The 45,831-nt window shown below is 50.6% G+C and carries 47 protein-coding genes and 5 pseudogenes (1 of these 52 cut by a window edge); 34 read left to right on the top strand and 18 right to left on the bottom strand.

Features of this window, described 5'->3' with window-relative positions; genetic code table 11:
* Positions 1 to 209, bottom strand: a pseudogene (locus tag BUA56_RS23315) (IS1182 family transposase); the annotation flags it as partial.
* 379 nt (positions 210 to 588) lie between these two features.
* Here BUA56_RS23315 and BUA56_RS09995 point away from each other — a divergent pair.
* The 30 genes and pseudogenes from BUA56_RS09995 to BUA56_RS09835 all read left to right on the top strand — a co-directional run.
* Positions 589 to 792, top strand: a complete 204-nt coding sequence (locus tag BUA56_RS09995) for a helix-turn-helix domain-containing protein (RefSeq protein ID WP_003510933.1) — start codon at positions 589 to 591, stop codon at positions 790 to 792.
* Positions 793 to 1,052: 260 nt separating this feature from the next.
* A complete protein-coding gene (locus BUA56_RS09990) occupies positions 1,053 to 1,946 on the top strand; it encodes a DUF6017 domain-containing protein (RefSeq protein WP_003510931.1) in 894 nt (297 codons plus the stop codon).
* Positions 1,947 to 1,951: 5 nt separating this feature from the next.
* Positions 1,952 to 2,434 (top strand): PcfB family protein, encoded by a 483-nt coding sequence (locus BUA56_RS09985; RefSeq protein WP_003510930.1) that lies wholly within the window; start codon positions 1,952 to 1,954, stop codon positions 2,432 to 2,434.
* Positions 2,431 to 2,730: pseudogene (locus BUA56_RS09980) on the top strand (recombinase); the annotation flags it as partial. The gene BUA56_RS09985 and the pseudogene BUA56_RS09980, both read left to right, overlap by 4 nt.
* A gap of 49 nt (positions 2,731 to 2,779) precedes the next feature.
* Entirely contained in the window at positions 2,780 to 4,627 is a 1,848-nt protein-coding gene (locus BUA56_RS09975; protein WP_207732025.1) for a recombinase family protein, read from the top strand.
* Between the two features lie 79 nt (positions 4,628 to 4,706).
* The gene (locus BUA56_RS09970; protein WP_071143486.1) at positions 4,707 to 4,901 is read left to right on the top strand and encodes a transposon-encoded TnpW family protein; all 195 of its coding nucleotides are present in this window, start codon (positions 4,707 to 4,709) and stop codon (positions 4,899 to 4,901) included.
* Positions 4,902 to 5,055: 154 nt separating this feature from the next.
* The gene (locus tag BUA56_RS09965) at positions 5,056 to 5,358 is read left to right on the top strand and encodes a hypothetical protein (protein WP_071143485.1); all 303 of its coding nucleotides are present in this window, start codon (positions 5,056 to 5,058) and stop codon (positions 5,356 to 5,358) included.
* 70 nt (positions 5,359 to 5,428) lie between these two features.
* Positions 5,429 to 6,040, top strand: coding sequence for a recombinase family protein (locus BUA56_RS09960; RefSeq protein WP_071143484.1), 612 nt, complete (start codon positions 5,429 to 5,431; stop codon positions 6,038 to 6,040).
* A 271-nt stretch (positions 6,041 to 6,311) separates the two neighbouring features.
* Positions 6,312 to 6,596: a topoisomerase C-terminal repeat-containing protein gene (locus tag BUA56_RS09955; RefSeq protein WP_002326770.1), complete on the top strand. Its 285-nt coding sequence runs from the start codon at positions 6,312 to 6,314 to the stop codon at positions 6,594 to 6,596.
* A 133-nt stretch (positions 6,597 to 6,729) separates the two neighbouring features.
* Positions 6,730 to 6,969 (top strand): peptide-binding protein, encoded by a 240-nt coding sequence (locus BUA56_RS09950; RefSeq protein WP_000635249.1) that lies wholly within the window; start codon positions 6,730 to 6,732, stop codon positions 6,967 to 6,969.
* A 48-nt stretch (positions 6,970 to 7,017) separates the two neighbouring features.
* Positions 7,018 to 7,101, top strand: coding sequence for a 23S rRNA methyltransferase attenuation leader peptide (locus BUA56_RS09945; RefSeq protein ID WP_001814874.1), 84 nt, complete (start codon positions 7,018 to 7,020; stop codon positions 7,099 to 7,101).
* 124 nt (positions 7,102 to 7,225) lie between these two features.
* Complete coding sequence (erm(B), locus tag BUA56_RS09940) at positions 7,226 to 7,963, top strand: 23S rRNA (adenine(2058)-N(6))-methyltransferase Erm(B) (RefSeq protein WP_001038795.1); 738 nt, start codon at positions 7,226 to 7,228, stop codon at positions 7,961 to 7,963.
* A 60-nt stretch (positions 7,964 to 8,023) separates the two neighbouring features.
* Positions 8,024 to 8,929, top strand: a complete 906-nt coding sequence (locus tag BUA56_RS24125; protein ID WP_178801768.1) for a hypothetical protein — start codon at positions 8,024 to 8,026, stop codon at positions 8,927 to 8,929.
* An 18-nt stretch (positions 8,930 to 8,947) separates the two neighbouring features.
* The gene (locus tag BUA56_RS09930) at positions 8,948 to 9,322 is read left to right on the top strand and encodes a hypothetical protein (RefSeq protein ID WP_072851246.1); all 375 of its coding nucleotides are present in this window, start codon (positions 8,948 to 8,950) and stop codon (positions 9,320 to 9,322) included.
* A 102-nt stretch (positions 9,323 to 9,424) separates the two neighbouring features.
* Entirely contained in the window at positions 9,425 to 9,760 is a 336-nt protein-coding gene (locus BUA56_RS09925; RefSeq protein WP_071143482.1) for a DUF3847 domain-containing protein, read from the top strand.
* Positions 9,761 to 9,920: 160 nt separating this feature from the next.
* Complete coding sequence (mobQ, locus tag BUA56_RS09920; RefSeq protein ID WP_242700206.1) at positions 9,921 to 11,489, top strand: MobQ family relaxase; 1,569 nt, start codon at positions 9,921 to 9,923, stop codon at positions 11,487 to 11,489.
* A complete protein-coding gene (locus tag BUA56_RS09915) occupies positions 11,486 to 13,369 on the top strand; it encodes an AAA family ATPase (RefSeq protein ID WP_071143481.1) in 1,884 nt (627 codons plus the stop codon). The genes mobQ and BUA56_RS09915 overlap by 4 nt, the downstream gene beginning before the upstream one ends.
* Positions 13,370 to 13,506: 137 nt before the next feature.
* Positions 13,507 to 14,991 (top strand): annotated as a pseudogene (locus BUA56_RS09910) (VirD4-like conjugal transfer protein, CD1115 family); the annotation flags it as partial.
* 32 nt (positions 14,992 to 15,023) lie between these two features.
* Positions 15,024 to 15,152 (top strand): annotated as a pseudogene (locus tag BUA56_RS09905) (Maff2 family mobile element protein); the annotation flags it as partial.
* Between the two features lie 652 nt (positions 15,153 to 15,804).
* Positions 15,805 to 17,724: a tetracycline resistance ribosomal protection protein Tet(W) gene (tet(W), locus tag BUA56_RS09895; protein ID WP_002586627.1), complete on the top strand. Its 1,920-nt coding sequence runs from the start codon at positions 15,805 to 15,807 to the stop codon at positions 17,722 to 17,724.
* A 50-nt stretch (positions 17,725 to 17,774) separates the two neighbouring features.
* Entirely contained in the window at positions 17,775 to 18,542 is a 768-nt protein-coding gene (locus BUA56_RS09890) for a class I SAM-dependent methyltransferase (protein ID WP_002586626.1), read from the top strand.
* Between the two features lie 171 nt (positions 18,543 to 18,713).
* A complete protein-coding gene (locus BUA56_RS09880) occupies positions 18,714 to 19,136 on the top strand; it encodes a sigma-70 RNA polymerase sigma factor region 4 domain-containing protein (protein ID WP_002586616.1) in 423 nt (140 codons plus the stop codon).
* Positions 19,129 to 19,341: a helix-turn-helix domain-containing protein gene (locus BUA56_RS09875; protein WP_002586615.1), complete on the top strand. Its 213-nt coding sequence runs from the start codon at positions 19,129 to 19,131 to the stop codon at positions 19,339 to 19,341. The genes BUA56_RS09880 and BUA56_RS09875 overlap by 8 nt, the downstream gene beginning before the upstream one ends.
* 522 nt (positions 19,342 to 19,863) lie before the next feature.
* Positions 19,864 to 20,262, top strand: a complete 399-nt coding sequence (locus tag BUA56_RS09865; protein ID WP_072851241.1) for a plasmid mobilization protein — start codon at positions 19,864 to 19,866, stop codon at positions 20,260 to 20,262.
* On the top strand, positions 20,234 to 21,859 hold the full coding sequence (locus tag BUA56_RS09860) for a relaxase/mobilization nuclease domain-containing protein (protein WP_072851239.1): 1,626 nt from the start codon (positions 20,234 to 20,236) through the stop codon (positions 21,857 to 21,859). Before BUA56_RS09865 ends, BUA56_RS09860 begins: the two co-directional genes overlap by 29 nt.
* A complete protein-coding gene (locus BUA56_RS09855) occupies positions 21,849 to 22,235 on the top strand; it encodes a cysteine-rich VLP domain-containing protein (protein WP_072851237.1) in 387 nt (128 codons plus the stop codon). Before BUA56_RS09860 ends, BUA56_RS09855 begins: the two co-directional genes overlap by 11 nt.
* A gap of 112 nt (positions 22,236 to 22,347) precedes the next feature.
* Complete coding sequence (locus BUA56_RS09850) at positions 22,348 to 23,106, top strand: phage replisome organizer N-terminal domain-containing protein (RefSeq protein WP_072851235.1); 759 nt, start codon at positions 22,348 to 22,350, stop codon at positions 23,104 to 23,106.
* Positions 23,103 to 23,945 carry an ATP-binding protein gene (locus BUA56_RS09845; RefSeq protein WP_072851233.1) on the top strand — a complete coding sequence of 281 codons (843 nt, stop codon included), beginning with the start codon at positions 23,103 to 23,105 and terminating at the stop codon, positions 23,943 to 23,945. Before BUA56_RS09850 ends, BUA56_RS09845 begins: the two co-directional genes overlap by 4 nt.
* Before the next feature lie 14 nt (positions 23,946 to 23,959).
* Complete coding sequence (locus BUA56_RS09840) at positions 23,960 to 24,148, top strand: transposon-encoded TnpW family protein (RefSeq protein ID WP_072851231.1); 189 nt, start codon at positions 23,960 to 23,962, stop codon at positions 24,146 to 24,148.
* 111 nt (positions 24,149 to 24,259) lie between these two features.
* Positions 24,260 to 24,445: pseudogene (locus BUA56_RS09835) on the top strand (recombinase family protein); the annotation flags it as partial.
* A 63-nt stretch (positions 24,446 to 24,508) separates the two neighbouring features.
* On the opposite strand, the gene BUA56_RS09830 reads toward BUA56_RS09835, so the two are convergent.
* From BUA56_RS09830 to BUA56_RS09795, 6 genes are all read right to left on the bottom strand, one after another.
* A complete protein-coding gene (locus BUA56_RS09830; protein ID WP_019727566.1) occupies positions 24,509 to 26,185 on the bottom strand; it encodes a recombinase family protein in 1,677 nt (558 codons plus the stop codon).
* A 100-nt stretch (positions 26,186 to 26,285) separates the two neighbouring features.
* The gene (locus BUA56_RS09825) at positions 26,286 to 26,513 is read right to left on the bottom strand and encodes a transposon-encoded TnpW family protein (RefSeq protein WP_004607973.1); all 228 of its coding nucleotides are present in this window, start codon (positions 26,511 to 26,513) and stop codon (positions 26,286 to 26,288) included.
* 417 nt (positions 26,514 to 26,930) lie between these two features.
* Entirely contained in the window at positions 26,931 to 27,191 is a 261-nt protein-coding gene (locus BUA56_RS09810) for a helix-turn-helix domain-containing protein (RefSeq protein ID WP_019727567.1), read from the bottom strand.
* Positions 27,172 to 27,612, bottom strand: coding sequence for an RNA polymerase sigma factor (locus tag BUA56_RS09805; protein ID WP_008978027.1), 441 nt, complete (start codon positions 27,610 to 27,612; stop codon positions 27,172 to 27,174). Before BUA56_RS09805 ends, BUA56_RS09810 begins: the two co-directional genes overlap by 20 nt.
* Positions 27,613 to 28,147: 535 nt before the next feature.
* Positions 28,148 to 29,137: a 23S rRNA (adenine(2503)-C(2))-methyltransferase RlmN gene (rlmN, locus tag BUA56_RS09800; protein ID WP_008978028.1), complete on the bottom strand. Its 990-nt coding sequence runs from the start codon at positions 29,135 to 29,137 to the stop codon at positions 28,148 to 28,150.
* A 22-nt stretch (positions 29,138 to 29,159) separates the two neighbouring features.
* Entirely contained in the window at positions 29,160 to 29,339 is a 180-nt protein-coding gene (locus tag BUA56_RS09795; protein WP_002588768.1) for a cysteine-rich KTR domain-containing protein, read from the bottom strand.
* Between the two features lie 382 nt (positions 29,340 to 29,721).
* Between BUA56_RS09795 and BUA56_RS09790 the strand changes: the two genes are divergently transcribed.
* From BUA56_RS09790 to BUA56_RS09775, 4 genes are all read left to right on the top strand, one after another.
* Complete coding sequence (locus BUA56_RS09790) at positions 29,722 to 30,075, top strand: helix-turn-helix transcriptional regulator (protein ID WP_008978029.1); 354 nt, start codon at positions 29,722 to 29,724, stop codon at positions 30,073 to 30,075.
* 267 nt (positions 30,076 to 30,342) lie between these two features.
* Positions 30,343 to 30,672, top strand: a complete 330-nt coding sequence (locus BUA56_RS09785) for a plasmid mobilization protein (RefSeq protein ID WP_008978030.1) — start codon at positions 30,343 to 30,345, stop codon at positions 30,670 to 30,672.
* Complete coding sequence (locus BUA56_RS09780; protein WP_008978031.1) at positions 30,633 to 31,979, top strand: relaxase/mobilization nuclease domain-containing protein; 1,347 nt, start codon at positions 30,633 to 30,635, stop codon at positions 31,977 to 31,979. The genes BUA56_RS09785 and BUA56_RS09780 overlap by 40 nt, the downstream gene beginning before the upstream one ends.
* 65 nt (positions 31,980 to 32,044) lie before the next feature.
* Positions 32,045 to 32,296: a helix-turn-helix domain-containing protein gene (locus tag BUA56_RS09775; protein WP_002585088.1), complete on the top strand. Its 252-nt coding sequence runs from the start codon at positions 32,045 to 32,047 to the stop codon at positions 32,294 to 32,296.
* Between the two features lie 177 nt (positions 32,297 to 32,473).
* Here BUA56_RS09775 and BUA56_RS09770 read toward each other — a convergent pair whose 3' ends face one another.
* The 11 genes from BUA56_RS09770 to BUA56_RS09720 form a co-directional block, all read right to left on the bottom strand.
* Entirely contained in the window at positions 32,474 to 32,839 is a 366-nt protein-coding gene (locus BUA56_RS09770; protein ID WP_067539660.1) for a cysteine-rich VLP domain-containing protein, read from the bottom strand.
* Positions 32,836 to 33,042: a transposon-transfer assisting family protein gene (locus tag BUA56_RS09765; RefSeq protein WP_002569181.1), complete on the bottom strand. Its 207-nt coding sequence runs from the start codon at positions 33,040 to 33,042 to the stop codon at positions 32,836 to 32,838. The genes BUA56_RS09770 and BUA56_RS09765 overlap by 4 nt, the downstream gene beginning before the upstream one ends.
* 2 nt (positions 33,043 to 33,044) lie before the next feature.
* The gene (locus tag BUA56_RS09760; RefSeq protein ID WP_008978032.1) at positions 33,045 to 33,998 is read right to left on the bottom strand and encodes a hypothetical protein; all 954 of its coding nucleotides are present in this window, start codon (positions 33,996 to 33,998) and stop codon (positions 33,045 to 33,047) included.
* Positions 33,999 to 34,001: 3 nt separating this feature from the next.
* Positions 34,002 to 37,370 (bottom strand): antirestriction protein ArdA, encoded by a 3,369-nt coding sequence (locus BUA56_RS09755; RefSeq protein WP_008978033.1) that lies wholly within the window; start codon positions 37,368 to 37,370, stop codon positions 34,002 to 34,004.
* A gap of 240 nt (positions 37,371 to 37,610) precedes the next feature.
* Positions 37,611 to 39,701, bottom strand: coding sequence for a DNA topoisomerase 3 (locus BUA56_RS09750; RefSeq protein ID WP_008978034.1), 2,091 nt, complete (start codon positions 39,699 to 39,701; stop codon positions 37,611 to 37,613).
* Between the two features lie 15 nt (positions 39,702 to 39,716).
* Positions 39,717 to 39,905: a hypothetical protein gene (locus tag BUA56_RS09745; protein WP_002569177.1), complete on the bottom strand. Its 189-nt coding sequence runs from the start codon at positions 39,903 to 39,905 to the stop codon at positions 39,717 to 39,719.
* A complete protein-coding gene (locus tag BUA56_RS09740; RefSeq protein WP_479724297.1) occupies positions 39,902 to 40,633 on the bottom strand; it encodes a DUF4366 domain-containing protein in 732 nt (243 codons plus the stop codon). Before BUA56_RS09740 ends, BUA56_RS09745 begins: the two co-directional genes overlap by 4 nt.
* Positions 40,596 to 40,874 carry a DUF4315 family protein gene (locus tag BUA56_RS09735; protein WP_002569175.1) on the bottom strand — a complete coding sequence of 93 codons (279 nt, stop codon included), beginning with the start codon at positions 40,872 to 40,874 and terminating at the stop codon, positions 40,596 to 40,598. The genes BUA56_RS09740 and BUA56_RS09735 overlap by 38 nt, the downstream gene beginning before the upstream one ends.
* A gap of 38 nt (positions 40,875 to 40,912) precedes the next feature.
* Positions 40,913 to 42,982 carry a C40 family peptidase gene (locus BUA56_RS09730; protein WP_002569174.1) on the bottom strand — a complete coding sequence of 690 codons (2,070 nt, stop codon included), beginning with the start codon at positions 42,980 to 42,982 and terminating at the stop codon, positions 40,913 to 40,915.
* Between the two features lie 35 nt (positions 42,983 to 43,017).
* A complete protein-coding gene (locus BUA56_RS09725) occupies positions 43,018 to 43,977 on the bottom strand; it encodes a DNA-methyltransferase (RefSeq protein WP_008978036.1) in 960 nt (319 codons plus the stop codon).
* On the bottom strand, positions 43,974 to 45,831 hold the 3' portion of the coding sequence (locus tag BUA56_RS09720; protein WP_067539662.1) for a VirB4-like conjugal transfer ATPase, CD1110 family. It continues 581 nt past the right edge of the window; 1,858 of the gene's 2,439 nt are visible here — the last part of the coding sequence; its start codon lies off the right edge, out of view; its stop codon occupies positions 43,974 to 43,976. Before BUA56_RS09720 ends, BUA56_RS09725 begins: the two co-directional genes overlap by 4 nt.

The following is a 45,831-nucleotide window of genomic DNA, read 5'->3' as shown; positions in this document are numbered from 1 at the left end:
AACAGGACTGTCTTTAGCATGTTGACCCGATTATATCCGGGCCGGCCCAGTTTATGTGAGGGCTCTGGCCTAAGATATCTTTCTATTCCAATCTCCTCCATGATTCTGTCAAATGCTAATACTGGATCACAGAGATCCAGACAATCCGAAAAAAACAGTGGCAGCCTTCCCTGTTTTGCGGTATAATATTTCTCGGTATTATTGTTCATAGTAGATTAATTTTACCACAAAAAGAAGAACGCCTCCAGGTTTGTATACCTGAAAGCGTTCTTTTTTTACGGGACTTTTTTCACAGCCCCTCTCTAAACGTTCCCGAGAGGATTTGAACCTCCGACCCCTCGCTTAGGAGTATGGCGTGCCGCTTCGTACATCGTCCGCTTCATAATTTGCCTTATTGTTTAATCTGAAATTGTATTGCCTGGTTACTGGTCAACTTGCATAAAAATCCCTGTAATGCCGCCTCGTGACGGGGCGTTCAGAAGGTCAAATTAGCAAATTCTTAGCAGGGAGCGTGCCTGTGAGGGCCTTTTCCGTCAGGGATACCGGGCAGGTATGGGCAAAACGCCGACAAGAAACAGGAGGCAGATTATGAGTGTATCGGGCGAAAAGCAGACGCCGAAAAACAGGACCTACACCGTGGAGAACATAGCCGCTATTCTCGGCATTGGAAAATCCTCTGCTTATAAGCTGGCAAACTCCGGCGAGTTCCAGACGATCCGGATTGGAAACATGATCCGCATTTCCAGAAAATCTTTTGAAGATTGGCTGGGGATGGAGGACAACGAGGAGTAAGTAATGAGCAACTGAATACAGACCGGCCATCTGCCGGGGCAACGCCATGGGTAACACAAACCTGTGGCGTTTTTTTATGCCCTGCCGAGGGTGCATGAAACTGTATGAATACGGGTGGGAAATTCCCTGTTTTTTCGCCTGTGAGCGGCGCAAACGAGGTCGCCCATATTCTTTCCCTCATGGGAGGCGGGACGGTAATACAGGGGCAAAAATCCACCGAAACAAACACTTTTCAAAACCGAAGGAAGGAGGTATCCAACATGGCGGTATTCCGTATTGAGAAAACCCGTGATTATACGGTGATGTCCAACCATCACCTGCGGGATACGGGCCTGTCGCTGAAATCCAAGGGGCTGCTCTCCATGATGCTGTCCCTGCCAGAGAACTGGAACTACACCACCAGGGGCCTTGCGAAGATCTGCAAGGAGGGTACGGACAGCATCGGCTCTGCCCTGAAGGAGCTGGAACGGGCCGGGTACATCGTCCGCAACCGCCTTCGGGACAGCAAAGGCAAGATCGTGGACGTGGAGTATGTCATCTACGAAACGCCCCATCCCCCGGAGCCGGACGGGCCGTGTGAGGAGGAACCGGATACGGAACATCCAGATACGGAAAACCCGGATATGGATACTCCGGGTCTGGAAAACCGGCCGCAATTAAATAAAGATAAAAGCAATCCTGATAAATCAAAAAAAGATGAACTCAGTACGGAAGGATCAAATCCTGTCCTATCCTCCCCCAAAGCCCCCAGGGGTTCGGACGGGATGGGACGGGCCCGGATGCGGGAGCGCGAAAGCTATCGTGAATTGATTTTGGAGAACATCGAGTATGACTATCTCATCCAGAACCACCAGCTTGACCGGGACCGTTTGGATGAACTGGTGGAGCTCATGGTGGACACGGTGTGCTCCAACCGGGAGATGATCCGTATTGCCGGGGATGACTACCCGGCGGAGGTGGTCAAGTCCCGGTTCCTGAAACTGGACAGCTCCCACATCGAGTATGTGCTGGACCGGATGCGGGAGAACACCACCTATGTCCGCAATATCAAGAAATACCTGCTGGCCGCTTTGTATAACGCCCCGGCCACCATCGACAGCTACTACACCTCCCTGGTGAGCCATGACTTGTACGGCGGCGGAGATCGGAGGTGATGTGCGTGCAGGAAGAAATCACCCAGGGCGTGGTCTCCCTTTCGGTGGAGACCGGCAAGATGACCGCGGACCTGCTCCAAAAGGCCGTGAAGAAGGTGCTGGAGGAGATGCAGAAGAAGCCCTCCCAGCGCATCCTCCACCAGGGGAAACAGACCTTGCACCAGCTTAAACAGCATGGGGCCTCCCTGACCAACATCGAGATCACGGAGCAGAACATCAAGGCGTTTTCGGCGGTGGCGAAGAAGTATGACATCGACTATGCCCTGAAGAAGGACCCCAGCACCGACCCACCGCACTACTATGTATTCTTCAAGGCGAAGGACAAGGACCAGCTCCAGCCGGCCTTCAAGGAGTTCACCGCCATGACCCTGAACCGGGAGAAGCGCCCCACCATCCGGGAGAAGCTGGCCCAGACCCAGGAACAGTCCAAGACCAAGCACCGGGAACGGGAGAAGGTCAAGACCAGGGACCGGGAGGTGGCACGATGACCGACAAGCTGAAAAAACAGCTCATCCTCAACCTCCCGTATCTCATCTTCGTGTATCTCTTTGACAAGCTCTGTCAGGGTGTGCGGCTGGCTCCTGGGGTGGACGCCTCGGAGAAGCTGCTCCACATCGGGCAGGGCTTTTCTGCGGCCTTTGCCAGTCTGGCGCCCAGCTTCCACCTGGTGGACCTGTGCGTGGGCGCCGCCGGCGCGGTGCTGATCCGGCTGGCGGTCTACTCCAAGGGCAAAAACGCGAAGAAATACCGCCGCGGTATCGAGTACGGGAGCGCCCGATGTGGTGCATAATCTTAACTGTAAGGAAAACTATGTGGACGCAGGAGGTATGCACATGAACGAATATAATAAAATTACAGCCCTTTACTCCCGCCTTTCCGTCGGGGACGAGGACAGAGATGGCGGCGAGAGCAACAGCATTGTAAACCAAAAGGCATTTCTGGAACGGTACGCCCAACAGCAGAGATTAACCAATATCCGGCACTACATTGACGATGACGAAAGCGGCAGGTTCTTTGACCGCTCTGCCTATTCCCGCATGATGGAGGATGTGGAAAACGGAAAAATAGGCGTCTGCATTATGAAAGACCTGACGCGCTGGGGGCGTGATTATCTCCAAGTCGGCAATGCAATGGAGGTATTCAGACGGAACAATGTCCGCTTTATCGCGGTCAATAACGGCATAGACAGCGACAATCCCGATACATTGGAGTTTGCGCCCTTTATCAATATCATGTCGGAGTGGTACGCAAAGGACATCAGCAAGAAAGTAAAAACGGGTATCAGGACCAAGGGTGCAAGCGGCAAACCCATCGCCACCGAAGCCCCATACGGATATATGAAAGACCCGAACAACAAGGATTTTTGGATAATCGACGAGGAAGCCGCCGAAGTGGTACGCTTGATTTTCCGTCTGTTTATCGGCGGGAAGAACAGAAACCAAATTGCCGTATATCTCAAAAACGAGCAAATCCTCACGCCTACGTTCTACCTCAAACAGCACGACAGAGGGACAGCGAAAAGCAGACCGCTGAACGAGGAAAATCGCTATAAATGGAACAAAGCAACCTTAACCAAGATACTCACAAGGCAGGAGTATTGTGGTGATGTTGTCAATTTCAAGACCACAAAGCATTTTCGGGACAAGCGCAACCACTATGTAGATAAAAGCGAATGGCAGATAACCGAGAATGTGCATGAGCCGATTATCGACCGCGCCGACTTTGAAACCGTACAGCGGATTTTGGAAAACGCGCCTGTCAGACGCCCTAACGGGGACGGAGAAATCCACCCTTTGTCGGGCTTGATGTTCTGTAAAGACTGCGGCGCAAAAATGCACATTCGCATAGATTACAGGAACGGCGGCAAGCGTCATGTTGCCTTTTGCAGCGAGTACCACAAGGGCAAAGCCAAAAATCCCAAATGCAATTCCCCGCACATCATAGACGCTGATTTAGTCATGCAGACTATCGCGGATGTTCTGAAAAAAGTTGCAGAATACTCCATAAGCAACCGGGAGGAATTTGAAGCATTAGTCCGAAAAAACCTTGATATGCAGCAGACGGACAAGAGCAAAAAACAGCAGAAGCGTATTCCGCAAATTACAACACGCCTTGAACAGATTGACAAGGTGCTGAATAAACTCTACGAGGATAACGCCCTCGGTGCTATCCCACAAGACCGATACGAGCAAATGTCACAGAAATATTCGGAGGAATACTATACGCTGAAAGCGGAACTTGCAGAACTCAAAGAACAGTTATCCGCGTTTGAGGACGCAGGAGGATGGGCGCATAAGTTTTTGAAGCTGATAGAACGCTACGCCGCCTTTACCGACCTTACCCCCGCCATTCTCAATGAATTTATCAGCAGAATTGAAGTGCATGAGCGCGATAAGAAAAGGGCAAAACAAGCTGTTCAGCATATCGGGATATATTTCAGCTATATCGGCAAGTTTGAAAACGAACTGACACAGCTTGCAGAGCCGACAGAGGAAGAAATCCGGCAAATGCGGGAGAAAATCGAAGAAGCCCAAAAGGAAAAGAGCCGCGCTTATCATCGGAACTACTCAAAGGAATACCGGGCGAAAAACCTTGAAAAACGCCGGGAGTATGAACGCATCAAGGCGCGGGAATATCGGGCAAAGCGAAAGGCGCAAGCCGCTGCGCTGCCCGTATCGTAAAACAGAATAACCGACAGCAGAAAGGGATTTTCCAACTATGGGAAATCCTTTTTTTGCACCCAAAGGAAGGAGTGACCCAATGACAGAAAAGAAAACCACAACCACCGCGCAGAAGCAGCCGGATGGTATCATCACAACACAGCGGAACGGACAGACCATCGTTGCGGAGTTGTTTTTCAATCACAGAAGCGCAGAAACATTCCGCGACAAGCTGCTGAAAGCGATACTTGCCGACTATTCGCATTTTTCTGCGTCTGACGGTCAAGAGCCGTAAAAACGGAATATTTGACGATTGGAACACTCTGGACGAGGAATGTATCGCCAGAGCATTTTCTATTGAAAAAACGCCGTTTTTCCCAAGTCAAGAGCCGAAGAAAACACCCGAAAAATGCCCCTACTGCGTAACAGGGGCGCAGAAAGGAGAGTTTATGAAAACAGGACTGAAAAAGCAGGAAAAGACCACCGATATTTGGTTTGACGAGAAAGACCCCCTTATCCATATCCGCACCCACAACACCGACTTGAAGAACAGGCTGACCGCGTACAGCCGCCGCTTCCCCTCTGTCTGTAAGCTGACCGACAGCGACCCGGAAACGGGCTGTATGGAGTTTGAGATTGCAAAGGGACGCTTCTCTTTCCGTCTGACCGCACCATACAGCGAGGAACGCAGACAGGCGGCAAGCGACTATGCAAAGAAGCATGGTATTTCAGCCGGGAAAAGCAAGCCATGACACAAAGATACAGTAAAATTATTAGGTAAGGACGGTTGATGTCTATGTAAAACGAACAGGAGGATAAAAATTGACTGGAAGCATTTACGGCTATGTGCGTGTCAGCACAAGAGAACAAAACGAGGACAGGCAGCTTATCGCCTTACGCGAGGTAGGCGTTTCAGATAAGAATATCTTTATGGATAAGCAATCCGGCAAAGATTTTGAGCGTCCACAGTACAAAAAGCTGCTTAGAAAAATGAAAAAAGACGACCTGCTCTATATCAAGAGCATAGATCGTCTGGGACGCAACTATGAAGAAATCTTACAGCAATGGCGTATCATCACAAAGGACAAGGGCGTTGACATTGTGGTTTTGGATATGCCCCTGCTTGATACGCGCCGGGGAAAAGACCTTATGGGAACATTTCTCTCGGATATTGTGCTTCAAGTGCTGTCCTTTGTGGCAGAAAACGAGCGCACCAATATCAGACAGCGGCAAACAGAGGGTATCGCGGCAGCAAAGGCGCGGGGTGTGCGCTTTGGGCGACCACCACGCCCCTTGCCGGATAACTTTCATGCTGTTTATCAGAGGTGGCGTGCCGGGAAAATTACCGGCACAGCAGCCGCAAAAGAGTGTGGTATGCCCCTTGCGACCTTTCGCTACCGGGCAGAAATCTACGAAAAAGCCAAATTATTGTAAATAGGCGGTTTTACAGAAAGGTGTACTTTCCTGTAAACCGCCTATTGCTTATAGGTATTTAATATTATACTTCTTCAGACGGCGTTTTTCAAGTCTTGAAATGTAAATATTCGTTTATATCCCGGCTAATTTGTCGATAAAATGCGTTTACAGGAAAGTACACGTTACTAAAGGGAATGGAGATAAATTATTAGATATACTACTGACAGCTTCCAAGAAGCTAAAGAGGTCCCTAGCGCCTACGGGGAATTTGTATCGATAAGGGGTACAAATTCCCACTAAGCGCTCGGGACCCCTTGTAGGAAAATGTCCTAAGTGTGGCAACAATATTGTATTAAAAAAATCGTTTTATGGTTGTTCAAATTATCCTGAATGTAAGTTTACTTTAGCTGAACATTTTAGAAAGAAAAAACTAACCAAAACGAATGTAAAAGAATTACTGGAGGGAAAAGAAACCCTGGTAAAAGGAATCAAAAACAAAGAGAAAAAGCCCTACAATGCCGTTGTAAAAATTGGGGAAAAGGGATATATTGATTTTATATCTTTCTCAAAATAAACATAAAAGCCCTTTAAAGAGGGCTTTTATATATTAATCACAAATCACTTATCACAAATCACTTATCACAAATCACAAGTGATTTGTGATTGTTGATGATAAAATAAGAATAAGAAGAAATAGAAAGAAGTGAGTGATTGTGGGAAATTTAGGCGCACAAAAAGAAAAACGAAATGATACACCAATCAGTGCAAAAAAAGATATAATGGGAGATAAGACGGTTCGTGTTCGTGCTGACTTGCACCATATCATAAAAATCGAAACAGCAAAGAATGGCGGAAACGTAAAAGAAGTTATGGAAATAAGACTTAGAAGCAAACTTAAGAGTGTGTTGATAGTGCATTATCTTAAAATTTTGTATAATAGGAATTGAAGTTAAATTAGATGCTAAAAATTTGTAATTAAGAAGGAGGGATTCGTCATGTTGGTATTCCAAATGCGTAATGTAGATAAAACATCTACTGTTTTGAAACAGACTAAAAACAGTGATTACGCAGATAAATAAATACGTTAGATTAATTCCTACCAGTGACTAATCTTATGACTTTTTAAACAGATAACTAAAATTACAAACAAATCGTTTAACTTCTGTATTTGTTTATAGATGTAATCACTTCAGGAGAGATTACATGAACAAAAATATAAAATATTCTCAAAACTTTTTAACGAGTGAAAAAGTACTCAACCAAATAATAAAACAATTGAATTTAAAAGAAACCGATACCGTTTACGAAATTGGAACAGGTAAAGGGCATTTAACGACGAAACTGGCTAAAATAAGTAAACAGGTAACGTCTATTGAATTAGACAGTCATCTATTCAACTTATCGTCAGAAAAATTAAAACTGAATACTCGTGTCACTTTAATTCACCAAGATATTCTACAGTTTCAATTCCCTAACAAACAGAGGTATAAAATTGTTGGGAATATTCCTTACCATTTAAGCACACAAATTATTAAAAAAGTGGTTTTTGAAAGCCGTGCGTCTGACATCTATCTGATTGTTGAAGAAGGATTCTACAAGCGTACCTTGGATATTCACCGAACACTAGGGTTGCTCTTGCACACTCAAGTCTCGATTCAGCAATTGCTTAAGCTGCCAGCGGAATGCTTTCATCCTAAACCAAAAGTAAACAGTGTCTTAATAAAACTTACCCGCCATACCACAGATGTTCCAGATAAATATTGGAAGCTATATACGTACTTTGTTTCAAAATGGGTCAATCGAGAATATCGTCAACTGTTTACTAAAAATCAGTTTCATCAAGCAATGAAACACGCCAAAGTAAACAATTTAAGTACCATTACTTATGAGCAAGTATTGTCTATTTTTAATAGTTATCTATTATTTAACGGGAGGAAATAATTCTATGAGTCGCTTTTTTAAATTTGGAAAGTTACACTTTTTAATAACGGAGGGAATGGAATGAAAAAACTTGTAACCTTGCTTCTTTCGCTTGCTTTAGTGCTATCTCTTGCAGCTTGTGGCGGAGAAGCGACACCTGACGCATCTGACGATGCCCCCGCTTCTTCTCAAAATGAAGAAAGCACCGAAAACGACAACACCGAAAATCAAATCGTATTTGAGGAAGTTGTTGCCATTGACAACGCAGAGTGTGCGGTAAAAATTACCGAAATCGACCCCGATAATATGTGGGGCTACACTCTGAAAGCACAGCTTGAAAACAAGTCCACAGAGAAAACCTATATGTTCTCTGTCGAGAGTGCTTCCATCAATGGTGTTCAGTGCGATCCAATGTTTGCAAGCGAGGTAGCTGCTGGCAAAAAGGCTAACGAAGAAATCAACTTTAGCACCGATACTCTTGAGGAAAATGGTATTGTTGAATACACAGATATTGAATTGACTTTCAAGGTGTATGATAGCAATGATTGGTCTGCTGACCCTGTTGGAAAGGAAACAATCCATGTCTATCCATACGGAGAAGAAAACGCTGTTGCATTTGTGAGAGAAGCACAGGCTACTGATAATGTGATTATCGATAATGATTATGTTACTGTTATCGTAACAGGCTATGAAGATGATGAGATATGGGGCTATACTGCCAATCTGTTCTTGCTGAACAAGACAGACAAAACGGTAATGTTCAGCGTTGATGACGCATCTGTAAACGGCTTTATGGCAGACCCATTCTATGCAACTTCTGTTTCTGCCGGAAAATGTGCATTTAGTTCTATGGCATGGTCTGATACAACTTTAGAGGAAAACGGAATTACCGAAGTGGAAGAAATCGAAGTCCTGTTTAGAGCATACGATGCTGATGATTTTATGGGCGAAGATTTTGCAAATGAGGTAATTACATTAAATCCGTAACGAGATGAGGTGTGCAACATGAAAACGGCAAAATTAGTAATCGGAATTATCAGCATGGTTTTATTTGTTTTAGTAGCTTTTCAATCTTGCGCTGCCGGATTAGGAAATGCTTTAGCAGATAACGGCGAAGTAAGCGGAACATCAGGAATGTTGCTTGCTTTCTGTATGCTGATTGCAGGCATCGTTGGAGTAGCAACCCGAAAGAGCAAAGGCGGCGGAATTGTTGCCGGAGTATTCTATCTGTTGGGCGGACTGCTGGGAATTGTAAATTACGGTAGCTTCTCTGACCTTGCTATCTGGTCTGTCCTTTGTTTCATTTTCGGAGCTGTCTTTATTTTGGGCTCCTTGAAAATGAAGAAAGCAGATAAAAGTAACACAGACGCGGCAGAATAATATTATTCAAATAACAATAACATAATTCCCCAACAGGGCGACTATTTCCAAACCGAAGTAGCCGCCCTTTTCTTTTACTAAAAATCAAAAAGGAGGGCTACCATGTCGAAGAAAAAACCACCGACCACCATCGAGGAATGTAACGCCGAAATGGAACTGACACAGAAGAAAATCCGGCAGTATGAGAACAGGAACAAAATGCTTGACCGCAAACTTGCCATTGAGAAGCGCAAGGAGCGCAACCACCGTCTTTGTTCGCGGGGCGGCTACCTTGAAAGCCTTGTCCCGGCACTCATTGATATGTCAGAACAGGAAGCCCGCGACTTCCTCTACACCGCGGTTTTCAGCGACAAAGCGCAGGAGTTTTTGAGAAAACGAGCCGGAGAAGCGACACCGAAGAATTACCCTTGCACACAAGGGCGCACTTATACACCCTAACGGGCGTGTGCGCTCTGCCGAGGGCTTTATCTCCGCACCGGGCATTATTGCCTTGTGCAGAGATTGGCGGCTTGCGCCGCGACAGGGAAACCTACACTTTCCCTGCGACAGCTTGCGCTGTCTACCCTTTTGTGTACCCCACGAAAGCGAACACCTTGCTTTGCAAGCTATTCACTTTCATGGGGTTTTGTTGACCGTATCGGGAGGTGATACTATCGCAATCTACCATTGCAGCATTAAGATTGTCAGCCGGGGAAAGGGCAAATCTGCCGTAGCCGCAGCAGCCTACCGCGCCGGAGAGAAGCTGACAAACGAGTGGGACGGACTGACCCACGACTATACAAGAAAAGGCGGCGTTGTTCATTCTGAAATCATGCTGCCGCCCCATGCCCCACCCTCTTTCTCTGACCGTTCTATTCTATGGAACAGCGTGGAGCAAATCGAAAAATCGAATAACTCACAGCTTGCGAGGGAAATCGAAATCGCCCTACCTGTTGAACTTTCAAGAGAGGAACAGACCCGCCTTGTCCGGGAATACTGTTCCTCTCAATTTGTTTCCAAAGGAATGTGCGCCGACTTCAATATCCACGACACAGGCAACGGCAACCCACACGCTCATATCCTTTTGACTATGCGCCCCCTTGATGAAAAAGGCACATGGGCGGCGAAGTCAAAAAAGGAATATGTCCTTGACGAAAATGGGGAGCGCGTAAAGCTGCCAAGCGGCAGATACAAGACGCGCAAGGTTGACCTTATGGACTGGAACAGGCAGGAGAACGCCGACCTATGGCGCAAGGCGTGGGCTGACCTTGCCAACGACTATTTAGAGCGAAGCGGCAGCGCGGAGCGTATCGACCACCGCAGCCATGCAGAGCGTGGTATTGAGGAACTCCCCACCGTCCACATGGGTGTTGCAGCTTCCCAAATGGAGAAGAAAGGCATAGCCACCGACAAGGGAGAAATCAACCGCATGATACAAAAGACCAACCGACTTATGCGGGAAATCCGGGGCTATATCGACAGCTTGAAAGAATGGCTTGCGGAGGTTTTCGCCGCTAAGAAGCAACTGCAAGCTGCCCCGCACTCTCCCGATATTGCCACGCTGCTTACAAGGTATTTGAGCATTGAACGAGAGAAAAGCCGGAAGTATTCACAGGGCTGGCAGCAACAGCATACTGCCGGGGAATTGCAAAAAATCAGCAAGGCGATTGTCTATCTGCAAAGCAAGGGCATTGCTACCCTTGAAGATTTGGACGCTGCCCTTTCCTCTGTTGATGAAGAAGCAAAGCGGCTGAATACAAGCGTTGTTGCCAAGCAGAAGCGCATGAGGACATTGGAAAAGTTTATCGAGCATGGCAGCAACTACAACCGCTTGAAGCCCATTCACGATGAACTGAAAACGCTGAAAAACGGATGGGGCAAAAAGAGAGAAAAATTTGAGCAAGCCCACGAAAGCGACCTCATTATCTGGAACGCCGCCAACCGTTTCCTGCACGCAAATCTGCCGGAGGGTACAAAGTCTTTCAAGGTGTCCGAGTGGCAGAAAGAATTTGACGAACTGAAAGCCCAATCCACAGGCGAATATGAAGAACTGAAAACAAAGCGCAGCGAGGTTAAGGAGTTACAGCAAATCCGAAAGTGCATTGATATTGTAGAGCAAGCCGAGCAGCGCACACAGGAACAGACACACCAAACACCAAGACGCAAAAAGGAGGATATTTCCCTATGACCTACACCAAAGAACAGATTGACCGGGCAAATCAGACCGACCTTGTATCATTCCTGCAAGCCCAGGGCGAACAGCTTGAACGCGCCGGACAGGAGTACCGTTGGAAACGGCACGACAGCTTGACGGTCAGAGAAAACAGATGGTATCGGCACAGCCAGAGCAAAGGCGGCGGTCCGATTGATTTTGTCATGGAGTTTTACGGCAAAAGTTTTCTTGAAGCCGTTGAAATGCTGATAGGCGAACGGGGCGAAGCACCCCCACCCGTCTATCTGCAATTCAGACTACCACCCAAAAGCCCCGACAACCAAACAGCGAGGAACTACCTTACAGCCGCCCGGCGCATTGATGAAGATGTGTCGGGCTTTTTCTTTTCCTGCGGCGATCTCTACGAGGAAGCCGCCCACCATAACGCCGTATTTGTCGGCAGAGATGAAAGCGGCATACCGAGATATGCCCACCAACGGGGAACGGTGGGCAGCTTCCGGCTTGATGTGAAAGGCAGCGACAAGACTTTTAACTTCTGCTACCGGGGCGAGGGCGAAAGGCTTTTTGTCTTTGAAGCCCCCATTGACCTGTTATCTTTCCTCTGCCTGTTCAAAAAGGAATGGCAGAAACAAAGCTATCTGTCATTGGGCGGCGTGAGTGAAAAAGCCCTGCTGCGTTTTCTCTCTGACCGTCCGAATATCAAGACCGTCTATCTCTGCCTTGACAGCGACAAAGCCGGGACAGACGCTTGCAGCCGCCTTAACAGCATTATCCCCCAAGGCTACACCGTCAATCGCCTTGTACCGTTGTTCAAAGACTGGAACGAGGTTTTACAGCGTAAAGAGGAAATTACAGACGGAAAATATCTGCGCGAAGCTGTCTATGGCTTGCGTGAGCCGCAACAGGAAGAAACCGTTGAAATTATCCGCATGAGCGAGGTTGACACACAGACCGTTGAATGGCTATGGGAGCCGTATATCCCTTTTGGAAAGGTAACAATCGTACAGGGCAACCCCGGCGAGGGAAAAACCACCCTTGCCCTGCGCCTTTGCGCCGCCTGTACCAACCGCAAGCCCTTTCCGGCTATGGCAGAGCATGAGCCTTTTAATGTTATCTATCAGACCGCAGAGGACGGTTTGGGCGATACCGTCAAGCCGCGCCTTATGGAAGCGGACGCAGACCTTGACCGGGTACTTGTCATTGACGAGGGCAAACAGGAATTGTCCTTATCCGATGAACGCATAGAAAGGGCAATCCGGCAGACCGGGGCGCGTCTTATAATCCTTGACCCCATACAGGCGTATGTAGGCGAAAAAACGGATATGAACAAGGCAAACGAAATACGCCCTATCTTTCGCCGCCTTGCCGAAGTTGCAGAGCGTACCGGGTGTGCCGTTGTGCTTATCGGGCACTTGAACAAAGCTGCCGGAGGTCAGAGCGCATACCGGGGATTAGGCTCTATCGACTTCCGAGCCGCCGCTCGTAGTGTGCTGCTCATAGGGCGCGTGAAACGAGAGCCGAATGTGCGCGTTATCATTCACGACAAATCTTCCCTTGCACCGGAGGGTAAGCCTATGGCGTTTTCGTTGGGCGCGGAAAGCGGCTTTTCATGGATAGGCGAATATGACATTACCGCTGATGAACTGCTGTCCGGCACAGGCGGCAACACCGAAACCAAGACCGAGCAAGCGGAAAGGTTGATACTCGATTTACTTGCAGACGGTAAGGAAATGGCAAGCGAGGATATTGTCAAGGCGGCAGCCGAAGCCGGAATATCCGAAAGAACGGTACAAAATGCCAAGCGCAGCATGGGCGGCATATTGGGCGCAAGGCGCGTTGGAAGTCAATGGTACAACTTCATCAAGAAGAAGCAGCCGCCCGAAACTGCAAAATGAAAGTGCAAAACGCAGAGCCTTTGCACCTTGCACTTTCGCACTTTCACTTTATCAACTCGCCCCATGTTGACCGCATGGGGCTTTTCTCTTGAAAAAATCCTGTTTTGCGTCAATAAATTGCGAAAAGCACTTGACAAAACGCTTCATGGGGCACCCCCGCCGACATCGCCCCTTACATGGACAAGGACTTTTCTCAAAATGTCCTGCTCACCCAGACGGAGCGGATCACCATGTCGAGCCGCCCAAAGGAACCCAAGTACGCTAGGAACAAAAATATCCTGGTCATCGGCGGTTCCGGCAGCGGCAAAACGAGATTTTTTGTCAAGCCCAACCTGCTCCAGTGCCATTCCTCCTATGTGGTCACGGACCCCAAAGGCACCATCCTGAATGAGGTGGGGACCCTGCTGGACCGCAAGGGATACCGCATTAAAAGTCTGAACCTCATCAACTTCAAGAAATCCATGAGATATAATCCCCTGGCGTACATCCGCTCAGAGAAGGATATTTTGAAGCTGGTGAACGCCCTGATCCTCAACACCAAGGGCGAGGGCGAAAAGAGTTCCGAGGATTTTTGGGTCAAGGCCGAACGCCTGTACTATTCCGCCCTCATCGGCTACATCTGGTACGAGGCGGAGCCGGAGGAGCGCAACTTCATCACCCTGCTGGACCTCATCAACGCCAGCGAGGCCAGAGAGGACGACGAGGAGTTTCAGTCTCCCGTGGACCTGCTGTTCGCCAAGCTGGAGAAAGAGCACCCGGACCACTTCGCTGTGAAGCAATACCGCAAATTCAAAATGGCCGCGGGCAAAACTCTGAAATCCATACTGATTTCCTGCGGCGCCCGCCTCTCTCCCTTTGACATCCAAGAGCTGCGGGACCTCATGGTGGAGGACGAACTGGAGCTGGATACCCTGGGCGACCGCAAATCGGCGCTGTTCGTGATTTTATCGGACACGGACTCGACCTTTAATTTCGTGGCGGCGCTCATGTACTCCCAGCTTTTCAACCTGCTGTGTGACAAGGCGGACGACTTCTACGGGGGGCGCCTGCCGGTCCATGTGCGGTGCCTCCTGGACGAGTTCGCCAACATCGGTCAGATACCAAACTTTGATAAGCTGATCGCCACCATCCGAAGCCGTGAAATATCGGCTTCTATTATTTTGCAGAGCCAAAGCCAGTTAAAGACCATCTACAAGGACGCGGCGGATACCATCGTGGGCAACTGCGACAGCACCTTGTTTTTGGGAGGCAAGGAGAAATCCACTCTGAAAGAAATTTCGGAGCTGCTGGGGAAAGAAACGATTGACAGTTTCAATCAATCGGAAAACCGTGGCAGCCAGGTTTCTCACGGCCTCACCTATCAAAAATTAGGAAAGGAGCTGATGACACAAGACGAATTGGCGGTAATGGACGGAGGCAAGTGTATCTTCATGCTGCGGGGCGTGCGCCCGTTTCTCTCGGACAAGTACGACCTGACGAAGCATCCGAATTACAAATACACCGCCGACGCCGACAAGAAGTACCTCTTTGATATGGAACGGTACATGAAACGCAAACCGGCTATCGTGAAGCCGGATGAGCCTTTCGAGATGTACGAATTGGCAGCAGCAGACCTTCAATAACAATTCTACAACGAAGAAAGGAAATATGATTTATGGATTTTTTCACTAACGCTATCGACGTATTGCAGACTCTGGTGATCGCGCTGGGCGGCGGCCTGTGCGTGTGGGGCGGCATCAACCTCCTGGAAGGTTACGGTCAGGACAACCCTGCCAGTAATGCTCATGTACGGTAAGGAAGCAAGCAACCGAAAACAAGAGATAGACCGCCAGCACTACACTATTCCGAACCAAAGACCAAAAGATAAGCATTGTGGGAAAATCTAAACTTTTGGATTTTCCTACAATGCCAACTACGGCGGAATCCCTCCCACTCCTTATATCTTTCTGTATACATTGAATTTGTATTTAGTAAAATGCAGACAACACCACGGATCGGCTTTTGGTTGGACAATTCCAACCAAACACCACAGCAGACAGCAGAAAACATTCTGAACGCTAGGAAGCCGGTATGATTGTTACATATAAGGGGAAGAAAAATTTCTTTTAGGTACTTGCTTTCCTAAAACTGATGTGATACAATGATTTAATCCAGAAAAGGAGTAAAAAATATGCGGCAAGGTATTCTTAAATAAAACTATAATCAAATAGTGGGAACAAAGGATTATGATAGCTCCTTTTGTAGGGGCTTAGTTTTTTGTACCCAATTTAAGAATACTTTTGCCTTATCAATTTTGACATATCCCCAAAAACAGCAATCACAAACAGGTGTATGCTGTATATGTGTATGTCCGCAACTTATAATCCCCAGTGGTAAAAGTATTTTACTGCTGGGGATTTTTATGCCCTTTGGGGCTGTAAAGGGAGGACAATCACATGAAAATAATCAATATTGGAATTCTTGCCCATGTAGACGCTGGAAAGACGACCTTGACGGAGAGCCTGCTATATGCCAGCGGAGCCATTTCAGAACCGGGGAGCGTCGAAAAAGGGACAACGAGGACGGACACCATGTTTTTGGAGCGGCAGCGTGGGATTACCATTCAAGCGGCAGTCACTTCCTTCCAGTGGCACAGATGTAAAGTTAACATTGTGGATACGCCCGGCCACATGGATTTTTTGGCGGAGGTGTACCGCTCTTTGGCTGTTTTAGATGGGGCCATCTTGGTGATCTCCGCTAAAGATGGCGTGCAGGCCCAGACCCGTATTCTGTTCCATGCCCTGCGGAAAATGAACATTCCCACCGTTATCTTTATCAACAAGATCGACCAGGCTGGCGTTGATTTGCAGAGCGTGGTTCAGTCTGTTCGGGATAAGCTCTCCGCCGATATTATCATCAAGCAGACGGTGTCGCTGTCCCCGGAAATAGTCCTGGAGGAAAATACCGACATAGAAGCATGGGATGCGGTCATCGAAAATAACGATGAATTATTGGAAAAGTATATCGCAGGAGAACCAATCAGCCGGGAAAAACTTGCGCGGGAGGAACAGCAGCGGGTTCAAGACGCCTCCCTGTTCCCAGTCTATCATGGCAGCGCCAAAAATGGCCTTGGCATTCAACCGTTGATGGATGCGGTGACAGGGCTGTTCCAACCGATTGGGGAACAGGGGGGCGCCGCCCTATGCGGCAGCGTTTTCAAGGTTGAGTACACCGATTGCGGCCAGCGGCGTGTCTATCTACGGTTATACAGCGGAACGCTGCGCCTGCGGGATACGGTGGCCCTGGCCGGGAGAGAAAAGCTGAAAATCACAGAGATGCGTATTCCATCCAAAGGGGAAATTGTTCGGACAGACACCGCTTATCAGGGTGAAATTGTTATCCTTCCCAGCGACAGCGTGAGGTTAAACGATGTATTAGGGGACCAAACCCGGCTCCCTCGTAAAAGGTGGCGCGAGGACCCCCTCCCCATGCTGCGGACGACGATTGCGCCGAAAACGGCAGCGCAAAGAGAACGGCTGCTGGACGCTCTTACGCAACTTGCGGATACTGACCCGCTTTTGCGTTGCGAAGTGGATTCCATCACCCATGAGATCATTCTTTCTTTTTTGGGCCGGGTGCAGTTGGAGGTTGTTTCCGCTTTGCTGTCGGAAAAATACAAGCTTGAAACAGTGGTAAAGGAACCCTCCGTCATTTATATGGAGCGGCCGCTCAAAGCAGCCAGCCACACCATCCATATCGAGGTGCCGCCCAACCCGTTTTGGGCATCCATAGGACTGTCTGTTACACCACTCTCGCTTGGCTCCGGTGTACAATACGAGAGCCGGGTTTCGCTGGGATACTTGAACCAGAGTTTTCAAAACGCTGTCAGGGATGGTATCCGTTACGGGCTGGAGCAGGGCTTGTTCGGCTGGAACGTAACGGACTGTAAGATTTGCTTTGAATACGGGCTTTATTACAGTCCGGTCAGCACGCCGGCGGACTTCCGCTCATTGGCCCCGATTGTATTGGAACAGGCATTGAAGGAATCGGGGACGCAGCTGCTGGAACCTTATCTCTCCTTCATCCTCTATGCGCCCCAGGAATACCTTTCCAGGGCTTATCATGATGCACCGAAATACTGTGCCACCATCGAAACGGCCCAGGTAAAAAAGGATGAAGTTGTCTTTACTGGCGAGATTCCCGCCCGCTGTATACAGGCATACCGTACTGATCTGGCCTTTTACACCAACGGGCGGAGCGTATGCCTTACAGAGCTGAAAGGATATCAGGCCGCTGTCGGTCAGCCGGTCATCCAGCCCCGCCGTCCAAACAGCCGCCTGGACAAGGTGCGCCATATGTTTCAGAAGGTAATGTAAAGATACATAATCGTCAAGACGGCAACAATCAGAAGTTATGGAGGGTAACAATGGAATATAGTAAGGAAGATTTAATGGAAGCAAAAAAGCAAATTTGGGGAGTGGGAGAGAACATGGGAACAGAGGAAAGTAAAAAAATCTGGGAGGAGAACGCACAATTTTGGGATAATGCAATGGGTGACGAATCTAATGAATTTCACAGAGAGGTAGTGCGTCCCAAAGTAACGGAACTTCTATCTCCTAATCCTGCGGATTACATTTTGGATATTGCGTGTGGCAATGGAAATTATTCTTCGTATCTTGCACAAAGAGGCGCTTCGGTTGTCGCTTTTGATTACAGCAAAAAAATGATAGAATTGGCTAAAAGACGGCAATCACAATATGCAAAACAAATTGAATTTTGTGTGGCGGATGCGACCGATAGAAAAAGTATATTAGAATTAAAAAGAAATCGAGCCTTTACGAAAGCAGTTTCTAATATGGCAATTATGGATATTACGGATATTGAACCACTTCTTATGGCTGTTTATGAACTGTTGCAGGAAAGCGGAATTTTTGTCTTTGCAACGCAACACCCTTGTTTTGTCACGTTGACTGAAAAATATATGACACCGCACAGTTACTATGATATAGCGATTGAAGGGCAACCGAAAGAGCAGATTTATTATCATCGTTCCATACAAGATATTTTTAACCTTTGTTTTAGAGCTGGATTTGTCATTGATGGATTTTATGAAGAATGTTTTAAAACCAACAAAGAAATTCCTATGGTAATGATAGTAAGGCTTAAGAAGGTAAAACGTGATAGCTTAAAATAAATTCAAGTTTGTCGGGTAAATAGCAAACCCAGCCGAGCCAGTCAACGGTCAAGATGAACGGCGCATATGCGCAGCCGTTGACAGCCCCGCCCGCCTTTGCTGGTAGGCAATCAAGGGGCGACAGCAAGAAGTGCCACCGCCCCGCACTATTATTCAGAAAGGGGAATTTCCATGACCGACCAGATAGCCTATCAAGAATATATCCAGCGCAGGTACAACGCCTTTTGCAAGACTGTTATCCGCTGTGCCGCCTTGGACAAGATTTTGAAGCTTAAACGGCAATGGGAACGGCAAGTTTCCCTTGACTATCTGATGAACGAGAAGTTTGTCCAGTTTGCCGCGTCGGAGCCGGACGAGGAATACCCATTTACCGTCTGCGGTCAGACCGTCCTGCTCTGCAACGCCGCCCTTGCCGACGCGATCTCTGTTTTGCCGGAGCAGACGCGGGAAGAAATCCTGCGCTATTACTTTCTGCGCCAGCCGCAGCGCGTGATCGGCGCGTGTATTGGCCGGTCACGCAGCACAGCGGGGCGGCATATCCAGCTTGCCTTGCAGCGGCTACGCGAAGAAATGGGGGTGAGCCGGTATGAGTAGACTTCTCCCCTATGAAACAATCCTCAAAGCCCGTGAGGGCGACCCAGAAGCCGTGAACGCTGTCCTGCTCCACTACGCCGGATATATCCGCTATTTCTCAAAAGTGAACGGGCAGGTCAACGCCGAGGTGGAGGACTATGTAAAGCAGCGGTTAATTGACTGTCAATTCAAGTTCCGGCTTGACGAACCACCGGACAAGTCATAAAAACTGAATACCAGCCGCCACCGACGCGGCCAGCGAAAGCAGTAAGTCTTGAAAAAGATTTACTGCTTTTTTTGTTGTCCGGCTCCGCTCCCGGCCATTTTGCCCCCTGCCGGTTGTAGTAGTAAGCGAGGAGGGAATTTTTCTGCCCTGGTGTTTGGCATTTGGAGCATTTACCCGTAGTAGAGGGCAAAGAGAAAGGATTTCTCCAACACCGGGTAGAAACCACTGCGTCCGGTGTCATTTTAGCGAAAGCGGGCAGGAATGCCCTTTACAGGATTAGTAGTAGCAGAAAAAGAGAAACAAACTTTTGTGGTTGCAGTTTTCCAAAAAAGTGGCGGACGGAAGTGAGAGAAAGTTTGCAGTCACGGAGAGCAAGTTTCTACCACGGTGCCAAAATCCGCAATTCTGCGGTTTTTGCCCCTCGCGGGAAACTTGTTGGGGAGTGCCTTCCCCAAACCCTGCTTTGCGGCTTGCGCCGCTTATCCCCGCCGCGCTCATGCGGCAAGAAAGGAGGTCACGACCATGCGAAAGAAATACAACACGCCCCACCGCAGCCGCGTTGTGAAAACCCGGCTGTCCGAAGATGAATACGCCGACTTCACAGCGCGGCTTGCGCCCTATGGTATCAGCCAGTCGGAATTTCTCCGGCAGGCGATACGGCGGGCGACCATACGCCCCGTTATCCATGTGTCGGCGGTCAATGACGAACTGCTTTCCGCTGTCGGGAAGCTGGCCGCCGAGTACGGCAGGATCGGCGGCAACCTCAATCAGATAGCCCGGTATCTGAACGAGTACGGCGCACCCTACCATGCGCTGTCCGGCGAGGTACGAGCCGCCATAGCCGACCTTGCCGCCCTCAAGTATGAAGTCTTACAGAAAGTAGGTGACGCGGTTGGCAACACTCAAGCATATCAACTCTAAAAATGCCGACTACGGAGCCGCCGAACAATACCTGCTGTTTGAACATGACGAGTTTACCATGAAGCCCGTCCTTGATGAAACCGGCAGGCTTATCCCCCGCGAGGACTACCGGCTGTCCACGCTGAACTGCGGCGGGGAAGATTTTGCCGTTGCTTGTATGCGGGCAAATCTCCGCTATGAGAAAAACCAGCGGCGGGAAGATGTGAAAAGCCACCACTATATCATCAGCTTTGACCCACGGGACGGGCCGGACAACGGCTTGACCGTAGACCGGGCGCAGGCATTGGGCGAGAAGTTTTGCGCCGAGCATTTCCCCGGCCACCAAGCCCTTGTATGCACCCACCCGGACGGCCATAACCACAGCGGTAACATTCATGTGCATATCGTCATTAACAGCCTGCGGATTGAGGAAGTGCCGTTCCTGCCCTACATGGACAGGCCAGCCGACACAAAAGCCGGTTGCAAGCACCGCTGTACCGACGCGGCTTTGCGCTACTTCAAATCCGAAGTCATGGAGATGTGCCACCGGGAGGGGCTTTACCAAATCGACCTCTTGAACGGCAGCAAGAACCGCGTGACCGACCGGGAATATTGGGCGCAGAAAAAGGGACAGGCCGCGCTGGACAAGCAGAACGCCCCCATGATTGCAGTCGGTATCACGCCCCGGCAGACCAAGTTTGAAACGAACAAGGAGAAGCTGCGGCAGACCATACGCGCCGCGCTGTCTGCGGCGACCTCATTCGAGGACTTTTCCTCTCTGCTGCTGCGGGAGGGCGTGACCGTCAAGGAGAGCCGGGGGCGACTGTCCTACCTCACGCCGGACAGGACGAAGCCCATTACCGCCCGGAAACTGGGCGACGACTTTGACCGCGCCGCTGTCTTTGCCGTTTTGGAGCAGAACGCCGCCAGAGCCACAGAAAAGGCCGCAGCCATACCCGAATACCCCCGGCATGGGAAAACCGGCATACAGCCCACAAAAGCCCCACAAACCGCCCCGAAAGAGGACGGTGTGCAGCGGCTTGTGGACATTGAGCAGAAAATGGCCGAGGGCAAAGGCCGGGGCTATGAACGCTGGGCGACCATGCACAACCTCAAACAAATGGCCGCGACGCTGAATGTGTATCAGGAATACGGCTTTACTTCCCCGGAGCAGTTAGAAGCCGCCGTTGATACCGCCTATCAGGAAATGCGCCAGACCAGCGGCGAACTGAAAGCACTGGAAACGAAGCTACAAGGGAAAAAGGAGTTGCAGCAACAGGTACTTGCCTACGCCAAGACCAAGCCCGCCCGCGACGGACTGAAAGCGCAGAAATCCGAGAAAGCCCGCGCCGCCTACCGGCAGGCGCATGAAAGCGACTTTATCATAGCCGAAGCCGCCGCCCGGTATTTCAAGGCGCATGGCATTACCAAGCTGCCCGCCCGGAAAGCGTTGCAGGCCGAGATCGAGCAGCTTATCTCCGAGAAAGACGGCCTGTATAACACCTATCACGAACAGAAACAGCGGTTCAAGGAATTGCAGACCGTCAAGCGGAACATCGACCAGATTTTGCGCCGGGAGGAACCCCACCGCAGAAAGGAGCAGAGCCATGAGCGATAACCTGCCCCGCATGGACTACCGCCAGCACCGGCGGGCGCGGCGGCTGGTGCATGAGTGCTGTAACTACGACGGGGGGAACTGCCTGCTGTTAGACGACGGGGAGCCTTGCGTGTGCGTCCAGAGCATTTCCCTTTCCCTCATGTGCCGCTGGTTCCGTGTGGCTGTCCTGCCCCTTGACGGGGAGCTGGCCGCAGCCCTTTTGTACCGGGGGAGCCGGAAACGGTGTGCGGTCTGCGGCGCGGCATTTGTCCCCAAATCCAACCGGGGAAAATACTGCCCCGACTGCGCCGGACGCATGAAGAAAATCAAAGCCGCCGAGAGAAAGCGGAAACAAAGGCAGAAATGTCACGCTTTAGAGCCTTTCAAACCCGCATAAATCAAGGCTTTTTTCGTGGGTGTCAAAGGGTACGCGATACATTTATCCTTTTCCCCCGGAAACGCCGTCCTAAATGCGTACAAACGCCCCAAATCCACCCAAAGGAGGAACCATGTCAGACAACCGAAAATACTACTACCTCAAGCTGAAAGAGAATTACTTTGACGAGGACGCTATCGTGCTGCTGGAAAGTATGCAGGACGGTATCCTCTATTCCAACATTCTCTTGAAACTGTACCTGAAATCGCTGAAAAACGGCGGGAAGTTGCAGCTTGATGAAAATATCCCCTACACCGCGCAGATGATTGCCACCATTACCCGCCAGCAAGTCGGCACCGTAGAGCGAGCCTTGCAGATTTTTATGAAGCTGGGGCTTGTGGAGCCGTTACAGAACGGCGCGCTGTATATGAGCAACATTGAACTGCTGATCGGCCAATCCTCTACCGAGGGGGAGCGGAAACGGCGGGCAAGGCTGGCTTTGCAGGAGCAGAAAGCCTTGCCAAAGGCCGGGGCGGACAAATGTCCACCATATCAAGCGGACATTTGTCCACCAGAGATAGAGATAGAGAAAGAGATAGAGATAGAAAAAGAGAGAGAGCGAGAGTTAGATACGGGACAGACCGCCCGCGCCGCCTATGGCCGGTATGAAAATGTCTTTCTTTCACAATCAGAACTGGACGGGCTGAAAGCAGACCTGCCCGACAAATGGAACTACTACATTGACCGGCTATCCTGCCATATCGCGTCCAGCGGCAAGCGATACCGCAGCCATGCCGCCACAATCTACAAATGGGCGCAGGAGGACGCAGCCAAGAAAGCCCCGAAAAAGGGCATACCAGACTACTCATGCAAGGAGGGCGAAAGTTTATGAAGAACGAAATCAACGCTGTTTTGGAGAATATGACCGCCACCACCCCGGAGCCGGAGGACTACACCGGCAAGGACGGTTTACTGTACTGCGGCAAGTGCCGAAAGCCGAAAGAAGCCTATTTTGCGCCGGATAAGGCCGCTATTTTTGGCCGCGACCGCCACCCGGCAGAGTGCGACTGCCAGAGAGCCGCCCGCGAGGAACGGGAGGCCGCCGAGAAGCGGCGCAGGCACCTTGACACCGTGGAGGAACTGAAACGCCGGGGCTTTACCGACCCTACCATGCGGGACTGGACTTTTGAGAACGACAACGGCAGGAACCCGCAGGCCGGGATTGCCCGCCGGTATGTGGAGCATTGGGAGGATATGCGAGCCGACAATATCGGCTGCCTGTTCTGGGGCGGCGTGGGAACCGGGAAAAGCTACCTTGCGGGCTGTATCGCAAACGCCCTCATGGAGAAAGAAATCCCCGTCCACATGACGAACTTTGCCCTTATCCTCAACGACCTTGCCGCCAGCTTTGAGGGCAGGAATGAATATATTTCCCGCCTTTGCCGCTATCCGCTGCTTATCCTTGACGACTTCGGCATGGAGCGCGGGACAGAATACGGGCTGGAACAGGTTTTCAATGTGATTGACAGCCGTTACCGCAGCCGCAAGCCGCTGATCGTCACGACCAACCTCACGCTTTCAGAGTTGCAGCACCCAAAAGACACCGCCCATTCCCGGATTTATGACCGCCTGCTTTCCATGTGCGTCCCGGTACGCTTTACCGGCGACAACTTCCGGCAGGAAACTGCGCAGCGGAAAATGGAGAGCATGAAGAAACTGATTACCGACTGAAAGGAGTATTGCCTATGACAGATAACAAGCAGCACGACACCCGCACCGCCCGCCGCCCCGACTGCGTGACGGAAATCCGCATGGGCAATTCCGTCCTTGTCGTGTCCGGCTATTTCAGGAAAGATACCACGACCACCGCCGCCGACAAAATGGCGCGGGTACTGGAAGCGGAAGCCGCTGCTACACAAAAACCGGCGATTTGACAAGCTGTAAAGAAGCAGATTTGACACTTTTGCCGCTATACAACCAGCCCTGTTCCGTGGTACAATGAAACCACGGAATATTGGGGCTGGCTGTCGGAAACGGAGGATTTTATGTTAAGACAAGCCACCCAAAACCTCATTACCGCCCTTTATCCGAGATTGTCCCATGAGGACGAATTGCAAGGCGAGAGTAATTCCATATCGAACCAAAAAAGGATACTCGAAACCTTTGCAAAACAAAATGGCTTTACCAACCTGCGCTGGTACACCGACGACGGCTATTCCGGCGCGAACTTTGTTGAGGTAAGATAACGTAACCTTTTTTGCAGAGGGTGTTATCTTACCTCTTTTTGATGTATGTTAGATAGCATAACTCTTTACGTCGGCTCCAATCTGTCTGAAATAGGAGATACTTTCAGTAGGCTTGTCGCCTGTATCAACTCTGCCGACAAAGCTATAAAAGATTTCGATTTTGCGGGTGTTCGTTTCCTTATCCAGTTCGTGAATAAGAATGCGGTCAATAAATTCATGGACGTTTTCGTAGGTCAGTTCGGTAATGGCGGTGTATTTGCGTACCAGTGCGACAAACCTTTTCACGTCCGCGCTGCGCTCGGTGGCGTTGTCAATTTCCTGTGACAGTTCCGCAATCCTCCGGGTCAGCGTCTTTTTTTCTTCGTCATAGCCGGAAGTCAGAAAAGCAAATTGTTCATCTGAAAGTTTCCCTAAAGCGTTGTCCTCATAGAGCTTGCGGAACAAGATATTCAGCTCGCTAATCCGGCTCTGCGCCTTGTCAAGCTCTTTCCGTTGCTGCGTCAGCGTCTTTTGTACTGCCTTTGCGCTGCACTCGTTGGCGGTTTCGATAAACTCCTGTTCATGCTCTTTCACATAGGACAATACCCTTTGTAAATCGGCAAGGACAAGTTCTTTAAGGACGCTCTTTCGGATATAATGGGTAGTGCAAAGCTCGCCAGTCCTTATCCTGTTTCGATACTTGCCGCAAGTGTAGGCGTGTTTGCGTTCCAGTGTCCCGGCTCCCTGTTGCAGATACATTTTATAGCCGCAGTCCCCGCAAAAGAGAAGCCCCGAAAAAATGTCAATTTCATCAACCTTTGTAGGGCGGTGTTTGGTGGCAATCCGTTTCTGTGCAAGCTCAAAGGTTTCTTCATCAATCAAGGGTTCGTGTGTGTTGGGGAAGAAGTAACGCTTTTCCTCCGGGTTCTTCTTCGTCTTTTTCGATTTGTAAGATACCTTATAGCTCTTGCCTGTAATGGTATGCCCCAAATACTCTTTACGCGCCAGAATGTCATAGAGCGTCTTATCCGGCCAGTTGTAAATACAATTCGGGTGTGGGCGGGGGTGCCTGTGGCTTCCTGTGCGCCTGTACTGCAATTCTGCAACAGTCAATACCTCATGTTCCCGTAGCCAGTTCTGGATTTCGCAGATACGGTCGCCGCGCACATACATAGCGAAAATCTGTTTTACAATGTGCGCCGTTTCCGGGTCGGGCAATAGATGATTGCGGTCGTTGGGGTCAGCTATGTACCCATAAGGCACTTGCCCGTTGACGCGCTCGCCTTTCTGCGCCTTTGCCTGTTTGACAGCCCGGATTTTCTTTGAAGTGTCGCGGGCGTAAAACTCGTTGAACCAGTTCCGCAGAGGGGTAAACTCGTTATCTTCCCTTGCTGTGTCTACACCGTCGTTAATGGCAATGTAGCGCACTTCATATTCGGGAAAAACAATCTCTATCAGCTCCCCGGTTTTCAGATAATTACGTCCCAGACGGGAGAGGTCTTTTGTTATGACGGTCGCCACGTTCCCGGCTTCAACTTCGTGCAGCATGGCTTGAAGCCCCTCACGCTCAAAGCTCACGCCGGAAAATCCGTCGTCTACGAAAAAGCGCGTGTTGAAAAAGTGGTGTTCGTCAGCATACTTTTGTAAAATCATCTTTTGGTTCTGTATGCTCTCGCTTTCCCCGGCCTGCATATCTTCCTGGCTCAATCTGCAATATAAAGCGGTAATCTTGTCTGTCTGTAACATTTTGTCCTCCTTTCCGACGACAGACAAGCATGGCATTTGTACTGTCTATATTATACCACATACCGCTGCCTGTGTCATGTATAAAATGTGAAGAAACGCCCTATTTCCGGGCGTTTGCGGGGTTCAGTTCCATGTCTTTGCGAATGAGTTTTTTTATCTTTTTATCCAGTGTGTCCGTTGCGCGTTCACTTGCGGACGAACATACAAGGTAAGTAACTTTTCCTATTTTATGCTCCGTTGTGGTAACGGGCGTTTGGTTTTGCGTCAAAGAAAATCCCCCTTTCTTTCGCAAACATATAATACAGTCTATGAATAGCAGCAAGTCCACTATTCAATAAAACAAAGGCTTTAATCGGACGGTTATTAGCATAACCTCATGGGAATTTCACCCCGGCATGGTTCTCATGCAGCCCTACCCATTGCCTGCGACGCTCTTAACGCTCGGACTGTGGCTGTAAGGAAGTATCATTGTATATTCTGCGTGTCGTCGCCCGCAAGCCGCTACACTTGCTTTCCGGCGCGGTGTTGGTCGCTCGGCTGTCCGGGCGGGGATAACCTCACCCGGATAGCGTCATGGCGCACCCGCCGTATGGCTCGGCGCAAAAGGAACGTATCCGATTTGCCCTATGCTGCGCCGCCGTTATCTTGCGCCGCTTTCTTTGTCAAGGTTCAGAATGGCTTTGCTGCCGCGTCAGCAGCGGAACGGAAAAGGGGGAGAGAGAAAGCGTCCCGCCGCCGCTGCGGTTTATTCCTCTGCCTTAAAGGTGAGGACAGCCATCATCAGTTTTGCTTGCAGCCGTTCCCGAATGTCGTGGTCTACGCCGAAATAGACATTCCCGCGCTCGTCGTACAGCTTCCGCATGGAGAGGCGGGCTATGTAGCCGCTGAAATGCTGCAAGACAATCTTCATAGCGTCCGGGTCGCCCTTTGTCGCTACCACAATGACAGGATAGGGAACAAGGGCATTTTCCGGGTAGCCGGGTTCGTTACCATTCGTCCCATTCATCAGCATTTTCCTCCAGATATTTTCTTAATCTCTCAAAAGAGCTTGTCCGCCTGTACTGTATCGTGCTTCTCGACGTATTGAACAGTTCCGCAATCTCGGTATCGTTCATTCCCTCGAAGTAATACAGCAGTATGGCTTTGCGCTTTTCTTCCGGCAAAGTACGGATTGCTTCAAGAAGCAGCTTTGGCGTGATTTTCTTCCCGGCTTTCTCAAAGACGGTTTCAACAGTTTCCCGTTTGAAATATTCATCAAACGTATGAAGCTGTCGCGCTTCGTCTAAGGTCATGTCGGAAAAGGTCACTTCCTTTGCCCTGTGTCTGCGAAGCTCTCTATGAGTGTCGCACGCTTCATTGTGAAGTACCGTATTACAAAACTTCTGAAAAGCACACTGTTTGTAAAACTCCCTGCTGTTAGGTTCCACATTCTCACCTCCTTTCTCGTTGGAAAGTTGGTGGTGCTTCCCCCTTTTCGCGGGGCAATACGGCGGTTTTCAAAAACGCCGAAGATTTTTTGAAATTTCTTCAAAAAATTTTTTGAGCAGCAAAATGCGCCTGTCCGAAAAGCCCGGACAGGCGCATTGGTATTGTGAGTAGTATTTAGATGATTAGACAGTTCATATATACAAGCGTAATTTCCCCCGGTGGTGGTCGGGCTTTTTTTGATGTGTCAATGACCGTCGGATTTTGTCGATATGGTATGTGCTTCATGGCGGCTACCTCCTTTAGCCGCCGCTTTTAACAGTGATACCGCGTCATTTCTTGAGAAGATAAAAAGAAACGGCGGCTTTGATTTTTCAAAGCTGCTGCGGAAATCAAAGAACGACAAGCAACAGTTCTGATTTTGCTCCAATATGGTTATTGGGGGCACAAATTAAATCAAAAAAGAGCCGATAACAGCAGTATTTCAAACTGCATATTATCGGCTCTGCGTCTGTGCGTCTGGCTCTTTTAATTAAATTATTTTTGTTGTTTTTTGGCTTTATTATATGTATTAGCTAACTGTCCACAAGCTGCTTTAATCTCTCTACCATGAGAAACTCTCATGGTAACTTCAAGTCCTGTTTGCTCTAATTGATGTTTGAACGCAACCATTTCTTGTTTTTGTGGTGCTCTAATTTTTGAATTACTCGTCGGGTTGTATTGCAGCACGTTAATCATAACATTTTTGCCCTTAAACCATTTTGCAAGTTGCCTTATATCTGAGGAACGGTCATTTATACCTGGTAAAAGCAAATACGCAAATACCACTTTTCGATTATGCCTTTGTGAATAGGACAATGCTTGCTTAACAACATCTTCAATAGCGTACATGTGCATATGAGGAATGATACAGTTTCTCACAGCCTGTGTTGCTGCATGTAAAGATATTGTCAACTGAATTTTTAGATGTTCTTCGCGCAATTTTTTTAATTGATTAACTGGACCAACTGTTGATATGGTAATGCCGTCGGTTGGAAAGTTAAGTCCATTTCTATCTCGAAGAATATGGATTGCTGCAATCAAGTTGTCGTAATTGAATAAAGGTTCTCCCATTCCCATAAAAACGATACGATTTACTTTTTGACGTATCAATATGACCTGCTGCACAATTTCAGACGGTGTTAGATTACGAACGAAACCATTGCGTCCGGACTCACAAAAAATACAGCCAACAGAACAACCAACTTGCGTACTTACGCAAACAGTCCCACCATCTCGCCGTTTAATAAAAACCGTTTCGATATACCTGTTGTCTTTCAATTCATAAACATACTTTTCAGTATCGCTACTTTTATAGACTTTTTTTGTTGATATTGATAGATTTTTTTTGTGAAATGGCTGTTTATACAATTTCGCATATAAGGCTCTTGCTTTATCCTCTCCAATTACTTCCGACATTTCTTTGTAAGTAAATCCGTATGGGTCATTCAATATTTCCGTAGGTGTACTTTTAGGTAAGTGTTTCATTTAATATCCTTCCTTTTCAAAATTAAAAAGTTTGTTTTTCAGAGTTTTTGATTATGATTTCTAATTTTTCAACATCAACGATATGTGTTAATTTACATTTAGGGCAGAAAAGAGGAAAATTTCTTAATACCGTATTATAAAATACTTGAACCCTCGTCTTTCCGTTACAAATTGGACATTTTATCCAATATTTTTCAAGCATAATATTTCTCCTTTTGCGCAAAAAAATACAGGTCAATTCTCAACATGAGCATTGACCTGCATTTATACATATAACACTACAACAAAATTAAGGCATAGTTTTTATACTATGTCTATACATCGTTAGTTTTGTTGTATAGCATACGCAAAATAAGCATGACAAAAAAGCCCATATTGAAAATGGGAAAAATCTTTTTTAATTTCAATGCTTATCGAATACGCATGCTATGTAACATAAACATTTCCCCCCTTTTAATAATACTATACAAAAAAAGCGGCTAGTTGTCAACATATACATATGAATTATTTTAGTCAACTGATAGAACAGTGTAGACATATCCAAGAGGAAAGGTGAACAGTAAAATGTAATAGGGTGAATAATTATGGCAAAAAGACCAGTACCGAAATACGACTTCAAGGCTTTTGGGGCAGCGATAAAGGCGGCGCGGACAGGGCGCAAGGAGAGCCGCAAGAAAGTAAGCGACGAAATGTTTATCTCGCCGCGTTACCTTGCGAACATTGAGAACAAGGGGCAGCACCCAAGTTTACAGATTTTCTTTGAGCTTATGCTCCGCTACAATATATCCGTAGACCAGTTCCTTTTGGAAACGCCGCCGGAGAAGAACACGCAGCGGCGGCAGCTCGACGCGCTTCTTGACGGTATGAGCGATACAGGCATACGGATTGTGACCGCAACGGCAAAAGAGATTTCCGAAGTCGAAAAAGAGGGCGAATAGGAATGTCCGGCTTAAAACTGAACAGGATTTAGAAAGCGTTGCAATCTTTTTTGAATTGCAGCGTTTTTCTTTTGCGGAAGTTTGGCAAAATAGCTTTTTCTCCGTAGTAAGGGATAAGGGCATAAGGGATAAAAACATTCGTAGCAAGCATAGGAAGCGGGTACCCACTTCCGTATTTTCGCCCTCCCGCGCTGCGGCGCGTCGGTTGAAAATGGCTTGTTGGGAAGTGTCCCAAACCCTCGGAACGGAAAGGAAAGGAGCGAAGCAATGGACGGACGGAAAAGGACGGTGCAAATCAAATTCAGAGTGACGGAAGCGGAACGGGATTTAATACTGGAAAAAATGAAGCTCGTACCCACCCGGAACATGGCGGCGTATCTGCGGAAGATTGCCATTGACGGGTATATCATTCAGATAGACCACGCCGATATAAAGGCAATGACCGCAGAGATACAGAAAATCGGTGTCAACGTCAACCAGATAGCCCGCCGCGTGAACGCGGCGGGGAACGCATACCAAGAGGACATAGAGGAAATAAAGGGGGTGCTTGCGGAGATATGGCGGTTACAAAGATTAAGCCTGTTAAAAGCACCCTAAGCAAAGCCCTTGACTATATCGAAAACCCGGACAAGACGGACGGGAAAATGCTCATATCCTCTTTCGGCTGCTCCTATGAAACGGCAGACATTGAGTTCGGCTATACCCTCTCGCAAGCACTGGATAAGGGCAGCAATTTAGCCTTTCACTTGATACAGTCCTTTGCGCCGGGGGAAGTGGACTATGAGAAAGCCCACGAAATCGGGAAGCAGCTTGCCGACGCGGTGACAAAGGGGCAGCATGAATATGTTGTGACGACGCACATTGACAAGGGGCATATCCATAACCACGTCATTTTTTGCGCGGTGAATTTTGTAGACCATCACAAATACAATTCCAACAAAAGGAGCTATTACGGCATACGGAACATGAGCGACAAGCTGTGCCGGGAAAATGGCTTGTCCGTCGTCGTCCCCGGCAAGGGCAGCAAGGGAAAGAGCTATGCGGAGTACCAGGCAGAAAAGACGGGTACAAGTTGGAAAGGCAAGCTAAAGATTGCCGTTGACGCGCTTATCCCCCAAGTTTCCAGTTTTGAGGAATTGCTAACGCGGTTACAGGCGGCGGGCTATGAGATAAAGCCGGGGAAATATGTTTCATGCCGCGCCCCCGGACAGGAACGCTTCACCCGCCTAAAAACCCTCGGCGCAGACTATACAGAGGAAGCCATAAGGGAACGGATAGCGGGCAGACGGGCAAAGGCGGCGAAAGCCCCCAGAGAGCAGCGCGACGTTTCGCTGCTTATCGACATTGAGAACAGTATCAAGGCGGCGCAGAGTAAGGGCTATGAACAGTGGGCGAAAATCCACAATCTGAAACAGGCAGCTAAAACCATGAATTTCTTGACGGAACACAAGATTGAACAGTACGCGGATTTAGTCAGCCGGATTGAGGAAATGTCAGCGGAAAGCGGACAGGCGGCAGACGCATTGAAGAACGCGGAAAAGCGGCTTGCGGACATGGCGGTGCTTATCAAGAATGTTTCCACCTACCAAAAGACAAAGCCCGTCTATGACGCATACCGCAAGGCAAGGAACAGGGAGAAGTACCGCGCCGGACAGGAACAGGCGATTATCCTACATGAAGCCGCCGCAAGGTCGTTGAAAGCGGCGGGCATTGCAAAGCTCCCGAACCTTGCCGCGCTGCAATCGGAGTATGAAGCCCTCCAAGCGCAGAAAGAAGCCCTTTACGCCGACTATGGGAAGCTGAAAAAGAAAGTCCGGGAATATGATATTATCAAGCAGAACATTGACAGCATTTTACAGGCAGACAGGCAGCCGGAACGTGAAAAGGGAACAGAGCGCGGATAAGGATAGCAAAATCCCCGCCGCTGTGCTATGATAAGGCTATCAAATACAGACAGGAGCGTTGAAGCATGGAAAACCAGAAAATGCCGGAATATGAAACCATACGCGCCGCCGTTGCCGGGGAAAAATGGGCGGTGGAGAAAGTCGTGGAGTGCTACAAGGACGAAATCGACAGGCTATCGACGGTAGCGGTCAGACAGCCGGACGGAAGCACGAAACAGGAAATCAACGAAGATATGCGCCAGTCTATCACAAAGAAGCTGATAGAAGCCCTCCCGCAGTTCCCACTTGAAGAAATGGAAAAGGGAAATGTCAGATAGGCAAAAAAAGAACAGGACGCGGAAGCCGGTATATGACTTCCGCGCCCTGTCTTTTTATGGGTGCTGTTTTCGTGAATGTTACGCAGTAGAACGCCATTTTCGGGGATAAAGGTATAAAGTATCGCCTATCCGATTTTCACGCCCGGAAAGCCCTGTAAATCAAGGGATTTTCCGCGCCTACTGCGTAACAGGGGTGCGTCTTTTCCTCATGCGCTCGGCGGCTTGTCTGCGGGTGATACGCTTCCGGCAGACGGGGCAGTATTTGACACTGTTAGAGGTTGACGCAAAGAACGCGCCGCACTCGGTACATTTCTTCTTATCCCCTGTCTGGTAAAGCTCCGCATAGAGCAGCCTGTCGGCGGGAAGCACCGCAACCCGGAACCACTTGCAGAGAAGCGAATAGGAAATGAGCTGCGGACATACGCATTCGTCTCCGTCGTCCAGTAAGATACAGTTCCCGTTATCATAGTTGCAGCACGTCCGGCGCACAAGGGCGTTGACTTTCCGGCTCTGGGGCGGCGTCAGCCGCTTAACCCCGTTCATACTTCATCAGCGGCGTAAATGGGAAGCTCTGCAAATTCCGCTTCGGTCAAAGCGTCCACTTTGGAAAGGGTGCGCTTTGCAAGCTCCCGCATATCCGCGTCCATGTAGGGCAGCGCGGCGTTGACATTCTCAATCAAAGCCCGCTTGCCGCCCTCGTTGTAAATGCTCAAAAGGTTTGTTTCTTCAACAGTCAGTCTAATCATGCTCATACCTCCATATCGTGATTTTTTGTTTTTGCCGCCGCCTTTTTCGGGGCGGTCTTTGCCTTGTCTGCTTTAAGCTGCGCCCGGATAGAGGGGCGGGGCTTCCTTATCTCCCTGTCCCGGTTCTCCCCCTTGTCAATCAGCGCATACGTCCCATGTCTGCCCTCGATTTTGGAAAAGGAAAGAGTCTTATAGGGCAGCATGGAGAAAAGGCGGTCAGTGTCCTTTGTGGCTGCAAGCCGCATGAACGCCGGGGAAAGCTCTGCCATGAAATGGGTCTTGTTCGGGCTATTCGGCTCATAGTGCCGCTTCATTTCCCGCACAATGCGCCGCGCTTCCGTTTCAATCAGCCCGTCCCGCAAGGCTGTGATATGCGCCTTGAAGTCCCCCGGTGGAAGCTGCTCCCGGCTGCGCCGTTCTTCCTGTAAGAGTGATTGCAGCGCGTCCGGGTCGTCGGGTAGGGCTTCAAAGCGTTCAAACTTCCCAAGCTGCGGGTCTGGGTTGCCGTTGAAGAACCGTCCGGCGGGTATCTCCCTTTCCCCTCGCTCATAAATCAGCTTCACCGTATCGGCGGGCAGTTCCTTTTCCTTGACGCGCTCATAATGTTTAGCGTAGTCCAGTTCGTACAGATTGCCCTTAATTTTCCCGCGCTCCTTTCCCGTCAGCTCGATTGCATAGGCAAGGACGCGGTCGCTTGTCTGCTCCATGTAGAAACGCCATGTGTTGTGGGGCGCGGTGTCTTTGAGGAAAACGTCGCGCTCCCGGAAACAGTGCGTCCCGGACGGGCGGCAGAACCACAAAAGGGTCTTGTCCTCCCTGTTGGGGCTTGCCGCCGCCTTTGCGATAATCTCTTTGTCAATGTCTAAGTCGCTCTGGTAAAAGCCTGTGTTCTGCTTCATAATCGCTTCAAGGGAAGCGAACAAATCCACGTTTTCAAATTTACTCTGTTCCGGCATGGGTCAGCTCCTTTCCAAGTCCTGTGACTTCTGCTTTGCGTTTTTCTTCTGCGCCTTTTCCTTGTCGGCTCTAAGCTGCGCCCGGATAGAGGGCTTTTTTTCCGGCTTCGCTCCCTTGCCGCGCTCCTTGTCGGCTTTGACAGCGTTAGCCAGGTCAACAAGGGAAATCTGCTCGCCCGCCTTTACCTTTGCTTCCAGTTCGTCAACGGTGGGGGTGTTGTTGATGATACCGTCAATCATGTTTCCGTTCTGCTCTATGGTCTGCTCGGCGGTTTTCAAGGGATTGTCCCGCTGCGCCTGTTCTGCGGCAACGGCAAACGCCCGCGTCCCATTCCCCATAATCAGATACTTTCCGTCGTCCGACTGGTGGTGAAAGCCATATCCGGCGGCTTCTATCTGCTCCCGGCTCATAGCGGTTACATGGAAAGTCCCTCTCGGTGTTTTGACAGTTTCGCCCGTTTCCAAGTCGTCCGGGGTAAGCTGCTTCTGCTCCTGTAAAAACTCCGGCACTTCCCGGAAACCTACACTGTCAACGAAATGCGCCGCGTCCTGTCCGTCCTGATGAAGCACTACCACGTCCGAAACGGAAAGGCTGTGTCCCTTAAAATCTTTGGGGTGGTCGATATTGAAACGGGTGTAAATATCTTCAAGGGAAGTTTCCGGCGCAAGGGGCGCGGAATAGACAAGCTCATAGTTCGCCCTGTCAACCACATTTCCCGCCGCCTGCAGGCGGTCGTATGGCTCAAAGCGGAAATCCCTTGTTTCGTCCCCGCCTTTTATCTGGTAAATGGAAAAGGTGTCTTTGTCCTGTCCGGCGGTCTGCGCCGTTTCCTGTGCCTTTGCGTAAAGCTGCTTTACGTCGCCCTCGGTCAGCCCGCCGCTTTTGAGCTGCCCCATAAGCTCGCGGCATTTCTCCGGCGTTCCCGTATAAAGCACGTCGCCCATTTTCGCCCGCCCGTTCTCCTGTGTCACATAGGCTTGCAAGAGGTGGCTGTTTTCCGGGCTGTCGCCGTAAGGGTTCCGGCGCATCTTGTAAATCGTTTCCGGGGTAAAGGCTTCTTTCGGGGCTGCGCCCGCCTTTTCCTGTGCGCCGGATTTTCCCGGTGCGGCTGCTTCCGGCTTCTCTTTCCCGGCTGTATCTGCCTTTGCCGGGGCTTCCGGCTGCGGCTGTTCTTTCGGGGCTGCCTTTTCCTCTCTGGTGGGCTGCTCCTGTCCGGCGGTCTGCTCCTTGTCCTGTGCCTTTTGCAGCTCCGCAAGATTTTCGTCTATGGAATTGATAATCTCGGCGGCTGCGCTGCGTATCGTTTCAAGGGAGCTTTTCAGCTCGGACAGCTCCCGCCCGCTGCTCCACCCGGCGACATAGCCGAAAGAGTAGTCCGACGTGTCAAGCCCGTAATGTTGGCAGACAGTATAGGCGACGCTTTCCGCTTCGACTTCGCGGGTGCGGCGGTCAACGTGGGGCTGCTGCTCGTCCTTTGGCGCGTTGAGGTCAATGTCGTGCAGCTTCGCATGGGCGATTTCGTGAATGGCGGTCTTTAAGGTCTGTAATTCGCTCATGCCCTCGTTGATAGCAATGCGCTTGTCCTCCAAGTGGTAGTAGCCATGAGAGCCGCCCTCGATATTCTCAAAGGCGATAGGAACGGGGGAAGTCTTTTCAAGGGCTGCGAAAAAATCCTTGTAGCGGTCAACGTCGCCCGTCAGCTCGTCAACGGCAATATCCGGCAGCTCCTTTCCCTCGGTCTGGGAAACGTCAAAGACGGATACCACCTTGTAGGCGGGTATGGTGACTTCCTTTTCCTCGGTGACGGGCTTTCCATCCTTGCCGATTATGGGCTTCTGTGTGTGCGGGTCGATTTTCTGCATTTCCTGTTTGATTTTATAGGGCGACGGGGCAATGATTTTAATTCCCTTTTGCCCTTTCATCACGTTTCGCTCAAAGTTATTCTTCCAAGCGGAAAAGCCCGCCACAAGGGAAGCGTCCGGCTTCTGCATGGCGATAAGGACGGTGTTTCGGAAGCTGTAATTATGGAATTTTGACATGACTTTCAGATATTCCTTGTAACGCTCGCTGTCAAAGAGTTCCGCAATACCCTGTTCCAGACGGTCGGTAATCTCTTTTAATTTCTCGGCGGGCTTCTCGCTCGTCAGCACGATAGGGATAACCGGGCGCGGCTCCTGTGGCTGCTCTGCGGTCTGCGCGGTTCTCTGCCCCGGCGCGGCTGCGTCAAAATCTGCTTTTTCCGGGTCGGGGCGTGACCGCTGCGGGGGCTGCGGCGTTACCCGGTATTCCTGTGGAACGTCGCGCCCGTCGTACCATTCTGTAAAGGTGTTGCGGTTGTTGTAGATATAGCCCTTTTCGGTAAACATACCGTCGTCGTTAATGGAAGCGTCGCGCCCGTATTCCTCATACATGAAATACTTTTTCGCTTCTTCGGGCAGTTCGGGTTCTTCCAGTTCATCAACCAGATAACGCCCGTATTCTTCTTCATTGTGGACGGACGGATAAATCCAGTAGCAGTCAAGGTTTTGTGCAAGGTTGATGATGTCCTGTAAGCTGTCGGCATGGTCGCCGTATTCAATGGCTGCAATGAATTTCTCCCGGTCGTCGTCAAACTGCATTTCCAAGAGCTTCCCTAAATAGTTCAGCTCGTCGGGGTGGGAATACTCGCTTAAATGTTCCGCCAAGCCGGGGATAGGGGATTGAAATTCTGTGAAATGCCATTCCTCGTAATGCTTGAAGTCAATCCCGATACGGTCAAAGACTTCTTTCAGATGTTCGGCAGTCGTGGGGAACGTCACCCATTCGCCCGCGGGTCTGCCCTCGGTGTACTTCCCAAGATTGGAAAGATAGCCGCTTAAAATCGGTTCTGCCATTTGTTCGCTCCTTTCTTTTTCAATCATGCGGTGCATAAGCTCAAAATCCTCAATGCTCATGCTCCCGTCAAATACATAGGGGTTAAAATCCTCTCCGTCCCGGTAGGGCTTTTCGGAAAAGGGAAGCCCCGCTTCATGGGCGGCTGCCCTCGCTTCCTCGATAACCTCCGGGGGAAGCCTGTCGTCATGCGCCCCGATAAAACCGTCAATGTCGTTCATGCTGTTTTCGTAGTGGTAGCGCACTCCGGCGGTCAGCTCGTCAAGGCTCATGTCCTCGCCTAAATGCCCGCAGTAATAGCCGTTTAGGATAACGGCGGCGGGGTCGGTGCTTTTGATTTCCTCTAACCGGCTCCTGTCCTCCGGGTAGAGGGTGTCGTCCATATCAAGATGAAAATATTCCGCGTTCCATGAACGCCCCTGTTTCCAGAACGCCACCCATGCGATACCGTCCCTAAGCTCGTCTTGATAGTCCTTTACGGTGTCCCGTAAACTTGCCATAGTGAAAAACCTCCTTTCTTTGGGGCAGCGTCACAAGCTGCATTTTTGGGCTGCATGGTCTACTACGGGTACGCCCGCATTTCTGCCAAAGATTTCTCAAAAATTTTTAGAGGGTGAAGCCCTCCGCAAAAGAGGGTTTGGGAAACTTCCCAACAAGCAAAATCCCCGTCCGGCGCGTCAGCGTCGCAACGGGGATTTACGGAAGTGGGTACCCGCTTCCTATGCTTGCTATTCAAGTTTTTAGTTCTTCTGTACTTCGATACGGTAGTTGACGTATTTCCCGCCAGTGTCAGCCAGAACGATAGTTCCGTCATAGGTCTTGCCTGTTTTCGGGGAATAGAGCTTCTTCACATTCACTTTGCCGGATTTAAGGAGCGCGGCGGCAATCTTCGCGGAAAAAGCGGTCTTGCGTTCCTCGAAAAAGCGGTCATTCTTCCACATGACAAAGGCACATTCTTTGTTGCTGCAATAATAGTTTTTCTTCCCCTCATGGACGGGGGAACCGCAACGGGGGCATTTGCCGACAGAGGGCTTTTCCTCCCGGAACAAATCCTTTTTCCCGTCCAGTGCTGCGGCGTGTGTCTGCACAAGCTCCCGCGCCATAGCTTCAATGCCGGACAGAAATTCGCCGGGGTCTGCGGCTCCCTTTGCTATCTGCGTCAGATTGTTTTCCCATTCTGCGGTAAGCTGCGGGGAAGTGAGCATATCCGGCAAGACTGATATAAGGGCGGCTCCGTTCTGCGTGGGGATAAGCTGCTTCCCCTTGCGCTCTGCAAAGCCGCCCTTTACCAGTTTTTCAATGACGGCGGCGCGGGTGGCGGGAGTGCCAAGCCCCCGGCGTTCCGCGTCCGGGTCGGTGTCCCCGTTCCCGGCTCGCTCCATAGCAGAGAGAAGCGACGCTTCGCTGTGGGGCTTCGGCGGCGTTGTGGTATGCTCCGTTACTTTTGCGGCGGGGTTAGGAAAGTTCTGTCCCTCGGAAAGCTCCGGCAGCGTCACGCCCTCATTTTCCCCGTCCTCTGCTTCGGGCTTATCTTTCAGCGTCGCCCGGTATCTGCGTTCAAGCTCTTTCCAACCCTCCGCAAGTACGGTCTTTCCCCTTGCGGTGAAGTCTGTCCCGGCGCATGAGAAAACCGCCGTAACCGCTTCATAAATATGCGGCTCGGCGGTGGCAAAAAGCAGACGCGCCCCCGCAAGGGTAAGGATATTCTTCTCGCTTTCCGGCAGCGCGTCCGGGTCAGCCTTTGCAAGCTCCATAGTGGGAATGATTGCGTGGTGGTCTGATACTTTCTTGCTGTCTAATACCTTTGCAATCTCCGGCGTGAAGTCCGCGCCCGCCATAAAGGGGAGCTTTTCGCAAAGCAGCGCGATAATGTCCGCTGCGGTGCCGCCCATGTCGTCAGTAAGAAAGCTGCTGTCCGTCCTCGGATAAGTAAGGAGCCGCTTTTCATAAAGGGATTGTGCAAGGTCAAGGGTCTGCTTTGCGGTGTAACCGAAAATGCGGTTCGTTTCCCGCTGCAAAGAGGTAAGGTCAAAGAGCTTTGGCGGGGCTGCGGTTTTCTTCTCTCTGGTAAGGGAAACGCATACCGCCTTTCCCGCTTCGCAAGCCCCTTTCAGCGCGTCGGCTTCTGCCTTGTCCGAAATCCTTTCGCTTGCCGCGTCCGCGCCGGATAAATCAAGGCGAACATGATAATATTTTTCTTTCTGGAAATGGGAGATAGCCGCGTCCCGGTCGGTGAGCATTTTTAAGGTCGGGGTCTGGACGCGCCCCACGTTCAAGGTCTTTCCATACAGGCAGGAGAAAAGCCGGGTGGCGTTAATGCCGATAAGCCAGTCAGCCTTTGCGCGGCAGAGGGCGGACGCAAAGAGCGCGCCATAGTCCCGCCCGTCTTTGAGGGAAGCAAAGCCCGCCTTAATCGCCCCGTCCTCCATTGAAGAAATCCACAAGCGGCGCATGGGCTTCTTGCAGCCCGCCACTTCGTAGACAAAGCGGAAAATCAATTCACCCTCGCGCCCCGCGTCACACGCATTTACCACTTCGGAAACGTCGGCGCGGTGCATAAGCTCTTTAATGGTTTTGAATTGCTTCCCCTTGTCCGGGTCAACGGCGTACTGCCATTCCTCCGGCAGAATGGGTAAGCTGTCAAAACTCCATTTTTTATATTGCTCCCCGTAGGCGGCAGCTTCCGCAAGCTGTACCAAATGCCCGACGCACCATGAAATGAGGTAGCCGCCGCCCTCGATATACCCGTCCTGTTTCCCCTTAATGCCAAGCGCGGCGGCGATAGTCTGCGCCATGCTCGGCTTTTCTGCAATCACAAGTCTAAATGCCATGAAAAAATCCTCCTTTCAGCGTTCCGGCGCGGTGTGCTTCTTCTCCTGTGCCTGTTTCAGACAATAGCCGATACAGGGGGATTGCGCCTTATAAGGGCAACGCATACACGCCGGGGATTTTGGAACGGGCGGCGCACTGTCACGCCGCCCGGTGGGTCTTTGTACCATCATTTTTTCTAAAGGGTTTTCGGTGAAAAGCGTCATGCTTCCTCGTCCTCCTGTTCTTCATCAGAAAGCCCGTCCCCCTCGTCCTCGTCGTAATCGTCAAAATCGAAATCTTCAAGGTCGGTGTCGCCCTTGACGTTCTGCTTTGGCTTCATAAACTTAAAATAATAGAACGCGCCCCCGCCGCCAAGAAGTGCCACGACAAGGAAAAGCACAAGCCCGCCTGTATTGCCTTTCTCTTTGGGCTGCTCTGTTGGTTTCTCGGTTTCCGGCTCCGCTTCCTTGCCGCTGCAAGCGGTCATGTTGTCCTTGCAGACAGGGCAGCTCACATTTACCTTTCCGGCTTCGCATTTATCGGTGCAACTGCAAACGGCGGGCGGGGCTGCTTCGGTGCTTCCGTCCTCCATAAGTGCTAAGAGGTCGGCTTCGTCCACTTGATTAAGGAAATGTACGGTGTCCTCGCCCTCGTCGTCCCGGTCAATGAGGATATAAAAGTAATTGCCGTTTTTGGTCGTTACGGTGATAAGCTGCTTGTTGCCGCCGAAATCGTCTACAAGGGTCGCGTTCCCGTCCGGGGTAAGGGGTTCTTCCTTTTGGGGTTCCTCGTAGACAACGCCGCTGTCGTTGGTGTCGTCCTCTCCCTCCGGGGTCTGTGCAAAAGCGGTGACGGAAAAGCCGCCCATAAGTACAAGGGCGGCGCAAAGTGCGGTCAAGGTTCTAAGGATTTTCTTATTCATTCTCGGTGTCCTCCATTTCTTCGGTGTCATGGTCTGCGGGTTCTGCGGGGTAGCCCGGCGCGGCTTCCATACCCGGAATACCGCCCCCGGAAAGCATAGCGGAAAGCTCATGCGGGGAAAGGCGCATGGAGCGCACAAGCTGTACGATTTGCAGGTTTTCCGCTTCGGTTTTCTGCGCTTCAAGCCCCCTTAATCTGTTCTGGTACTCGGTGATTTTCTCGCGGGTCTTTGCAATCTCTTTGTCGATACGTTCAATTTTGTTCATAGCCATCAATAAATTTCTCCTTTCAGATTTTCATTTTTTTGTTGTCAGTTCCAATTCATTAAGCCGTAGCCCTTGATACAGGAGTAATTGACGGGGTAGCTCTTTATCTTGCAGGCGTCGCCGGAATTGCCCTCGACGGTATAGACGCGCTCCCCGTCCGTTCCGATAACAAGCCCCACATGGTCTGCGCTCCCGTCCCCGTCCCAGTCGAAAAAGATAGCGTCGCCGGGGGCGATATTCTCATAGCCCCTCGCGCCCCATTGCCCGCGTGACTGGAACCAGGGTACGCCCTGTGACTGGCACCCGGCAAAGCGCGGCTCGCTCTTTCCGGCTTGATTGTAGCACCATGAAACGAAACAGGCGCACCATTCCACGCGGCTGTTAAATCCGTACCAGCTCCAAAAGGGTCGCCCGCCCACGTTGCCGACTTGCCGCTTCGCAAGGTCTACAACGGCGGTGTTGCCGGGGCGTGTGCCGTTTACAAGCTGTACGCCGCTTAAATCCTCGGACGCGCCCATATCGGGGGAGCCGCCGCCGAAAATCAGCGGTTTGTTTCCGCTTGTTTCCAGATAGACGCGGTACATTTCAAGCTGCTGTGGCGTTAGAAGTTCCTCCGCAATCTCGGAAATGGGCTTGTTCGTCAGCTTCACGTTGAGGATATGGTACTCGTAGGGTACTTCCTCGGTGGTCGTTTCCCCTGTTTCCGGGTCTGTGCTTGTTTCTGTGCGGTAGCGGATTTCCGTTTCTTCTGTCAGCGTCAAAGTGTACTGCATGGCAAAGACGCGATTTAGCTCTGCCTGTGCGCTCTGCGGGGTGTAGGTCTGCAAAAGGGCGGTGAGGTAGGACGCTAACTCATGGGGGTTATGCCCGATACTGTCAAGGTCATAGCGGTATTCGTCATAGCCGGGGTGGGTGCTTTCGATATTGTCAATCTGCTGCTGAAGCTCGTTTTCCTTTGCGGCGTAATTGTTCTCCGTCGCCACAAGGTCGCTGTCCTCCGACGTGTAGGAAGTCCCAAGTATGCCGTTCATCAAGCCGGAGAACATGGAACCGCAAGAGGAAAGCCCCGCCGATACCATGATGAATAAGAGCAGCGCGGCAACGGCGATACATACGCCCGCCGGGTGCCGCCCTACAAAAGCGATTGCCTTTTTTGTTTCCTCGGCGGTCTTTTTTGCCGCCTTGCGGGTGTTCTCTGCGGCTTTCTGCGCCGTTTTTGCGCCGCCTTTCCTTGCCGACTTTGCATACTGCCGCTTGATTTGCTGCTTCTGCATGAAGCGGGAAAGGGGATTGCCCGCAATCTGCGGATTGTCATGCAGGGCTTTATGGTACTGGAAATCCACATTCGCCTTGAACGCCGCTTTCTCTGCCTTTGCCGCCGCCCGGTAGGGTTTGAGCTTGTGGCTGTGGTAGCCCTCCTTGACTTTCCGCGCCCCGTACTTTGCGCCGCGCTCTGCCAGTTCTTCGGATTTGTGCGCCCCCTCAACGCCGGAATTGTCCTTTTCAACGGAATGTATCTTGTTGTGGACGAAAATACCCGCTTCCTGTGCGGGGCGGGATAGCGGGTTATTGTGGGGCTTATTCTTTCCTATGGGCTTTTCCTGTTCCTCAAAATGTAGGCGGGTCTTGCCTTTCCCGGTGGCTTCATCAAAGGTGCGCTCCCGTACAAGTTTCTTTTCTTTGGGGATAGCCGCCTTTGCCGCGTCCAGACGGTCGGCTGCTTTGTCCGATTTTCGGATATACCTTTCAAGCTCCGGCGTTGCCCGTTCCTCGTCGGTAAACTGCAAGCGGGAAGATTTTTCTTTTGCTGTGGCTTCTGCCTGTGCTTTCCTCGCCGCCTTTTTGCTCGCCTTTCTGGTACGCGCCCCGTCGATACGTTCCAAGACGCGCTCGGCTGCTGCGGTGTCCTGTTCCCGTTCTGCCCCCGGCGCATGGGGAAGCGGCGGCGTGTCGGTTAAGGGCGGGGAAGTTGCGCCGCCCGGTAGGGGCTGCGCTGCCTGTTCCGGCTGCGGTGGGGCTTCGGTCTTTGCAAAGTCCGCGTCCCTTATCCGCTTGCTGATACGTTTCTTTTTCCCGGTAGCGGCGTTTACCTCGACAGCCCCCTCGCGGGTCATTTTCTGCGTGACTTTTTCACGCGCCTTATATTGTTTTATGTGTCTGTCCCTCCAATCCGCGCCCTTGCAAGGGCGCAATACTCGGCGTTTATCTCAATGCCTATATAATGCCTGTCAAGCTGCTTTGCGGCTGCCCCCGTCGTGCCGCTGCCGAAAAAGGGGTCAAGCACAACGCCGCCTTTCGGACAGCCCGCCTTGATACAGGTTTCGGCAAGTTTTGGCGGGAACGCGGCGAAATGCCCGCCCTTGTAGGGAACGGTATTGATAAGCCACACGTCCCGCCTGTTCCGCATGGTCGGCATGAGGGCTTCGTCGTAGTAGCTGCCGCTTCGCGCCCGGTTAAGCCCCTGTACGTTCCCCTGTCCGGGTACTTCGTCCGCATATTTCTGTCCCGCGCTGCGCCCGGTGCGGTACCGCGCCGCCGTTGTGGGGGCTAACGGCTCGGCTATGGCGGCTGCGTCATAAAAATACTTCTTTGACTTCGTAAGCAGAAAGATATGTTCATAGCAGCGGGTAGGGCGGTCTTTCACGCTCTCCGGCATGGGGTTTTCTTTCTGCCAGATAATGTCGCTCCTTAAATACCACCCGTCAGCGCGTAGGGCAAAAGCTAAAAGCCAGGGAATACCGATTAAGTCCTTTTGTTTGCAGCCGGAAACGCGGTTGTTTCTTGCAATCTGCTGTCCGTTTCTCCCTTTCGGGTTCTTCGGGTCTGCATGGTAGCCTTTATTTCCTGTGCCGCAGTAGGTGTCCGCGATATTCAGCCAGAGCGTACCGTCAGAACGCAGTACCCGGCGCAGTTCGCGGAAAACCTCGGTCAGCCTGTCAATGTACTGCTCCGGCGTGTCCTCCCGCCCAATCTGCATATCAAGCCCGTAATCCCTAAGCGCATAGTAGGGCGGGCTTGTGACGCAACAGTGTACGCTTTCCTCTGGAAGCTCCCGCAAGGCATAGAGCGCGTCCCGGTTGATAATGGTGTCTGTCCTTAATTTTGTCATGCTTCGCCCACTTCCTCCGGCTTCGTCGTCATTACCCGGTAAAGCTCGGTGTCTTTCGGGAAGCGGTCTACAAAGGGCAGCACCACGTTCCCGTAGAAGATAAGCCCCTCGCCCGCTTCGGTGTGGGTGACATACTTCATCTGCTGCGGGGAGATGTTGAGCTGCTTTGCAAGGATAGCCCGGTCGCCCGCCGCCTGATTGAGCATGAGGACAAAATCAGAGTTTTCAAAGATATTCTCCACTTCGCGGGAAGCAAGCAAATCCTTGACGTTCTGCGTAATGGCTGTGGGTATGCCGCCCCATTTTCTGAAACGCTTCCAGATTTCAACGGAATAGGCGGCGGTCTGTTCCTCTTTCAAGAGAAGATGAAATTCGTCCATAAAATACCGGGTGGATTTCCTTTCTGCCCGGTTGACGGTGACGCGGTTCCATACCTGGTCCTGCACAATGAGCATACCTAACTTTTTGAGCTGCTTCCCAAGCTGCTTGATGTCAAAGCAGACAAGGCGGTTAGAAAGTTCCACGTTGGTACGGTGGTTAAAGACGTTCAAGCTGCCGGAAACGTAAAGCTCCAATGCCGCCGCGATACGCGCCGCTTCCGGCTCCGGCTGCTTCAAAAGCTCGTCGTAGAGGTCGCCCAAGATAGGCATTTTCTCCGGGTCGGGGTCTGCAAGGAAAGGGCGGTACACGTTCCTAACGGCGCGGTCAATGACGGTCTTATCGACGGGCTGCAAGCCCTCCTTGCCGCCGATTACAAGCTCGCAGAGGGAGAGGATAAAGTCGGATTTCAGCGCAAGGGGGCTGTCGTCCTCGGAATAGTTGAGGTTAATATCCATAGGGTTCACATACTGGGGCTTCCCGTCAATGCCCTTGCCCGTAGGCGATAACCGTATCACTTGCCCGTCAAGCCGCTGCACAAGGGAAAAATACTCTGCTTCCGGGTCGCAGATAATTATGTCGTCGTCGGTAATGAGGAAAGCGTTTGTCATTTCCCGTTTGGCGGCAAAGGATTTCCCGCTTCCCGGCGTACCCAAGATTAAGCCGTTGGGGTTCTTTAGCTGCTTGCGGTCGCAGAGTATCATGTTGTTAGACAGGGCGTTTAAGCCGTAGTACAAAGCCGCGCCCGTCTGGAAAAGCTCCTGTGTGATAAAGGGGATAAAGATAGCGGTGCTTGACGTGGTAAGCCCTCTTTGAATGGGGATAAGGTTCTCCCCAAGCGGTACAGAGGACATAAGCCCCGCTTCCTGTTGGTAGTCAAGGCGGGTCAAGGCGCAGTTGTTCTTCTGTGCAATGCCCGCCGCCGCGAATACGTCATTTTCCAGTTTCCGCTTCGTGTCCGCCATGTTCACCACAAGGAACGTCAAGAGGAACATTCTTTCATTCCGGCTCTGCAAGTCCTGTAAGAGGTTCTTCGCTTCGCTGCCGAACGTGGCAAGGTCGGACGGGATTATATCCATGTCGTAGCCGCTGCGTACCGCTTTTTTCTGTTCCTCGATTTTCATTTTGTCAAGGTCGGTGATTTTCCGCTTGATTGTCTTTATGGCTTCGGTCTGGTCGATACTGTGGATATGCAGATTGACGATAACGCCCGTTTCCAAGTCCAGAATATCCGATAAGATACGGTCGTTTAATTCCGGCGCAAGGATTTCAAGGAATGAAACCGCGCCGATTTTGCGCCCCATGCGGAAATAACGCCCCTCGCCAAAACGGAAAGAGGATGGGGCGATAAAGTCCTTTGTGGAAAGCCCGGACGGGGCAAGCCATGAAAAATCAAAGGCAAACTGCCCGCCCTCCGGGTGGAAAATGCCATGCAGCATTTTAAGGCGTTCATAGCCTGTCATGGGGCGGGCAGAC

The organism is Lactonifactor longoviformis DSM 17459 (assembly GCF_900129135.1).
GTDB lineage: Bacteria > Bacillota > Clostridia > Lachnospirales > Lachnospiraceae > Lactonifactor > Lactonifactor longoviformis.
Note: the sequence above shows the minus strand (reverse complement) of the source record. Positions and strands in the feature narration are given on the sequence as shown.

Bases quoted from the DNA above. Each gene is read 5' to 3' on its own strand.
- BUA56_RS09930 (WP_072851246.1), top strand. From the start codon at position 8,948: ATGAAAACGGCAAAATTAGTAATCGGAATTATCAGCATGGTTTTATTT.
- rlmN (WP_008978028.1), bottom strand. From the start codon at position 29,137: ATGAAACACTTACCTAAAAGTACACCTACGGAAATATTGAATGACCCA.
- BUA56_RS09855 (WP_072851237.1), top strand. From the start codon at position 21,849: ATGAGCGATAACCTGCCCCGCATGGACTACCGCCAGCACCGGCGGGCG.
- BUA56_RS09770 (WP_067539660.1), bottom strand. From the start codon at position 32,839: ATGAACGGGGTTAAGCGGCTGACGCCGCCCCAGAGCCGGAAAGTCAAC.
- BUA56_RS09925 (WP_071143482.1), top strand. From the start codon at position 9,425: ATGTCGAAGAAAAAACCACCGACCACCATCGAGGAATGTAACGCCGAA.
- BUA56_RS09780 (WP_008978031.1), top strand. From the start codon at position 30,633: ATGGCGGTTACAAAGATTAAGCCTGTTAAAAGCACCCTAAGCAAAGCC.
- BUA56_RS09810 (WP_019727567.1), bottom strand. From the start codon at position 27,191: ATGAATGGGACGAATGGTAACGAACCCGGCTACCCGGAAAATGCCCTT.
- BUA56_RS09970 (WP_071143486.1), top strand. From the start codon at position 4,707: ATGACAGAAAAGAAAACCACAACCACCGCGCAGAAGCAGCCGGATGGT.
- BUA56_RS09915 (WP_071143481.1), top strand. From the start codon at position 11,486: ATGACCTACACCAAAGAACAGATTGACCGGGCAAATCAGACCGACCTT.
- BUA56_RS09795 (WP_002588768.1), bottom strand. From the start codon at position 29,339: ATGCTTGAAAAATATTGGATAAAATGTCCAATTTGTAACGGAAAGACG.
- BUA56_RS09890 (WP_002586626.1), top strand. From the start codon at position 17,775: ATGGAATATAGTAAGGAAGATTTAATGGAAGCAAAAAAGCAAATTTGG.
- BUA56_RS09990 (WP_003510931.1), top strand. From the start codon at position 1,053: ATGGCGGTATTCCGTATTGAGAAAACCCGTGATTATACGGTGATGTCC.
- BUA56_RS09850 (WP_072851235.1), top strand. From the start codon at position 22,348: ATGTCAGACAACCGAAAATACTACTACCTCAAGCTGAAAGAGAATTAC.
- BUA56_RS09745 (WP_002569177.1), bottom strand. From the start codon at position 39,905: ATGACGCTTTTCACCGAAAACCCTTTAGAAAAAATGATGGTACAAAGA.
- BUA56_RS09975 (WP_207732025.1), top strand. From the start codon at position 2,780: ATGAACGAATATAATAAAATTACAGCCCTTTACTCCCGCCTTTCCGTC.
- BUA56_RS09945 (WP_001814874.1), top strand. From the start codon at position 7,018: ATGTTGGTATTCCAAATGCGTAATGTAGATAAAACATCTACTGTTTTG.
- BUA56_RS09750 (WP_008978034.1), bottom strand. From the start codon at position 39,701: ATGGCATTTAGACTTGTGATTGCAGAAAAGCCGAGCATGGCGCAGACT.
- BUA56_RS09875 (WP_002586615.1), top strand. From the start codon at position 19,129: ATGAGTAGACTTCTCCCCTATGAAACAATCCTCAAAGCCCGTGAGGGC.
- BUA56_RS09765 (WP_002569181.1), bottom strand. From the start codon at position 33,042: ATGATTAGACTGACTGTTGAAGAAACAAACCTTTTGAGCATTTACAAC.
- BUA56_RS09730 (WP_002569174.1), bottom strand. From the start codon at position 42,982: ATGACCCGCGAGGGGGCTGTCGAGGTAAACGCCGCTACCGGGAAAAAG.
- BUA56_RS09965 (WP_071143485.1), top strand. From the start codon at position 5,056: ATGAAAACAGGACTGAAAAAGCAGGAAAAGACCACCGATATTTGGTTT.
- BUA56_RS09785 (WP_008978030.1), top strand. From the start codon at position 30,343: ATGGACGGACGGAAAAGGACGGTGCAAATCAAATTCAGAGTGACGGAA.
- BUA56_RS09735 (WP_002569175.1), bottom strand. From the start codon at position 40,874: ATGGCTATGAACAAAATTGAACGTATCGACAAAGAGATTGCAAAGACC.
- BUA56_RS09755 (WP_008978033.1), bottom strand. From the start codon at position 37,370: ATGGCAAGTTTACGGGACACCGTAAAGGACTATCAAGACGAGCTTAGG.
- BUA56_RS09725 (WP_008978036.1), bottom strand. From the start codon at position 43,977: ATGACAAAATTAAGGACAGACACCATTATCAACCGGGACGCGCTCTAT.
- BUA56_RS09880 (WP_002586616.1), top strand. From the start codon at position 18,714: ATGACCGACCAGATAGCCTATCAAGAATATATCCAGCGCAGGTACAAC.
- BUA56_RS09830 (WP_019727566.1), bottom strand. From the start codon at position 26,185: ATGTTACAGACAGACAAGATTACCGCTTTATATTGCAGATTGAGCCAG.
- BUA56_RS09995 (WP_003510933.1), top strand. From the start codon at position 589: ATGAGTGTATCGGGCGAAAAGCAGACGCCGAAAAACAGGACCTACACC.
- BUA56_RS09790 (WP_008978029.1), top strand. From the start codon at position 29,722: ATGGCAAAAAGACCAGTACCGAAATACGACTTCAAGGCTTTTGGGGCA.
- BUA56_RS09865 (WP_072851241.1), top strand. From the start codon at position 19,864: ATGCGAAAGAAATACAACACGCCCCACCGCAGCCGCGTTGTGAAAACC.
- BUA56_RS09740 (WP_479724297.1), bottom strand. From the start codon at position 40,633: ATGACACCGAAGAAATGGAGGACACCGAGAATGAATAAGAAAATCCTT.
- BUA56_RS24125 (WP_178801768.1), top strand. From the start codon at position 8,024: ATGAAAAAACTTGTAACCTTGCTTCTTTCGCTTGCTTTAGTGCTATCT.
- BUA56_RS09845 (WP_072851233.1), top strand. From the start codon at position 23,103: ATGAAGAACGAAATCAACGCTGTTTTGGAGAATATGACCGCCACCACC.
- BUA56_RS09760 (WP_008978032.1), bottom strand. From the start codon at position 33,998: ATGCCGGAACAGAGTAAATTTGAAAACGTGGATTTGTTCGCTTCCCTT.
- BUA56_RS09775 (WP_002585088.1), top strand. From the start codon at position 32,045: ATGGAAAACCAGAAAATGCCGGAATATGAAACCATACGCGCCGCCGTT.
- BUA56_RS09840 (WP_072851231.1), top strand. From the start codon at position 23,960: ATGACAGATAACAAGCAGCACGACACCCGCACCGCCCGCCGCCCCGAC.